This is a genomic window from Pseudoalteromonas sp. S408, from assembly GCF_005886645.1.
In the GTDB taxonomy this organism is placed as follows: domain Bacteria; phylum Pseudomonadota; class Gammaproteobacteria; order Enterobacterales; family Alteromonadaceae; genus Pseudoalteromonas.
In genome coordinates this window covers 1-57,575 of the sequence record NZ_PNDY01000006.1, presented here as the reverse complement: position 1 = coordinate 57,575, position 57,575 = coordinate 1, and the positions used below count along the sequence as shown (strand labels likewise).

55 protein-coding genes are annotated in these 57,575 nt (G+C 40.3%); 24 read left to right on the top strand and 31 right to left on the bottom strand.

Annotated features, from left to right (window positions below; translation table 11 throughout):
• Positions 1 to 494 precede the first annotated feature (494 nt).
• Together CWB62_RS06540 and CWB62_RS18840 are read right to left on the bottom strand one after the other, a co-directional pair.
• The gene (locus CWB62_RS06540) at positions 495 to 2,288 is read right to left on the bottom strand and encodes a choice-of-anchor I family protein (protein ID WP_058405159.1); all 1,794 of its coding nucleotides are present in this window, start codon (positions 2,286 to 2,288) and stop codon (positions 495 to 497) included.
• Between the two features lie 590 nt (positions 2,289 to 2,878).
• A complete protein-coding gene (locus CWB62_RS18840) occupies positions 2,879 to 3,595 on the bottom strand; it encodes a hypothetical protein (RefSeq protein WP_249310795.1) in 717 nt (238 codons plus the stop codon).
• Positions 3,596 to 3,738: 143 nt separating this feature from the next.
• Here CWB62_RS18840 and CWB62_RS06530 point away from each other — a divergent pair, with 143 nt between their 5' ends.
• Positions 3,739 to 4,581, top strand: coding sequence for a LytR/AlgR family response regulator transcription factor (locus CWB62_RS06530; RefSeq protein ID WP_058405160.1), 843 nt, complete (start codon positions 3,739 to 3,741; stop codon positions 4,579 to 4,581).
• Between the two features lie 28 nt (positions 4,582 to 4,609).
• On the opposite strand, the gene glmU is transcribed toward CWB62_RS06530, so the two are convergent.
• From glmU to rpmH, 20 genes are all read right to left on the bottom strand, one after another.
• Complete coding sequence (gene glmU / locus CWB62_RS06525) at positions 4,610 to 5,968, bottom strand: bifunctional UDP-N-acetylglucosamine diphosphorylase/glucosamine-1-phosphate N-acetyltransferase GlmU (protein WP_058405161.1); 1,359 nt, start codon at positions 5,966 to 5,968, stop codon at positions 4,610 to 4,612.
• Positions 5,969 to 6,258: 290 nt separating this feature from the next.
• A complete protein-coding gene (locus tag CWB62_RS06520) occupies positions 6,259 to 6,681 on the bottom strand; it encodes a F0F1 ATP synthase subunit epsilon (RefSeq protein ID WP_006793948.1) in 423 nt (140 codons plus the stop codon).
• A gap of 13 nt (positions 6,682 to 6,694) precedes the next feature.
• Positions 6,695 to 8,080: a F0F1 ATP synthase subunit beta gene (gene atpD / locus CWB62_RS06515; RefSeq protein WP_006793949.1), complete on the bottom strand. Its 1,386-nt coding sequence runs from the start codon at positions 8,078 to 8,080 to the stop codon at positions 6,695 to 6,697.
• Between the two features lie 33 nt (positions 8,081 to 8,113).
• On the bottom strand, positions 8,114 to 8,974 hold the full coding sequence (gene atpG / locus CWB62_RS06510; protein ID WP_058405162.1) for a F0F1 ATP synthase subunit gamma: 861 nt from the start codon (positions 8,972 to 8,974) through the stop codon (positions 8,114 to 8,116).
• A 60-nt stretch (positions 8,975 to 9,034) separates the two neighbouring features.
• Positions 9,035 to 10,576 (bottom strand): F0F1 ATP synthase subunit alpha, encoded by a 1,542-nt coding sequence (gene atpA / locus CWB62_RS06505; RefSeq protein ID WP_058405163.1) that lies wholly within the window; start codon positions 10,574 to 10,576, stop codon positions 9,035 to 9,037.
• A gap of 14 nt (positions 10,577 to 10,590) precedes the next feature.
• Positions 10,591 to 11,124, bottom strand: a complete 534-nt coding sequence (atpH, locus tag CWB62_RS06500; protein ID WP_006793952.1) for a F0F1 ATP synthase subunit delta — start codon at positions 11,122 to 11,124, stop codon at positions 10,591 to 10,593.
• A gap of 17 nt (positions 11,125 to 11,141) precedes the next feature.
• Positions 11,142 to 11,612: a F0F1 ATP synthase subunit B gene (atpF, locus tag CWB62_RS06495; protein WP_006793953.1), complete on the bottom strand. Its 471-nt coding sequence runs from the start codon at positions 11,610 to 11,612 to the stop codon at positions 11,142 to 11,144.
• Between the two features lie 41 nt (positions 11,613 to 11,653).
• A complete protein-coding gene (gene atpE, locus CWB62_RS06490) occupies positions 11,654 to 11,887 on the bottom strand; it encodes a F0F1 ATP synthase subunit C (RefSeq protein ID WP_004335261.1) in 234 nt (77 codons plus the stop codon).
• 53 nt (positions 11,888 to 11,940) lie between these two features.
• On the bottom strand, positions 11,941 to 12,798 hold the full coding sequence (atpB, locus tag CWB62_RS06485) for a F0F1 ATP synthase subunit A (protein WP_058405164.1): 858 nt from the start codon (positions 12,796 to 12,798) through the stop codon (positions 11,941 to 11,943).
• A 15-nt stretch (positions 12,799 to 12,813) separates the two neighbouring features.
• Complete coding sequence (locus tag CWB62_RS06480) at positions 12,814 to 13,194, bottom strand: ATP synthase subunit I (RefSeq protein ID WP_006793956.1); 381 nt, start codon at positions 13,192 to 13,194, stop codon at positions 12,814 to 12,816.
• A gap of 142 nt (positions 13,195 to 13,336) precedes the next feature.
• Positions 13,337 to 14,263 (bottom strand): ParB/RepB/Spo0J family partition protein, encoded by a 927-nt coding sequence (locus CWB62_RS06475; protein WP_058405165.1) that lies wholly within the window; start codon positions 14,261 to 14,263, stop codon positions 13,337 to 13,339.
• Positions 14,264 to 14,283: 20 nt separating this feature from the next.
• Complete coding sequence (locus tag CWB62_RS06470; RefSeq protein ID WP_006793958.1) at positions 14,284 to 15,069, bottom strand: ParA family protein; 786 nt, start codon at positions 15,067 to 15,069, stop codon at positions 14,284 to 14,286.
• 14 nt (positions 15,070 to 15,083) lie between these two features.
• Positions 15,084 to 15,704: a 16S rRNA (guanine(527)-N(7))-methyltransferase RsmG gene (gene rsmG, locus CWB62_RS06465; protein WP_058405166.1), complete on the bottom strand. Its 621-nt coding sequence runs from the start codon at positions 15,702 to 15,704 to the stop codon at positions 15,084 to 15,086.
• Between the two features lie 15 nt (positions 15,705 to 15,719).
• Positions 15,720 to 17,609, bottom strand: a complete 1,890-nt coding sequence (gene mnmG / locus CWB62_RS06460) for a tRNA uridine-5-carboxymethylaminomethyl(34) synthesis enzyme MnmG (protein WP_138530252.1) — start codon at positions 17,607 to 17,609, stop codon at positions 15,720 to 15,722.
• A 426-nt stretch (positions 17,610 to 18,035) separates the two neighbouring features.
• Entirely contained in the window at positions 18,036 to 18,485 is a 450-nt protein-coding gene (gene mioC, locus CWB62_RS06455; protein WP_138530288.1) for an FMN-binding protein MioC, read from the bottom strand.
• A 939-nt stretch (positions 18,486 to 19,424) separates the two neighbouring features.
• Positions 19,425 to 20,789, bottom strand: coding sequence for a tRNA uridine-5-carboxymethylaminomethyl(34) synthesis GTPase MnmE (mnmE, locus tag CWB62_RS06450; protein ID WP_138530254.1), 1,365 nt, complete (start codon positions 20,787 to 20,789; stop codon positions 19,425 to 19,427).
• Between the two features lie 134 nt (positions 20,790 to 20,923).
• Complete coding sequence (gene yidC, locus CWB62_RS06445; RefSeq protein ID WP_138530256.1) at positions 20,924 to 22,558, bottom strand: membrane protein insertase YidC; 1,635 nt, start codon at positions 22,556 to 22,558, stop codon at positions 20,924 to 20,926.
• Between the two features lie 8 nt (positions 22,559 to 22,566).
• Positions 22,567 to 22,842 carry a membrane protein insertion efficiency factor YidD gene (yidD, locus tag CWB62_RS06440; RefSeq protein WP_006793977.1) on the bottom strand — a complete coding sequence of 92 codons (276 nt, stop codon included), beginning with the start codon at positions 22,840 to 22,842 and terminating at the stop codon, positions 22,567 to 22,569.
• A 126-nt stretch (positions 22,843 to 22,968) separates the two neighbouring features.
• Positions 22,969 to 23,394, bottom strand: coding sequence for a ribonuclease P protein component (gene rnpA / locus CWB62_RS06435; protein WP_058405171.1), 426 nt, complete (start codon positions 23,392 to 23,394; stop codon positions 22,969 to 22,971).
• A 7-nt stretch (positions 23,395 to 23,401) separates the two neighbouring features.
• The gene (gene rpmH / locus CWB62_RS06430; protein WP_004335215.1) at positions 23,402 to 23,536 is read right to left on the bottom strand and encodes a 50S ribosomal protein L34; all 135 of its coding nucleotides are present in this window, start codon (positions 23,534 to 23,536) and stop codon (positions 23,402 to 23,404) included.
• Positions 23,537 to 24,054: 518 nt separating this feature from the next.
• Between rpmH and dnaA the strand changes: the two genes are divergently transcribed.
• The 7 genes from dnaA (at position 24,055) to CWB62_RS06395 (ending at position 33,783) form a co-directional block, all read left to right on the top strand.
• On the top strand, positions 24,055 to 25,443 hold the full coding sequence (gene dnaA, locus CWB62_RS06425) for a chromosomal replication initiator protein DnaA (RefSeq protein WP_058405172.1): 1,389 nt from the start codon (positions 24,055 to 24,057) through the stop codon (positions 25,441 to 25,443).
• Between the two features lie 13 nt (positions 25,444 to 25,456).
• Positions 25,457 to 26,560 carry a DNA polymerase III subunit beta gene (gene dnaN / locus CWB62_RS06420; RefSeq protein WP_006793980.1) on the top strand — a complete coding sequence of 368 codons (1,104 nt, stop codon included), beginning with the start codon at positions 25,457 to 25,459 and terminating at the stop codon, positions 26,558 to 26,560.
• A 15-nt stretch (positions 26,561 to 26,575) separates the two neighbouring features.
• A complete protein-coding gene (recF, locus tag CWB62_RS06415) occupies positions 26,576 to 27,670 on the top strand; it encodes a DNA replication/repair protein RecF (RefSeq protein ID WP_138530258.1) in 1,095 nt (364 codons plus the stop codon).
• A 12-nt stretch (positions 27,671 to 27,682) separates the two neighbouring features.
• Positions 27,683 to 30,109 (top strand): DNA topoisomerase (ATP-hydrolyzing) subunit B, encoded by a 2,427-nt coding sequence (gyrB, locus tag CWB62_RS06410; protein ID WP_058405174.1) that lies wholly within the window; start codon positions 27,683 to 27,685, stop codon positions 30,107 to 30,109.
• 141 nt (positions 30,110 to 30,250) lie between these two features.
• Positions 30,251 to 31,153: a glycine--tRNA ligase subunit alpha gene (gene glyQ, locus CWB62_RS06405; RefSeq protein WP_004588055.1), complete on the top strand. Its 903-nt coding sequence runs from the start codon at positions 30,251 to 30,253 to the stop codon at positions 31,151 to 31,153.
• A 2-nt stretch (positions 31,154 to 31,155) separates the two neighbouring features.
• Positions 31,156 to 33,225, top strand: a complete 2,070-nt coding sequence (gene glyS / locus CWB62_RS06400; RefSeq protein WP_058405175.1) for a glycine--tRNA ligase subunit beta — start codon at positions 31,156 to 31,158, stop codon at positions 33,223 to 33,225.
• 108 nt (positions 33,226 to 33,333) lie between these two features.
• Complete coding sequence (locus tag CWB62_RS06395; protein WP_138530260.1) at positions 33,334 to 33,783, top strand: early set domain-containing protein; 450 nt, start codon at positions 33,334 to 33,336, stop codon at positions 33,781 to 33,783.
• Between the two features lie 135 nt (positions 33,784 to 33,918).
• On the opposite strand, the gene tusA is transcribed toward CWB62_RS06395, so the two are convergent.
• The 3 genes from tusA to fadB form a co-directional block, all read right to left on the bottom strand.
• Positions 33,919 to 34,158: a sulfurtransferase TusA gene (tusA, locus tag CWB62_RS06390; RefSeq protein ID WP_058405177.1), complete on the bottom strand. Its 240-nt coding sequence runs from the start codon at positions 34,156 to 34,158 to the stop codon at positions 33,919 to 33,921.
• Positions 34,159 to 34,453: 295 nt separating this feature from the next.
• Positions 34,454 to 35,623, bottom strand: a complete 1,170-nt coding sequence (gene fadA / locus CWB62_RS06385; protein WP_008130791.1) for an acetyl-CoA C-acyltransferase FadA — start codon at positions 35,621 to 35,623, stop codon at positions 34,454 to 34,456.
• Positions 35,624 to 35,627: 4 nt separating this feature from the next.
• Positions 35,628 to 37,787, bottom strand: a complete 2,160-nt coding sequence (fadB, locus tag CWB62_RS06380) for a fatty acid oxidation complex subunit alpha FadB (RefSeq protein ID WP_058405198.1) — start codon at positions 37,785 to 37,787, stop codon at positions 35,628 to 35,630.
• Between the two features lie 192 nt (positions 37,788 to 37,979).
• Between fadB and CWB62_RS06375 the strand changes: the two genes are divergently transcribed.
• The 8 genes from CWB62_RS06375 (at position 37,980) to CWB62_RS06340 (ending at position 45,547) form a co-directional block, all read left to right on the top strand.
• The gene (locus tag CWB62_RS06375; RefSeq protein WP_058405178.1) at positions 37,980 to 39,866 is read left to right on the top strand and encodes a transglycosylase SLT domain-containing protein; all 1,887 of its coding nucleotides are present in this window, start codon (positions 37,980 to 37,982) and stop codon (positions 39,864 to 39,866) included.
• Positions 39,867 to 39,982: 116 nt separating this feature from the next.
• On the top strand, positions 39,983 to 41,305 hold the full coding sequence (gene pepQ / locus CWB62_RS06370) for a Xaa-Pro dipeptidase (RefSeq protein WP_138530262.1): 1,323 nt from the start codon (positions 39,983 to 39,985) through the stop codon (positions 41,303 to 41,305).
• Positions 41,306 to 41,362: 57 nt separating this feature from the next.
• The gene (locus CWB62_RS06365) at positions 41,363 to 41,977 is read left to right on the top strand and encodes a YigZ family protein (protein ID WP_138530264.1); all 615 of its coding nucleotides are present in this window, start codon (positions 41,363 to 41,365) and stop codon (positions 41,975 to 41,977) included.
• A gap of 96 nt (positions 41,978 to 42,073) precedes the next feature.
• Positions 42,074 to 43,525, top strand: a complete 1,452-nt coding sequence (locus tag CWB62_RS06360) for a TrkH family potassium uptake protein (protein ID WP_058405181.1) — start codon at positions 42,074 to 42,076, stop codon at positions 43,523 to 43,525.
• Between the two features lie 36 nt (positions 43,526 to 43,561).
• Positions 43,562 to 44,224: a flagellar brake domain-containing protein gene (locus CWB62_RS06355; protein WP_058405182.1), complete on the top strand. Its 663-nt coding sequence runs from the start codon at positions 43,562 to 43,564 to the stop codon at positions 44,222 to 44,224.
• A gap of 464 nt (positions 44,225 to 44,688) precedes the next feature.
• Entirely contained in the window at positions 44,689 to 44,901 is a 213-nt protein-coding gene (locus CWB62_RS06350) for an EF-hand domain-containing protein (RefSeq protein WP_006793996.1), read from the top strand.
• A 137-nt stretch (positions 44,902 to 45,038) separates the two neighbouring features.
• Positions 45,039 to 45,251 (top strand): EF-hand domain-containing protein, encoded by a 213-nt coding sequence (locus CWB62_RS06345; RefSeq protein ID WP_138530266.1) that lies wholly within the window; start codon positions 45,039 to 45,041, stop codon positions 45,249 to 45,251.
• Between the two features lie 80 nt (positions 45,252 to 45,331).
• Positions 45,332 to 45,547: an EF-hand domain-containing protein gene (locus CWB62_RS06340; protein ID WP_058405185.1), complete on the top strand. Its 216-nt coding sequence runs from the start codon at positions 45,332 to 45,334 to the stop codon at positions 45,545 to 45,547.
• 67 nt (positions 45,548 to 45,614) lie between these two features.
• On the opposite strand, the gene trkA is transcribed toward CWB62_RS06340, so the two are convergent.
• The 4 genes from trkA to def form a co-directional block, all read right to left on the bottom strand.
• The gene (gene trkA, locus CWB62_RS06335) at positions 45,615 to 46,991 is read right to left on the bottom strand and encodes a Trk system potassium transporter TrkA (protein WP_058405186.1); all 1,377 of its coding nucleotides are present in this window, start codon (positions 46,989 to 46,991) and stop codon (positions 45,615 to 45,617) included.
• 81 nt (positions 46,992 to 47,072) lie between these two features.
• A complete protein-coding gene (rsmB, locus tag CWB62_RS06330; RefSeq protein ID WP_058405187.1) occupies positions 47,073 to 48,371 on the bottom strand; it encodes a 16S rRNA (cytosine(967)-C(5))-methyltransferase RsmB in 1,299 nt (432 codons plus the stop codon).
• Complete coding sequence (gene fmt / locus CWB62_RS06325; protein WP_138530268.1) at positions 48,364 to 49,317, bottom strand: methionyl-tRNA formyltransferase; 954 nt, start codon at positions 49,315 to 49,317, stop codon at positions 48,364 to 48,366. Before fmt ends, rsmB begins: the two co-directional genes overlap by 8 nt.
• A 21-nt stretch (positions 49,318 to 49,338) precedes the next feature.
• Positions 49,339 to 49,845, bottom strand: coding sequence for a peptide deformylase (gene def, locus CWB62_RS06320; protein ID WP_138530270.1), 507 nt, complete (start codon positions 49,843 to 49,845; stop codon positions 49,339 to 49,341).
• 119 nt (positions 49,846 to 49,964) lie between these two features.
• Between def and CWB62_RS06315 the strand changes: the two genes are divergently transcribed.
• The 6 genes from CWB62_RS06315 to hemF all read left to right on the top strand — a co-directional run bounded on the left by CWB62_RS06315 (position 49,965) and on the right by hemF (position 54,920).
• The gene (locus tag CWB62_RS06315; RefSeq protein WP_138530272.1) at positions 49,965 to 51,086 is read left to right on the top strand and encodes a LysM peptidoglycan-binding domain-containing protein; all 1,122 of its coding nucleotides are present in this window, start codon (positions 49,965 to 49,967) and stop codon (positions 51,084 to 51,086) included.
• Between the two features lie 31 nt (positions 51,087 to 51,117).
• The gene (dprA, locus tag CWB62_RS06310) at positions 51,118 to 52,209 is read left to right on the top strand and encodes a DNA-processing protein DprA (RefSeq protein ID WP_138530274.1); all 1,092 of its coding nucleotides are present in this window, start codon (positions 51,118 to 51,120) and stop codon (positions 52,207 to 52,209) included.
• A 1-nt stretch (position 52,210) separates the two neighbouring features.
• Positions 52,211 to 52,684 carry a DUF494 family protein gene (locus CWB62_RS06305; RefSeq protein WP_058405191.1) on the top strand — a complete coding sequence of 158 codons (474 nt, stop codon included), beginning with the start codon at positions 52,211 to 52,213 and terminating at the stop codon, positions 52,682 to 52,684.
• 119 nt (positions 52,685 to 52,803) lie between these two features.
• Positions 52,804 to 53,379, top strand: coding sequence for a DNA topoisomerase family protein (locus CWB62_RS06300; RefSeq protein ID WP_138530276.1), 576 nt, complete (start codon positions 52,804 to 52,806; stop codon positions 53,377 to 53,379).
• A gap of 25 nt (positions 53,380 to 53,404) precedes the next feature.
• A complete protein-coding gene (gene tsaC, locus CWB62_RS06295; protein ID WP_138530278.1) occupies positions 53,405 to 53,968 on the top strand; it encodes an L-threonylcarbamoyladenylate synthase type 1 TsaC in 564 nt (187 codons plus the stop codon).
• A 1-nt stretch (position 53,969) separates the two neighbouring features.
• The gene (gene hemF / locus CWB62_RS06290; protein ID WP_058405194.1) at positions 53,970 to 54,920 is read left to right on the top strand and encodes an oxygen-dependent coproporphyrinogen oxidase; all 951 of its coding nucleotides are present in this window, start codon (positions 53,970 to 53,972) and stop codon (positions 54,918 to 54,920) included.
• A gap of 42 nt (positions 54,921 to 54,962) precedes the next feature.
• Here the strand turns inward: hemF and CWB62_RS06285 are convergent, their stop codons facing one another.
• Positions 54,963 to 55,400: a group II truncated hemoglobin gene (locus CWB62_RS06285; RefSeq protein ID WP_138530280.1), complete on the bottom strand. Its 438-nt coding sequence runs from the start codon at positions 55,398 to 55,400 to the stop codon at positions 54,963 to 54,965.
• A gap of 53 nt (positions 55,401 to 55,453) precedes the next feature.
• On the opposite strand from CWB62_RS06285, the gene aroE reads away from it, so the two are divergent.
• Together aroE and CWB62_RS06275 are read left to right on the top strand one after the other, a co-directional pair.
• Positions 55,454 to 56,278, top strand: coding sequence for a shikimate dehydrogenase (gene aroE / locus CWB62_RS06280; RefSeq protein ID WP_138530282.1), 825 nt, complete (start codon positions 55,454 to 55,456; stop codon positions 56,276 to 56,278).
• Positions 56,275 to 56,535 carry a DUF1488 family protein gene (locus CWB62_RS06275; protein WP_138530284.1) on the top strand — a complete coding sequence of 87 codons (261 nt, stop codon included), beginning with the start codon at positions 56,275 to 56,277 and terminating at the stop codon, positions 56,533 to 56,535. Before aroE ends, CWB62_RS06275 begins: the two co-directional genes overlap by 4 nt.
• On the opposite strand, the gene CWB62_RS06270 is transcribed toward CWB62_RS06275, so the two are convergent.
• Positions 56,518 to 57,054, bottom strand: coding sequence for a gamma carbonic anhydrase family protein (locus tag CWB62_RS06270; RefSeq protein ID WP_138530286.1), 537 nt, complete (start codon positions 57,052 to 57,054; stop codon positions 56,518 to 56,520). The two genes, CWB62_RS06275 and CWB62_RS06270, sit on opposite strands and share 18 nt — an antisense overlap.
• Positions 57,055 to 57,575: the final 521 nt, after the last annotated feature.

Here is a 57,575-nt window from a genome sequence, read left to right as displayed (position 1 = left end):
TGGTCACTCAGTTTCAATTGAGACTCTAATTTGTTTGCCTCACTACCGAAGTAGCTTGGCTGTTAGAACTCAATCTGCACGAGTGCCCACACAGACGAATGCCTTAAATTGTTAAAGAACGTTGCGACGTTGTCGCTAGGGATGCGTATAATACATCCTTTATTTTTTGAGTCAACACTTTGTTTTCAAATTTCTTTTTAGAAGCTTTAAAAGTAAAGTTTTACTTAACTCTCTGATTAACTCTTGCCTCGCTATGCGTTGGCGCCTGCCGTCTCAGTGGGGTCGCATTATAGGGATATTCGAGTGGGGGTCAATGTTTAATTCACGCTTTTTTGAATAAAAACACTTTTAGTACGAAAGGTATACAAATAAAGGGGTGGAGAGCGCTTTTAGTTTAAAAAACATGCATTTTTAATCACTTTAAAAATGCTAATGATCTATGAATATAAAAGCGGAAAACAAAACATATTCTTTTCCGCTTTTAAATAGCATGGTTAATTAGCTGAAATTTCCCATACTGCAATAGAACCAGATATTTCATTACCTATTATGAGGAGTGGTTTATTAGTGGCACTTTGTTCAGCCGGCACAAACATCATCCCTTCTGGTGCAAGGTCGCCGGTTATAGCTGCTTCTTCTATTACACCTCGGTTATAAAAGTAGTCTTCAAATTGCACATCATATGGGTTAGTAATATCGTAAACCATAATCCCGCCCATACGCTCGAGCCCTATAAATGCAAAGGTGCGTTCACCAATTGTACCTATTGTGAGCGCTTCGGGTTCTGCGCCTTTATCGTCTGAGCGTGTATCGCCTTTATTTTCATCTTCATTGTTATTGAAGGCTTCGCCATGAACAGATGCAGTTATACGGCCTATGTCGTCGCCTGAGTCAAACACCACCAGCCCATTACTGTCCCAAATAGTAAACGAACGTGCGCCATAGGCATAAAGCGATTCGTATTGGCCATCGTTATTAGTATCACCTTTAACCGTTGTCACTTTTAAACGGCCGATGTCGTTATCGTCGTTATTTAAGTAGTCAAAGTTAGCAGCAAGTGTTAAGTCTTCAACGCGGCTTTCATCTATGTAAGCAAGGCAACCATCGTCTTCATCGAAATCTAAGCCGCCTTTGGCTGTACAATCTGCATCATCGGTTGTATCAAAAAAGTATTCGCGTGCATCGCCTTCATTAGCCGACACTATAAAGTTGGCGCCTTTCCAGCTAAAGCTTGATATTGTGTCTGGCTGGTACATGCCGTATAAGCCGGGGTATGATTTAAAATTAACACCGCCGTCTTTATCTGATGCGTCTATTTGTAAGTTAGACCAGTCTTTAAATCCTAACCCTTTTAACTCAAGAGAGTTATCTTCTAGATTAACGATGGCAAGCGCGTTATTTTCTTGAATTGATACATAAGCGTATTTGTTATCTTTAGAAATGCTGACGTACTCTGGCTCTAAGTCCATAGCGACGGTTGTATTTATTAAATTACCATTTATAGTGCGCCCTGTTGGATTAGCAAATACCAATCCTATAGCTTCAAGCTCAGCTTGCTTATCGTTGTATGCTGTAAAGTCAATATTTGTAGCGGTGTCGGCAACTTCCCCATCAATAACATTAATAATGCTGATAGACCCCTGTGGGTCAATACTATAGTCGCCATTAGGTTCTCCTTCGTTGGCAACAACCACTTTTACTCCATCATGGCTAAAAGTAACCATATCAGGCAAAAAACCAGCGGTTACATTTTTTATAAAGATTGGTGTATCGCCGCTTATATCGTAAAAGGCAACTTGGCCCATTTCACCAACGTTTTTTGCGGCCATGGCTACAGCAAGTAATTGGTTATTTTCGTCTATTGCAATGCTGTTTGCGTCACCGGGGGTGTTGTCGTTTAAGGTAAGTGTAATTGCCGTACTTAAGTTAGTTGTATTTACAATGCCTTCGTTATCTTGCGCTAAAGCAGCTGTATCGAATGTGTCGGCAGGGATAATATTTACAACCGCTGTATCGCCCGAGCTATTAATAGCGTAAATCCATTTTTTTGATGCTTGATAAGCGACTATTTCGGCAGCACCTTCAGGACTTTGCGCATTGAGTACAGCTCTACCTACTAAACTAATGGTTAAAGCTGAGTTAGCGTTGGTGCCGTTAATTCCATTCTCACCTGCAGTTCCTTGTACACCTTGTAAACCCTGTGCGCCACTTTGACCATCATCGCCATCTAATGAGCAACCGGTCAGTATAGATAAAAGTGAAAGCGCTATTATTGATTTTTTTAACATTGTAATTTCTCTTAGTGTGGTATTACGTAAATATCAACACAGAGGTATTACAAAGTTGTGGCACTTTTAATAAAACTTTTTTACCTTAAAAAACCAGCTGATAGGCTAAAGGTAAAATAAGCAACATACCCAAAATATAACCGGCCTTTTTTATCGTTGGCGAATAGTTATTTTTAATTTTAATACCTAGCAAGGGCCTCAGAGCGCATTACCACTAATGTAATAGCTGCGCAAGCCCCCCAAGTACCCACTGTAATTAAAAATAACTCAACCACGGGGCAAAAATTAAAAGGCCGCAGCATAAAACACAAAATAATTAATGCACTTTGATGTAATACGTAAAAGGGAAACACCACGCTATTTAGTGTATTTAGGTAAGGTGCTTTAAAGTTTAAAAAGCGCTGCGCTAAGGTGAGCATGGCGAACACCCCAACAACTCTTTGAGTATTATATATAGTGACCCAAACATAATTTGGTAAATCTAATACACTCTGATACGCCAAAACAATGCACACATATAATAGGATAAAGCTTGTACACAATACCCAACGATATTGATTTAAACTTGCCCAAAAATAAGTATTTTTGGCTTACAGGTATCCTGTAAATAAAAATATAAAGCCGCTTACTTCGCGTATTGCATCACCTTTTAAATAATTATTAGCAAGCAACATGGCTATTACTAATAAGCCTGTGAGCATAGGAAATGATAGATTTAATTTAACCGTGGTTAATAAAGAAGAAAAAATAGAAAGCTTTGCTACTAATGAGTATATAAAAACAATAAGCATGAACTGCCATAAAGAACGTAAATACCATAAATGATTTACATCAACATGCGGCCATACGCCAGATTGGTAATTAGCAAACATGCTATTACTAGTATCTAAAAACGCTAAATAAAACTGCCAGTACGTTATATCTATAACGCCTTGTTGATGCATTTCGGCATAAAGCTGTAAAGGTACAACTAACCATAACCCCACCAGCAGGGGCAGTAATATAAAAATAGAACGCTTTAAAACAAATAGGGCACGTAGTTTGTAGCCACCTACCTTATCAAGCATAAAACGAAGTGCCACCCCTGATATAAACCAAATTAGCAACATTCTCCAAGGGGAAAACACCAACATAAAAGACTCTACGTGTTCAGACGTATAATTACTTTTAAAATGAAACCCCCAATTTGGGCTATACAACATACCTATGTGATAAAAAATGAGAGTCGCAAATGCAATTACTCTTAACCAATCAAGAAAGTAATGGCGAGAGTGTATAGATTGTATTGCGTTTAATTGAGTACTCATACGTTAACCAATGTGTTTGTGATACCGGTAGTTAACTTAAAATAACTCGCAAAAACTATACATAAGTGCTTATATTACAAGCAATAGTGATAAAAGGTGGTATACAGGGATAGCTGTCTCCTACAAATATAAAAGCACACATAATGAACCTTCAACACTTTCAACGTTTTCAAACTTTTTATGCCGCGTTACTTTTGTTTAGCTACGTTGTAATAAACAATACGGTTAATGCGACAACTCAAATAATGGAGGCGCAAAGAGACGGCGCACTGCCTTTTTTAATATGGGAGCCGTTTGTATGGGAATATTCCAGTGCGTTTAGCACGTTAATTATATTCCCGGCTGTGGTGTGGCTATTAAAAAAAGTACCTTTTAATTGGCATAATATTGCGCTTTCGCTGTGTACTTACTTTGTAGCGTCTATTCTTTTCAGCGTATTCCACATTAGTGTAATGGTTGGAGGACGTAAGCTCATTTATTGGTTGAACGAACTTCACTACAACTTTGGGCTCAGCTGGTTTGAATTTTTATATGAATACCAAAAAGATGCGATAAGCTTTTTATTCTTTATCACTCTTATTAAAGTTTATCAGTATATTGTTAAACAGCTACTCGGGGAGGCTTCATCTATTGATGAAAGTGAGCAACACAATACTGATACTATTAATCGCTTATTAGTTAAAAAGCGGGGTAAAGAATTTATTATAAAAATTGACGACGTGGATTGGCTTGAATCTTCAGGCAATTATGTAAACTTACACATTGGCACGTCCATTTACCCTTTAAGAACGACCCTTACAGCACTAAGTGAGCAATTAGAAGATAAAGGCTTTTGTAGAGTCCACCGCAGCCATGGCGTAAACCTTGATAGAATAGAGTCTATTACACCGCTACCTAGTGGTGATAGTGAAATAAAACTAACTACAGGTAAAGTGCTTAACCTTTCTAGGCGTTATAAAGAGCAATTTAAACTTAAGCTGCAATAAAAAAGGCTACCTAGGTAGCCTTTCAGTATTATTTTTTAACCGGGCGTTTCCAGCCGGTTAAATTACGCTGCTTTGAACGTGCTATTGCAAGCTGCTCGTTTTCAACGGTGCTAGTGATCACAGAGCCCGCTCCCACAGTTGCTGTTGCACCAATATTTACAGGGGCAACAAGTGATGAATTTGAGCCAATAAAAGCATTATCGCCAATAATGGTTTTTGCTTTATTCACCCCATCGTAGTTACAGGTAATTGTACCTGCGCCAATATTTACTTTTTCGCCAATTTCAGCATCGCCTAAGTAACTTAAGTGATTAGCTTTAGAGCCTTTACCTAAACGGGTTTTTTTCATCTCAACAAAGTTACCAATGTGAGAGTCTTCTTCCATTACCGCACCTGGGCGAAGGCGTGCATAAGGGCCAAGTGTACATTTAGCCGCTACGCTTGCATCTTCAATTAGAGTATTCGCCTTTATTACAACGTTATCGCCTACGGTACAGTTTTTAAGTACACAGTTAGGGCCTATGTGTACGTTATTGCCAAGGGTTACATTACCTTCAAAAATAACGTTGATATCAATTAATACATCTTCACCTGTTTTTACGTCGCCACGCACGTCAATGCGAGCAGGGTCGGCAAGAGTTGCACCATTTAACATTAACTCTTCTGCTTGCCATGCTTGATATGCTCGTTCAAGGCCTGCTAGTTGTACGCGGTTGTTTGCACCTTCAACTTCCATTGCATGATCTGGCTGAGCCGATGTAATTTCTACACCTTCACTGTGCGCCATAGCCACTATATCTGTTAGGTAGTATTCACCTTGGGCATTATTGTTAGATAAGTTGCCTAACCAGGTTTTTAACAGTTTGCCGTTAACCGCCATAATACCGGTGTTTACTTCGTTAATAAGTAACTGCTCTGCGCTTGCATCTTTTTGCTCAACAATACCAACAAGCTTGTCATTTTCACGCAGCATACGACCGTAGCCATTTGGATTAACCAAGTTAACGGTTAATACCGCTAGCCCATTTTTAGGTGTTGCAGCTAATAAGCGCTCAAGCGTTGATTGCTTTGTAAGTGGTACATCGCCGTACAACACAAGTACAGTGTCATCATCATTAATGTGAGGGTTTGCTTGTGCAACAGCATGGCCTGTACCTAGTTGATCTGCTTGCAGTACCCAGTTTACGTTATTATCGGCAAGTTGTTGTTGTAATAGTTCGCCGCCGTGTCCGTAAACTAAATTAGTTGTGGTTGCACCAAGTGCCTTTGCGTTATCTATAACGTGCTGCACCATAGGTTTACCTGCCACTTTATGCAGAACTTTAGGTAGAGCAGAGCGCATACGAGTACCTTTACCCGCAGCAAGAATTACTGTTGTTAGAGCCATTAAAACAATTTCCTTTTTCCGTTGTTTTAGTTAACAAGTCTGTTTATACAGAAGATTACGTAAGTCACGCCCTGTGCAAATACTCAGTAAACTAATTTGCTATTACTGAATCTTGGCTGAAAAACACACTTAATTTAATGGCGTTATTGTAACGGGGATTGATGAAGGATATAAGTGAAAAGCTCAGTTAATAACTTCTACGACTAAAAAAAGCTTAAATTTAAACACGGACCTTAGCAACAAGCACAAAAAAGCCCACATAGAGTGGGCTTTTTATAAACCAGATAGGCTTACTTTTTACGTAATTGCTGAATAACACGTAGTTGTGCTACCGCTTCAGCTAGCTGCATTGCCGCTTGATTGTAATCAAGCTCTGACGATGCACCTTTTGCCATTTGCGCTTCAGCGTCACGTTTAGCTTGCTCTGCAGCTTGTTCGTCTAGGTCTTCACCACGAACGGCTGTGTCTGCAAGTACGGTCACTATGTTCGGTTGAACTTCTAGTGTACCGCCAGCAATATAAATGAGTTCTTCTTCACCAAATTGCTTAACTAAACGCACCATACCAGGTTTAAGGGCAGTTAGTAGTGGCGCGTGACCGGCATTAACACCAAGCTCACCTTCACTACCAGATACTTGAATCGATTCAACCAAACCAGAAAACAAGTTCTGCTCTGCGCTTACTACGTCAAGATGTACAGTCATAGCTGCCATACTACCCTCCTAATTACATGCTTTTGGCTTTTTCTTGAGCTTCTTCGATAGAGCCAACCATGTAGAACGCTTGCTCTGGAAGGTCATCAAACTCACCGTTTAAAATGCCTTTGAAGCCAGCAATTGTGTCTTTAAGTGAAACGTATTTACCTGACGCACCTGTAAATACCTCTGCCACGAAGAACGGCTGAGATAGGAAGCGTTGGATTTTACGTGCACGAGATACAAGTTGCTTATCTTCGTCAGAAAGCTCGTCCATACCTAGGATTGCGATGATGTCTTTAAGTTCTTTGTAACGCTGAAGAACCGTTTGAACGCCACGTGCTGTATCGTAGTGCTCTTGACCAATTACTAATGGGTCAAGCTGACGTGAAGATGAATCAAGTGGATCTACCGCTGGGTAAATACCAAGTGATGCGATATCACGTGAAAGTACTACTGTTGCATCTAAGTGAGCAAACGTTGTTGCTGGAGATGGATCCGTTAAATCATCCGCAGGTACGTATACCGCTTGGATTGATGTGATTGAACCCGTCTTAGTAGATGCGATACGCTCTTGAAGTACACCCATTTCTTCAGCTAGTGTAGGCTGGTAACCTACTGCTGATGGCATACGACCAAGTAGTGCAGATACTTCTGTACCCGCAAGTGTGTAACGGTAGATATTATCAACGAAGAAAAGTACATCGCGACCTTCGTCACGGAACTTTTCAGCCATAGTAAGACCTGTTAACGCTACGCGTAAACGGTTACCTGGAGGCTCGTTCATCTGACCGTATACAAGCGATACTTTATCAAGTACGTTTGAATCGTTCATTTCATGGTAGAAATCGTTACCCTCACGAGTACGCTCACCAACACCTGCGAATACTGAGTAGCCGCTGTGCTCGATTGCGATGTTACGGATAAGTTCCATCATGTTTACGGTTTTACCAACACCGGCACCACCGAATAAACCAACTTTACCACCTTTAGCAAACGGACATACAAGGTCGATTACCTTGATACCTGTTTCTAAAAGCTCAACTGAACTTGATTGCTCTTCGTATGAAGGCGCTGCACGGTGAATAGACATACGGTCTTCTTCGCCGATTGGGCCAGCTTCATCGATTGGCTCACCAAGTACGTTCATGATACGACCAAGTGTTGCTTTACCAACTGGAACTTGAATCGCTTCACCTGTGTTTGATACTGCTGCACCACGACGTAAACCGTCTGTAGTACCTAGTGCGATAGTACGTACCACACCGCCACCTAGCTGTTGTTGAACTTCTAGAGTCAAACCAGCTAAATCGCCATCTGTTACTTTTAGCGCGTCATATACGGCTGGCACGTTGTCTTGTGAAAATTCAATATCCACAACGGCACCGATAATTTGGACGACCTTACCTAAACTCATGTCTATTCCTCTCGTTAATCTTTGCCTGAAGCATTAAACTGCGGCTGAACCAGAAACAATCTCACTAATTTCTTGTGTGATTGCCGCTTGGCGGGCCTTGTTGTAAACAAGCTGTAACTCATCCATAAGGTCGCCAGCGTTATCAGTTGCAGCTTTCATTGCAACCATACGGGCAGCCTGTTCAGAGGCAGCGTTCTCAACCACACCTTGGTATACCTGAGACTCTACAAAGCGAACTAGCAAAGACTCTAAAATAGCGTCTGGACTTGGTTCGTATAAGTAGTCCCATGTGTGGGCAGATACTTCTTCTTCAGCTTTTGGCAAAGGGAGTAACTGATCTATTGTTGGCTCTTGCTTCATGGTATTAACGAAGTTGTTATATACCAGGAATAAACGGTCAATTTTACCTTCAGAGAATGCATTAAGCATTACTTTTACAGGACCAATAACGTCTTGTACTGAAGGTTTATCTCCTAGGCCTGCTTTTTTAGCAAGCACTTGACCACCAAAGCGTTGAAAGAAACCAGCAGCTTTGCTGCCTAAAGTTGCAAACTCTGCGTCTACACCTTTTTCTTTCCATGCTTTTATGTCTAATGCAACTTTCTTAAACTCGTTTGAGTTTAAGCCGCCACACAGACCACGGTCAGTAGAGATAACAATATAACCAACTCGTTTTACTTCACGTTCTTCTAAGAACGGGTGAGTAAAATCAAGATTTGCTTGAGCAACACGACCAATCACTTTGCGTAATTTGTCAGCGTATGGACGGCTTGAAGCCACTCGTTCTTGCGCCTTTTTCATTTTAGACGCAGCAACCATTTCCATTGCGCTAGTGATCTTTTGAGTATTTTTAATACTCCCGATCTTGCTTTTAATCTCTTTTCCGCTGGCCATGACTCTCTCTCCGAATCAAGGTGTGCTTTAGTAAACTAAAGCGCACCATTAATAACTAAATTACCAAGTTTGCGTAGACTTGAACTTCTCTAGAAGTTCTTTAAGTTGCGCTTCGATCTCGGCGTTGTAGTTACCAGTTTCATTGATTTGAGCCACAAGCTCTGCGTATGTGCTACTTGCATAAGAAAGTAAAGCTGCTTCGAAATCCATGATTTTAGAGATTTCGATATCTTTAAGATAACCTTTCTCAGCTGCAAATAACGACAAAGACATTTCAGCAACAGACATTGGCGCGTACTGTTTCTGCTTCATTAGCTCTGTTACACGCTCACCATGCTCAAGTTGAGCACGTGTAGCATCGTCAAGGTCAGACGCGAACTGCGAGAACGCAGCTAATTCACGGTACTGAGCTAGGGCTAGACGGATACCGCCACCTAGTTTCTTAACGATTTTAGTTTGTGCAGCACCACCAACACGCGATACCGAGATACCAGCATTTACTGCCGGACGGATACCTGAGTTGAATAAGTCAGTTTCTAAGAAGATCTGACCATCGGTGATAGAGATAACGTTAGTCGGTACGAACGCAGAAACGTCGCCGCCTTGAGTTTCAATGATTGGCAATGCCGTCAATGAACCAGTTTGTCCTTTCACTTCACCGTTAGTGAACTTTTCAACGTAATCAGCGTTTACACGCGATGCACGCTCTAAAAGACGCGAGTGAAGATAGAATACGTCACCTGGGTATGCTTCACGACCTGGTGGACGCTTAAGTAGTAATGAGATTTGACGGTAAGCAACTGCTTGCTTAGATAAATCATCATATACGATTAATGCGTTTTCACCACGGTCACGGAAGTATTCACCCATAGTACAGCCCGAGAACGGTGCTAAGTACTGAAGTGCCGCAGACTCAGAAGCAGATGCTACAACTACGATAGTATTTGCAAGTGCACCGTGCTCTTCTAATTTACGTACTACGTTAGCAATAGTAGATGCTTTTTGACCAACCGCTACGTACACACACTTAACGCCTGTGTCTTTTTGGTTGATGATTGCATCGATTGCTAGTGCAGTTTTACCTGTTTGGCGGTCGCCGATTACAAGCTCACGCTGACCACGACCAACTGGGATCATAGCATCAATAGATTTGTAACCAGTTTGAACTGGCTCATCTACAGATTGACGCTCGATTACACCTGGTGCAATTTTTTCTACAGGTTCAAACCCGTCGTTATCTAAAGCGCCTTTACCATCGATAGGAGCACCTAGTGTGTTAACAACACGACCAAGTAAGCCAGCACCAACAGGAACTTCTAAGATACGACCAGTTGTGTATACTTTTACGCCTTCAGTAAGGTCAGCGTACGGACCCATTACTACTGCACCAATTGAGTCGCGCTCAAGGTTTAGTGCGATAGCATAACGGTTGCCAGGAAGCTCAATCATCTCACCTTGCATACAGTCAGCTAGACCGTGGATGCGGATGATACCGTCAGTAACAGATACAATTGTACCTTCGTTACGAGCTTCACTTACAACTTCGAACTTCTCAATACGTTGTTTGATTAGTTCTGAAATTTCAGTGGAATTAAGTTGCATGCTCTTTTTCCCAATTACGATTGTAGTGTTGTGGCCAAGCGGTTTAATTTTCCGCGTACAGAGCCGTCGATTACAGTGTCGCCTGCCTTAATAATAAGGCCGCCAACTACTGACGCGTCTTCACTACAATTCAGCTTAACTTTGCGTGCGAAACGTTTTTCAAGTGTCGCTACCAATGACTCTTGCTGCGCTGCAGTAAGAGGGGTTGCCGAAATCACGTCTACATCGATTTCTTTGTCATACTCTGCTTTAAACGCAGCGAATAACTGTGCAACCTCAGGCAGTGCAATCAAACGTCCATTTTCAGCCATCACCTTCACTAGGTTCTGACCTTGTTCGTTGAGCTGCTCTGCGCATAAATTAATAAATAACTCAGCTTGTGCAGAAGCAGTAGGCAGTCCAGCTAAAATGGCTGATGCTTGCTCATCGCTGGCAACGTGGCCAGCGAAAAACAACATGTCATTCCAGCTTTCAATAGCGCCTTTTTCAACGGCAAGTTCAAAAGCCGCTTTAGCGTATGGGCGAGCGATAGTAGTCAATTCAGACATGCTCATACCCTCCTAATTTACAGCTCAGCGACAAGTTTTTCAACGATGTCACTATGTGCGGCTTGATTGATTTCACGCTCTAAAATTCTCTCTGCGCCAACCACAGCCAGTGTTGCTACTTGCTTACGTAGCTCTTCTGTCACACGGTTACGCTCTGATTCAATTTCAGAGTGCCCTTGAGCAATAATTTTTTCACGCTCTTCTTGTCCACGAACGGTTTCTTCGTCAACAATTAGCACGGCACGCTTTTTAGCTTGATCAATGATATCAGCCGCTTGAGCTTTTGCATCTTTAAGCTGTTCTGCAGCTTTTTGTTGCGCAAGTTCTAAGTCTTTTTCGGCTCTATCAGAGGCAGCTAAACCATCTTCGATTTTCTTCTGGCGAGCTTCAATTGCACCGTTAAGTGGTGGCCATACGAATTTCATACAAAAAAGTACGAACACCGTAAACGCAATTAATTCACCGATAAGAGTGGCGTTTAAGTTCACAACCGCTCCTCCTTAAATAGTAAGCTGTTCAAAAAATAAAATTAAAGTACGAACAACAATACCATCGCGATACCAACACCAATCATTGCTACAGCATCGATTAGACCAGCAAGGATAAACATTTTAACTTGTAGCGATGGTGCAAGTTCAGGTTGACGCGCACATGCTTCAAGGAATTTACCGCCCATGTTACCAAAACCGATTGCTGTACCGATTGCACCGAAGCCGATAAGTAAAGCTACTGCGATGTACTTAAGACCTAATACTAGTTCCATTTTTTTCTCCAAAGTTTCAATTGTAATTAAAAGTAAAAATTAAAAGTTATAAATTAGTGATTATCTGAACTTGCCATACTTAGGTATACGATTGTTAGCATCATAAATACGAATGCTTGCAATACGATTACTAAGATATGGAATACAGCCCAAACAAAGTGCAACGGTAGTTGCATTAAGCCAATCGCACCTATAAGGATGAAGATTAGTTCACCTGCATATAAGTTACCGAACAAACGCAGTGCCAGTGAAAACGGCTTAGAAACCAATGCGATAAGCTCTAGTAATAGATTGAATGGGATTAAAAGAATCTGCATAGCTGTATTGTTAGAACTAAACGGGTGAAGTGTTAGCTCTTTAATAAAACCGCTGATGCCTTTAATTTTAATTGAGTAACCAATCATTAATATAAACACGCCTAGCGCTAGTGCTGCTGTTAAGTTTATATCTGTTGTTGGTACAATTTTCATGTATACGTCGTGTGAGTCCATGCCAAAAGCTTGCTCACCAACTAAACCAGCAAATGCAGGCAAGAAGTCAACTGGGATTAAATCCATTAAGTTCATTAAAAATATCCAAACGAATATCGTTAATGCTAATGGTGCTATCAGCTTGCTTTTACCATGGAAAGTGTCACGTACGTTGTCGCCAACGAACTCAACTATCATTTCAATGAAACACTGAAATTTACCTGGTACGCCCAATGTTGATTTTTTAGCGGCACTACGGAAGATCCATAAAAAGATAAGACCTAGTCCGATTGACCATGCGAGGGTATCTACATGCCATGTCCAAAAACCACTGTCCGTACATGCTTTATTGAAGGCTAGACCGGCGTCGGTCGAGCACATCTTAGCATTGGTTAAGTGGTGCTGGATATGGCTAGATAGAGTAACTTCTTCTGCAGCCATGTTATATCCCAAAAGTTAATGTTTAAAAAAAACGGGTGCAAACAATCCAGTGAATAAAGCTAGTACATAGATACTAAAAAAGGGCAGTAAAACTACCGGAAAATGCTTTAGTACTAGCGCAAACAAAATGATTGTCAGCATAAACTTTAGAGCGTTACCGCGTTTTAACGCGTTATACGCTTGTTCTGCACGACTCGCGCCCATAAATCGAAAGGCGTAAAGTGCAAAAACACAGTGAGGGAGTATCGCGACTGCGCCACCAGCTAACGCTGACAGACTGGCTTCAACTCCCAAACCAATAAAAATAATTACGGCAGCAAATAATGCTACAACACCCTGAAGACAAATTAATTTAAATGCGGCAAGCCTATACGGACTCGCTAACTTATTATTCACTTTTTGTTAACCTTAATGGCATTCAAATCGTTAGGGTGTGAAAACTGGCGAAATTATACTGTATCCTGCCAGTTTTGCAACTTGAGTAGAGAGTTTGTAACACAAATTTGCTACAAATGTCTCTTTTTAGACATGTAATAGATCAATGGTGGGTATTGTCGTGATTAATACGATTCAAAATGCCGTCAAGCTCGTCTAAATTAGTATATGAAATAACCAATTTACCCTTGCCTTTTTTGTTGTAATTTATCTCTACTTTAGCACCTAGGTTTTCTGCTAATTGTTGTTCTAACTGTTTAACATCTGGGTCTTTTTTGTGTTCTTGCTTGGCGGGTGCTGGCTCTAAAATTGCGCGCACTAATTTTTCAGTCTCTCTTACAGTAAGTGCCTTTGCAACAGCCGTTCGTGCAGCGTCAGACTGTGCTTCACCTTCAAGTGCAAGTAAACAGCGCGCATGACCCATTTCTATGTCACCATGTTCTAACAGAATTTTTACATCGTTGTTTAAATTATTTAAACGTAATAAGTTTGTTACGGTCGTTCTTGATTTCCCAACCGCATCAGCCACTTGTTGATGTGTTAATTCAAACTCATTTAATAAACGATTTAGTGCAACCGCCTCTTCCATTGCATTTAAATCTTCACGCTGAATATTTTCAATCAGGGCAATAGCAACGGCGGCTTCATCGGGTACATCTTTAATGATACACGGAACAGTGTCGAGCTTAGCTATTTGCGCTGCGCGCCAACGACGCTCACCGGCAATAATTTCATAGCTGTTATGAGCAATAGGGCGTACTACAATGGGTTGTATAATACCTTGTGATCGAATTGAACTGGCAAGTTCTTCGAGTGCCTCTTCAGACATGTCTTTACGAGGTTGGTACTTGCCTGAATGCAAAAACTCAATAGGCAATGTTTGTAATGGGTTATCTGTAGCACTTACTGTACTTTGAACAACCTCTGTGACGTTTTGTGTGTCTTGTTCCTTGCTGGCGCTGGGTGCAGGCTTAGACGAACTTAAAAGTGCATCGAGTCCTCGGCCTAAACCTCGTTTTTTAGCAGACATGTTATTTTTTTACCTCAAAGTTAGGCGACAACGGACGCTGTTTTTTCTTTTCTGCGCAGCATTTCACCGGCAAGTGCTAAATACGCTTTTGCGCCACTTGATGCTCTGTCGTAATACATAGCAGGAGCGCCAAAACTTGGCGCCTCAGCTAGACGAACATTGCGCGGGATCACAGTGCGATACACTTTATCACCAAAATGTTGTTTTAATTGTTCTGAAACGTCGTTTGCTAGGCGGTTACGCGGATCGTACATAGTGCGCAATATGCCTTCAATTTTTAATTCGGGGTTAACCAATTTAGCCAACTGCGTGATGGTATCCATTAATGCAGTTAAGCCTTCGAGTGCATAATACTCGCATTGCATTGGCACTAAAATGGAATCAGCAGCGGCCATAGCATTAACAGTGAGCATATTTAATGAAGGCGGGCAGTCTATGAATATAAACTCGTATTGGTCCTGAATTTTTTCAAGTGCATTACGAAGGCGTACTTCACGGGCAAATAATTCCATGAGTTTAACTTCAGCAGCGGTTACGTCTCCATTTGCTGCAATCATATGGTATTCGCCAGACGTTTCTTTAATGATCACGTCTTCAATGGGCTTATCTTCAATAAGTAGGTCGTAAATAGTAGGCACATCGCCATACTTATCTACACCACTGCCCATAGTGGCATTACCTTGCGGGTCGAGATCAATTAACAGCACTTTACGCTTCGTTGCGGCCATAGACGCAGCGAGATTAACAGCGGTCGTAGTTTTACCTACACCCCCTTTTTGATTTGCCAATGCGATGACTTTTGCCACAGTGTCTCTGATCCCTAGTCTTTAGAAAGAATAATTAAATGTCGTTGTGCATCTAACTCAGGTACTTCTAATGCAATTTTTTTCTCAAACTTTACGCCAGCCGGTAGTGACTCTAACTCTTCGCTAGGGTAAACGCCTTTAAGCGCAATAAATTGACCCGAATGATCAATTAAGTGCGAGCACCAGTCAACCATATCTTGTAATGAAGCAAATGCACGACTGAGTACGCCATCTAATTTAACACTTGGTTGATATTCTTCAACTCTTGACTGCACCGGGGTAACATTATCAAGCCCGAGCTCATGTTTAACATGCATTAAAAAGCGTACACGTTTACCTAAACTGTCGAGTAAAACAAATTGGGTATTAGGAAGTGCAATGGCTAATACAATGCCAGGAAGGCCTGGACCTGTACCCACATCAATATAATGATGACCGGGTAAATGAGGTGCAACAACAAGGCTGTCCATAATATGTTTTACCATCATTTCTTGAGGCAAACGTACTGAGGTTAAGTTATACGCCTTGTTCCACTTATCCAATAGCTCAACGTAACGAACAAGCTGTTGTTGTTGTTTTTCTGTTAGCGCAATATCAGTTTGCGCTAACAATGTAGTTAATTGTTGTTGTAACACTAGGTGCCCTTACCATTACGCAGATTTGCGTAATAAGCCTTGCTTCTTCAGATACACTAATAATAACGAAATAGCCGCGGGTGTGATACCAGAAATACGCGAGGCTTGACCAATAGTGTCTGGACGAGACTCTTCTAGTTTTGCCACCACCTCATTTGATAAACCAGACACGGTTTTATAATCAAACTCTTTTGGTAAAATTGTTTCTTCATGACGAAGCTGTTTGTTGATCTCATCTTGCTGACGCGCAATGTAACCTGCGTATTTAGTATGGATCTCAACTTGCTCTAAAGCCGCCTTATTTGTAAATTCAGATCCTAAGCCTTCAATAGCCATTAGATCATCATAACGGATCTCAGGACGACGCAATAATTCTTCTAAACTTGCCTCACGCGTTAATGGCGCTTTTAATAATGCGTTTACCTGATCAACAACATTATGATCTTTATGAATCCACGTGTCCTTTATGCGTTGTTTTTCTTTCTCGATCACTTCCATTTTTTCGTTAAATGCTTGCCAGCGCTCGTCATTAACTAAACCTAGCTCACGGCCCTTTTCGGTTAGACGAATATCGGCATTATCTTCACGCAATAATAAACGGTATTCGGCACGGCTAGTAAACATACGGTACGGTTCTTTTGTACCAAGCGTTGCCAAGTCGTCAATTAATACACCAACGTATGCTTCGTCACGACGTGGCGTCCACGAATCTTTACCTTGCACTTTAAGCGCTGCGTTCATACCAGCAATTAAGCCTTGCGCTCCGGCTTCTTCATAGCCTGTAGTTCCGTTTATTTGGCCTGCAAAGAATAAACCTTCAATAAATTTAGTTTCTAATGATTGTTTTAAATCACGTGGATCAAAGTAATCGTATTCAATTGCGTAACCAGGTCGGCAAATATGTGCATTTTCAAAACCAGTAATCGATTGCACTATTTCCAATTGCACATCAAATGGTAGGCTTGTTGAAATGCCATTAGGGTAAAGCTCGTAAGATGTTAAACCTTCTGGCTCTACAAATATTTGATGTTTGTCTTTATCGGCAAAGCGGACAATTTTATCTTCAATAGATGGACAATAACGCGGGCCAATCCCTTCTATAACACCCGAGTACATAGGTGAACGATGCAAATTTTTGCGTATAACATCATGTGTTTTTTCATTTGTATAAGTAATGTAACACGGTATTTGTTGCGGGTGATCACTTTGTTTACCTAAAAATGAAAACACTGGTGTAGGCGTATCACCTGGTTGTTCTTGCATTTTGCTAAAATCAACCGAACGGGCATCAATACGTGGTGGAGTGCCTGTTTTTAGACGATCTACTCTAAATGGTTGTTCACGCAGACGCTGTGCTAAAGCAATTGATGGCGGATCGCCTGCACGTCCACCTTTGTAGTTTTCTAAACCTATGTGTATTTGCCCACCTAAAAAGGTACCTACAGTAAGTACTACACTGGGTGCGCTAAAACGTAACCCCATTTGAGTTACTACGCCAGTAACACGATCGTTTTCAACAATTAGATCGTCACACGATTGTTGAAATATTTTTAAGTTTTCTTGATTTTGTAACGTTGTTTGAATAGCTGCTTTGTACAAAGCGCGATCGGCTTGTGCTCGGGTTGCACGAACAGCCGGTCCTTTTGAAGAATTTAAAGTACGAAATTGGATCCCGCCTTTATCAATAGCTTGTGCCATTGCACCACCAAGGGCATCTATTTCTTTTACCAAGTGACCTTTGCCTATCCCACCAATTGCTGGGTTACAAGACATTTGACCAAGGGTATCCATATTGTGAGTCAGTAGCAGGGTATTCATCCCCATACGGGCAGCTGCCAATGCGGCTTCAGTGCCTGCATGTCCACCACCTACTACGATAACGTCAAAATTTTCATGAAAAATCATTAATGGGATCCTACTTAAATCAAACCGGTAAACTTCAAAAGGGAGCGTATTCTACCTAGAAATGAGCAGAAGATAAATGATTAAACTGTGCTCAGATCTAAGTAAGTGATCTCTAATAATATAAAGGATCTTTTAAAGAGATCTTTTAATACTATTACTACTACTGATCGGGTTTTCTGTTGATAAGCTTTAGATCTTGTTTAAAAACATTAAATTAGATCAGATCTAAAGGTGTTAATATGATCGGATCATCCCACAAATAAGCACTGATCAAAAAGCCACTTTATACACAGGGGGTGATTAGTTAGATCTTATCCCATGGATAAGCATGCTCTAAAATGCAGTTTATTCAATCTTTATCCACATTATTAATTAAATTATTAGTAAATTGTGGGTAACTTTTATATGGGATTTAACTTGATCTCTTTATTTTAATCCTGTTTGAGACATCCAAGCATCTAACCAAGCTAGTGCTGTGTCTTCAGGGAGTGATTCGTCTAATATATTTAACTCTAAGCGTTCTGCTACTTTTATAGCGCCTTTTTCGAGCAGTAGTGCTTCTATATTGCGCCCTGCTAAGTTATATGTGTCGTAGCTGGTATCGCCTAGTGCTATAACCGAAAATTTTAAATGTTTTAAATCAGTTGTTTGAGCTACTTGTTCTACAAAACTTAAAAGGTTATCTGGATAATCACCTGCACCATAAGTAGATGTACATATTAGCCATACCGTATTGTGTTGATCTATTTCATTAAACTCAGGATGATCATGTAGTTGAGTTTCAATACCTTGGTTATTAAGCTCATCGCTTAATTGCTCTGCAACGTACTCGGCCGATCCCATTTGGCTGCCAACAATAATATTTACTGAACTCATGATTAGTTGTGATCGCATTAGTTTTAATTGCTGCCTATGATAGCCGAGTAAAAACAGCAGTAAAGAGAAGAGTGTTAGTTTGGATAACTATTTTTAGGTTGATTTTTAGATCATTGTTTAAAATTATTTTAAGTTATTGATTTATATGGCTGTAACATAAAATATTTAAATGTAATCTTCTGATCAAGCTGTTAATAAGATTGGGGGAAGTTCTGTTTAACTCTATATCCTATTAGCCTGAAATTTTGTAAGTTATTGATTTTAATTATTTGTAAGTGCAAAAGTGATGAATATTTAATATAAAAATGAAGTTGATCATAATGTGGATATAAAGGGTGTTTATAACTGATTATTAAGATCTAAAACAATTTTAAAAAGTGATCAATTAAATATGATCTTACTAAATAAATACCAAATTAAATTTCATTATGGCTGTTTTTTACTAAAAATAGAGTTAATAACGTGTTTTTCAGTTAAAAATTTTTAGGGTTTTGTTCAAAAAGTAGGAATTGTGGATAACTGATCTGACTAAATTTAAAATTTTTGTAATATTGGTACATGTTTTTATATGTTTTAGCTGGTGGATAGCGCGATCAATACACACTTGTGATCGCTTTATTTTTTGATATATAGCCAAATATGGCTGCAATTTAGCTAACAAAATACTAAAAACAGTGATTTTAGTTTGTTTTAAGGTTAATTATATTGGCTTAACTTATTCGTATGTGGGGGATATATCACCCTAATTAGGCGGTTATATCTTGTAAAGTAGGCCATTAATAAGCATTTAAAGATACTAATTTAGAGTAATTGAGAGCCTAAAATAGCACTTAGCTTATCTAAAAAATACTCATACATTGATATAGGAAGGCTTAATTTAGGCAGTAAAAAAGGGCGTTTTTACGCCCTTAATTTTTAATTATTTAGTTGTTAGGTCTTTTATTTACCAATACAGAACGAGCTAAATATTTTTCCTAGTAGATCGTCTGAAGTAAACTCACCCGTTATTTCGTTTAAAAATTGCTGCGTTAAGCGTAGCTCTTCGGCCAAAATTTCACCCGCAATATGCATTTCAAGCTGCGTTTTACCCGTATCTAAATGATAAGCTGCGCGCTCTAGAGCATCTAAATGGCGGCGACGAGCCATAAATCCACCTTCTGTTGCGCCGTCAAAACCAATACAGGCTTTTAAATGCTCTCGTACAAGCTCAATACCATCTGCATTTTTAGCACTTAAGCTTATGACTGGGTATTGTTGGTATTCATCTAGGCCTACAATATCACCCGACAAATCGGCTTTATTTCTGATCACTGTAACCCCCATGCCTTTTGGTAATTTTGCCATAAATTCTGGCCAAATTTTATGTGGGTCGGTATCGACGGTATCGGTGCCATCAAGCATAAATAAAACGCGGTCGGCTTGGTTTATTTCTTCCCATGCGCGCTCAATACCTATCTGTTCTACGCGGTCTGGGCTTTCACGAAGACCTGCGGTATCGATAATATGCAGTGGCATGCCATCAATGTGAATGTGTTCGCGTAGCACGTCGCGGGTGGTACCTGCTATTTCGGTTACGATTGCTGCTTCTCGACCTGCTAGGGCATTAAGCAAGCTTGATTTACCTGCATTAGGACGACCTGCAATAACTACACGCATACCTTCGCGCATTATACTGCCTTGTTTGGCTTGGTTAGTTACGGTGTTTAGCTGATTTATAATTGCGTCTAAATCACCGCTTACTTTACCGTCAGACAAAAAGTCTATTTCTTCATCTGGAAAGTCGATTGCAGCTTCTACGTACATACGAAGGTGGATTACTTTTTCAACCAGGGTTTCTATATGTTTGGAAAACTCACCTTGAAGCGATTGTAAGGCGCTTTTAGCGGCTTGTTCACTGGTGGCATTAATAAGGTCACTAATTGCTTCTGCTTGGGTTAAATCAAGTTTGTCGTTCATAAATGCGCGCTCAGAGAATTCTCCTGGCTTTGCTAAACGTACACCCTCTATTTTACTAATTTCTTTAAGTAGCATATCAAGCACAACTGGGCCGCCATGGCCTTGCAACTCAAGTACATCTTCGCCAGTAAATGAGTTCGGTCCGGCAAAATAAATAGCAATACCTTGGTCAAGCTGATCACCGTTTAAGTTTTTAAATGGTACGTAATCGGCGTATCTCACCTTTGGTATTTTACCAATAACTTGCTCGGCAACGCTTTTAGCAAGGCTGCCAGAAACCCGAATAATACCAACACCACCACGGCCGGGGGCGGTTGCTTGTGCTGCAATTGTGTCTTGATTGATCATGCTATTTAATTTACCAACAATGTGTACGTTATGGCGCTATTGTAACCTATGAAATTACCACTCGCGAATGCTCTGATAAAAAATGGGCAATAAAAAAGGCGACCTAAGTCGCCTTCTTGATAAGTAGGGCTAAGTTAGCCTCTTACTTTTATTCCTTTCTTTTCCATACCGCGATAAATATAAAGCATTTGCGCGATTGAAATAAGGTTAGATACTAACCAATAAAGTACTAAGCCTGATGGGAACCATAAGAAGAATACAGAGAAGATAACCGGCATAAAGGTCATCATTTTTTGCTGCATTGGATCGGTAACCGTCATTGGTTGAAGCTTCTGAGTTATAAACATACTTGCACCAAATAAAATTGGTAATACGTAGTATGGGTCTTGAGCTGATAAATCAGTTAACCAAAGCATAAACTCAGCATGGCGAAGTTCTGTTGACTCTAAAAATACATAAAACAACGCTAAGAATATTGGCATTTGTAACAAAATAGGGAAACAGCCACCCATTGGGTTTACTTTCTCTTTTTTGTACATTTCCATTGTGGCCTGGCCGAATTTTTGACGGTCATCACCATATTTTTCTTTTAATGCAGCCATTTTTGGTTGAAGGGCACGCATTTTAGCCATTGACGTGTATTGCGCTTTAGTTAGCGGGTACATCAATGATTTAACAATAATAGTGATAGCAATAATTGCTAAACCCCAGTTTCCAAGGATACTGTAAAGCCATTTTAGTAATACAAATAGTGGCTGTGAAATAAACCATAACCAGCCGTAGTCTACAGTTAGGTCTAAGTCAGGGTGAAGCGCTTCTAATACATCAGACTCTTTAGGGCCCATGTAGTAAATAGAAGTAATAGTTTGCTCAGTACCGGCTTGTACATTAACTGGTTGTGCTTTTGTACCAATGATTGCGGCATTGCTGCTCGTAATTAAGCTATACAGGGTGTTGGTTTGGTCTTGTTTTGGTACCCACGCACTTACAAAGTAATGTTGAATAAATGCAATGTAGCCACCTTGTGTGCTTTCATTTAGGTTTTTGTCAGCCATGTCAGAAAAGCTGTACTTTTCGTACGGTTCTTCGTCAGTACCGTAAGCTGCACCTAAATAGTTTTGATCAACTAAGCTGCCTTTTTCTTGTACTGTGCGCTTAACTTGCGTGTAAAGCTGTACTTGAATAGGCGCACTGGTTGTATTGTTTACTGTGTATTCTAAGCCAACGTCATATTGCCCTTTTTTAAATACATACGTTTTAGTAAAGCTAACACCGTTGCTGTCAGTAAACTGCAGCGGTACACGTAACTCATCACCGGTTAAGGTATAAGATGTTTGTTCGCTGTGGTAAGTAGGGCGACCGTTTGCAGATGCGTCAGGACCATTTAAACCAATTAAACCACTTTGTGAAAAGTATTGATTACCATCAAATTCACCCAGCAGCATGAAAGGTGTTTTTTCGCCTTTCACTTCTTCATACTGAAGTAAGTCTGATTCAACAATATCACCACCTTTGGTGTCGATTTTAACTTTAAACACGTCTGTTTTAATTTCTATAACAGAACGTTTAGCTAATGTTGTTGAAGCCGGTAAGCCAGATTCTGATGATGAGGGTATAAAATCATCTGATTCAGTTGAATTTGCTTTTTGTGTTTGTGTTGTGGCACTTGGATCGACTTTTGGCTGGTTATAATCATTATTCCATTCTTGGAACAATAAAAACGACACTAGCATTAGGCCAATGAATAAAAACGTGCGTTGCGATTCCATAACAGCTCTTATTTCTCGTGTTGGTGGTTAATATGGGTTATTTTTTCAGGTACTGGGTCATCACCACCTGAATGTAAAGGATGGCATTTTAATATGCGTTTTAATGCTAACCAACTTCCTTTTATCAATCCATGCAATTTTATTGCTTGAATTGCGTAATGTGAGCAGCTTGGATTAAAACGACAATGCGGACCTAATAGCGGGCTAATCCACTTTTGATAACCGCGGATCAATAACACTAAACATAATGTCGGTAAAGCAACAAGTGGTTTAAGTAACCTCATGATGTTTATGCCCCTAGTTAAATTTAGTGAGATAGATATCATGTATTTAAAGGCTCTATTGGAAATTTTAAATGCATGATTAAAAGGTGAGCTAAAGATACATTAATTAACCCTGTAATTCTATTGCTATTGGGTTTGTTTATTAGATTTAGCTGATTTGTTTGGGCGTTTCTTAAAGGGTGGAGGCTTAGGCGCACCTGGTTTACAGCGTTCATTAATTTTTCGCCATAACTTAGTCAGTTGCTTGGTTAATTCTTCATTAGACTGTTCGTCAATACCATTTTTAACCATAAGCACAATATCAATGTTATCAATGTTGTGTTGATTTAAACGAAAACTTTCGCGAGCAAGACGTTTAATACGGTTTCGTTGGCATGCCTTTTTTACACGTTTTTTAGCAACAGTAAGTCCTAACCTAGGTTTCCCTTGGTCATTGGGTTTAGCTAATAGAGTGAAGTAAGGAGTTGCAGCCCGAGCGGGTTCGTTAAATATACGAGAGTAATGCGAGGGAGTTAACAGACGTAACTCCCTGCCAAAGCTAAAGTCTTCCACTTATAAATTAAGCAGAAAGAACTTTGCGGCCTTTAGCGCGGCGACGTGCTAATACTTTACGGCCATTTACAGTTGCCATGCGAGCACGGAAGCCGTGTGCACGTTTGCGTTTTAAAACGCTAGGTTGAAAAGTTCTTTTCATAACAATCTCATCCGATCGGTTAAAGTTAAAACATCCTATGCAGGTCGCGATCCTGGCACAGGTGCCATTGCGAGCGCGAGATATTATAGATGAAACGACTTAAAGTCAATCATAATTACGCGTTAAGCACTGTGTTTATTAAGCAAGCAGCTGGGGATCATAAAGCGTGATCTAGTAGGATCATCATAAATAAGAAGTTTTCCACAGCCCTTGTATAAAAAGTGAATAAAAGCCGGGGAAAAGTAAATTGGATCGTAGAATTGGTTCGCGATCTTGGTGTTATTTTGTTATGATCTATTATCAAGTTAATAATTAAAAATACAACTAAATCAGTATGTTATTGGTTTTTTGTAACGTTATACATCATTTTATAAAAATCAGCCTTTTACTTGTGGATAAACTGCCTTCATAATACTTGGTCTTGGGCCGCTTATTTGGCTATTTAAACGCAATAAATGCATGGTATTTAACCATTTTTGATGTGCGGGAATAAAAATTATATCTCTGGGAGTTTAACTGTGTATCTGTCGGTTTGGCAAAGTTGTTTATATGTATTGCAAGATGAATTGCCTTCGCAGCAGTTCAGTATGTGGGTAAGACCACTTCAAGCAGAAAGTACCGAAGATACTCTGACTATTTATGCACCTAATCGCTTTGTGCTTGATTGGGTAAGAGAAAAATACCTTAATCGAATTAACGAATTACTTGTAGAGATTTGTGGTGATGAAGCACCTGAACTACGTTTTGATGTAGGTAGTAAGCCGCTGTTAAACACACAAGTTGCACCTGTTATAGAAACGCAATCTGCACCTAATACGCAAGCATCAGCAAAGCAACAACCGCGAGAGCAAAAACCGGTTGTTGAGCCAGCACCTAAATCGGGTTATAAATCTAATATTAAAGAAAACTATACCTTTGATAGTTTTGTTGAGGGTAAATCTAACCAGCTAGCAAAAGCGGCTGCAACTCAAGTGGCCGATAATCCTGGCTCTGCATTTAACCCTGTATTTATATACGGTGGAACAGGTTTAGGTAAAACGCACTTACTCCATGCAGTAGGCAATGGCATTATGGCTAATAAGCCTGATGCAAAAATTGTTTATATGCATTCTGAACGTTTTGTACAAGACATGGTTAAAGCGCTACAAAATAACGCAATAGAAGAATTTAAACGTTATTACCGCAGTGTTGATGCATTAATGATTGATGACATTCAATTCTTTGCAAACAAAGAGCGTTCTCAAGAAGAATTTTTTCATACCTTTAATGCGTTACTTGAAGGCAACCAACAAATTATTTTAACTTCCGATCGTTACCCTAAGGAAATTGAAGGGGTTGAAGACAGACTTAAGTCTCGTTTTGGTTGGGGTTTAACAATCGCTATAGAGCCGCCAGAACTTGAAACGCGCGTAGCGATTTTGATGAAGAAAGCGCAGCAAAGTAAAATTAATTTACCACACGAAGTGGCTTTCTTCATTGCAAAAAAATTACGTTCAAATGTTCGTGAGCTTGAAGGGGCACTTAATCGCGTAATTGCAAATGCAAACTTTACAGGGCGTCCTATCTCTATCGACTTTGTAAAAGAAGCACTGCGTGATTTATTGGCACTGCAAGATAAGCTTGTCACAATTGATAATATACAGCGTACAGTGGCTGAGTATTATCGAATTCGTGTGTCAGATTTACTTTCTAAACGCCGAAGCCGCTCTATAGCAAGACCTCGTCAGGTTGCTATGGCGTTGTCTAAGGAACTTACTAATCACAGCTTACCTGAGATTGGGGATGCTTTTGGCGGTCGAGACCATACAACTGTTTTACATGCGTGTCGTAAAATAAAATCACTACGTGATGAAAGCCACGAAATCAAAGAAGATTATCAAAATTTAATAAGAACATTGTCATCTTAGGGCTGACTTTATTATGCAAATAACAATATCAAGACAACAATTTTTAAAGCCATTGGTACAAGTATCTGGCGCAATTGAGCGAAAGCATACGTTACCAATTTTATCTAACGTTTTGTTAGTAGTAGAAAACGGACAGCTTTCGATGACAGGGACCGACCTTGAAATTGAATTAGTGTCTGGTGTTTTTGTAGGTGATGATATTGCCGATACAAAATTGACTTTACCCGCTAAAAAATTACTCGATATTTGTAAAAGCTTACCTGAAGGTTCAGACATTACTTTAAGCTTACAAGATCACCAGCTGTTATTAACCAGTGGTAAAAGTCGTTTTTCATTAACGACATTATCCGCTGCTGATTTTCCCAATTTAGAAGAATGGGACGGTGAGGTTGAATTTCAACTAACACGTTTAGAGCTTCGTAAATTACTTGAAAGCACACACTTTTCAATGGCAAACCAAGATGTACGTTATTATTTAAATGGTATGTCGTTTGAAGTTGATAACAGTGATATTAAAACGGTGGCTACCGACGGGCACCGTTTGGCTATTGCACAGAAAAAACTTACTCAATCATTAAATACCCAGCGCCAATTAATTATACCGCGCAAAGGTGTACAAGAAATTATGCGCCTTATGGTTGCCGACGATGAGCTAGTAACTATTCAATTTGGTGCTAACCACATTCGTATTATTGATATTGAGTTTACATTTACAAGTAAACTTGTTGATGGGCGTTTTCCTGATTACCGACGTGTACTTCCACGTGGCGGTGATAAAACAATTATTGCGAACCGTGAATGGTTGCGAAATGCGTTTCAGCGTGTATCTATCTTGTCGAACGAAAAGTTTCGTGGTGTACGCTTAAATTTATCAAATGGTTTATTAAAAATTACTGCTAACAATCCAGAGCAAGAGCAAGCAGAAGAGGTTGTTGAAGTAAATTACCAAGGTGATGAATTAGAAATTGGTTTTAATGTTTCGTATGTTTTAGATGTATTAAACACATTAAAAACCGAAGATGTACAGTTTACGTTAGCAGATTCAAACAGCAGTGCCTTAATAGAAGGCGCTGGTGATGATGAAGCTATGTATGTTGTTATGCCTATGCGTTTATAAGATCATAAACATATAATGAGCTTAAGTCATTTGAGCCTCAAATATTTTCGTAATATTGAGGCGCTGACGCTAGAACCTGTTAATGGCGTTAATATTATATATGGTGAAAATGGCAGCGGGAAAACCAGTCTTTTAGAAGCTATTTATTACCTTTCTCACGGCAAGTCTTTTCGAACACCAAAACATAAAAGCATAATTGCACACCAACAGGACCAGTTTGTAATTCATGGCCGAAAAACGGTTCATGATTTATCAATTCCTATTGGTATTAGTAAAACGCGGTTAGGTGAAACAAATTTAAAGATTCAAGGTAAAGCGAGCCGAAAAATATCTGAACTCGCACAACTTATGCCTGTTCAAATAATTACACCTGAAAGCTACTCTTTGTTTTTTGGTGGTCCAAAAGAGCGCAGAAAGTTTTTAGATTTAGGATTGTTCCACGTGGAACACGAGTTTTTTTACCTTTGGCAATCGTTTAATAAAGTATTAAAACAACGCAATGCACTGTTAAAGTCTAAGCCTAAGAATTATTTTGACCAAATTAAGTTTTGGGACAAAGAATTTGTTAGACTGGCTGAAGAAATAAATAAATTGAGAATGGCGTATATAAGTAGGTTTAAGCAGCAGTTTTTTGGTAAAATGTGTGCAGAATTAACGCTTATACGCGATTTAGAAATGACGTTTAATGCAGGCTGGAAAGAGAATGAATCTCTTAACGATGCATTAGAACAAAACTTTGAGCGAGATTCTCGCCAAGGATTTACAAGTAAAGGCCCTCATAAGGCTGACTTTAGTTTTAGTGTCGCTGGCAACAGTATAGAGAATACGTTCTCACGCGGGCAGTTAAAGTTATTATTGTATGCGTTAAAAGTAACGCAAAATAGCTTAATTGAGTCAGAGACCGATAAGCAATCTATATTGCTAATAGATGATTTACCCTCAGAGTTAGGCGAAGATACAAAAGAGAAAGTTGGGCAATTATTGTCTCACTGTCGTTCTCAAATATTTATCTCTTCAATTTTATCTGAGAGTATTTCTGCTGTGGTGGAACCCATGCAACGAGAACTACAAATGTTCCACGTGAAACATGGCAACCTAATAACAAGATAAGTGGGATTAACCATGTCTGAGAATTATGACTCGTCGAGTATTAAAGTACTTAAAGGATTAGACGCAGTAAGAAAGCGTCCTGGAATGTATATAGGGGACACCGATGATGGCACAGGCTTACACCACATGGTGTTTGAGGTCGTTGATAACTCAATAGACGAAGCCTTAGCCGGTCATTGTGATGATATTTTTGTAACGATTCACTTAGATGGCTCTGTTTCGGTTAGAGATAACGGCCGTGGTATCCCAGTGTCTATCCATGAAGAAGAAGGCGTTTCGGCTGCCGAAGTAATCATGACGGTACTTCACGCTGGTGGTAAGTTTGATGATAACTCTTATAAAGTATCAGGTGGCTTGCATGGTGTAGGTGTTTCGGTTGTAAACGCACTTTCAGAAAAATTAAAACTAACCGTGCGTCGCGAAGGCAAACTTCATGAGCAGTTTTACACTATGGGTGTGCCAGATGCACCACTCGCTGTTATTGGTGACTCTGAAACTACGGGGACAGAACTACGCTTTTGGCCTAGTGCAGAAACATTCACTAATTTAGATTTTCATTACGATATTTTAGCAAAACGCCTACGTGAACTGTCGTTCCTGAATTCCGGTGTTAGCATCATTTTAAATGATGAGCGTGAAGAAAATAAAAGCGATCACTTCAAATACGAAGGTGGTATTCAGGCATTTGTTGAATACATTAACCGCAATAAAACACCTATTCATAAAGGTGTATTCCACTTTACACATGAGCGTGTTGAAGACGGAATTAGCGTTGAAGTATCAATGCAATGGAATGACGCATACCAAGAAAACATTTACTGTTTCACAAATAACATTCCACAACGTGATGGTGGTACTCACTTAGCTGGTTTTAGATCTGCGCTAACACGTACACTTAATAACTTTATGGAAAAAGAAGGCTTTAACAAGAAAGCAAAAACAACGAGTAACGCAACCGGTGACGATGCGCGTGAAGGTTTGACTGCTGTAATTAGTGTTAAAGTTCCAGATCCTAAGTTTTCATCGCAAACAAAAGACAAGCTAGTATCTAGCGAAGTTAAGTCTGCGGTAGAACAAGCAATGGCTGAAAAATTCACTGAGTTTTTATTAGAAAATCCAGTAGATGCAAAAATTGTTGTTGGGAAAATTATTGATGCTTCACGTGCACGTGAAGCAGCACGTAAAGCACGTGAAATGACACGTCGTAAAGGCGCTATGGACCTTGCCGGTTTGCCGGGTAAATTAGCCGATTGTCAGGAAAAAGATCCTGCGCAATCAGAACTTTACATAGTGGAAGGGGACTCTGCTGGCGGATCAGCCAAGCAGGGTCGTAACCGTAAGAATCAAGCGATTCTTCCGCTTAAAGGTAAAATTCTAAACGTTGAAAAAGCACGTTTTGATAAAATGCTGTCTTCACAAGAAGTGGCAACGCTAATCACTGCGTTAGGCTGTGGTATTGGCCGTGATGAATATAACCCTGAAAAACTACGTTACCACCGTATCATTATAATGACCGATGCGGACGTGGATGGTTCTCACATTCGTACCTTGTTGCTTACGTTCTTTTATCGTCAAATGCCAGAAATTGTAGAGCGCGGTTATATTTATATTGCTCAACCACCACTTTATAAAGTGAAAAAAGGTAAGCAAGAACGCTACATAAAAGACGATCCTGCACTTGTTGACTACTTAACATCGCTTGCACTAAATAACGCAGCGCTATACACAAGTGCCGATGCATCAGCACTTGAAGGTGAAGCGTTAGAGGAAATAGTTCACGATTATCAAAACACAGTTAAAGTAATCGAGCGTTTAAAACGTAAATACCCTAACACAGTAATGGAACGTTTGATCTACCAAAGCGAATTAACAAAAGAAGACCTTGAAGACGAAGCTAAAGTAATTACGTGGACAAAAGAGCTTGTTGATGACCTAGTAGACCGTGACGAAGATGCAACTATTTTCAACGCTGCAACTGAGTATGATGCAGAGCGTAACTTGTACTACCCAGTTGTGAATATTCGTCAACACGGTGTAGATAAGTCTCATGTACTAAGCTACGACTTCATTACATCGCGTGATTACCAACGTATTGCTGTGACTGGTGTTAACATTGCAAACATCATTACAGAAGGTGCCTATATTCAACGTGGTGAGAAAACAAAACCTGTTGATAACTTTGTGGATGCTTTGGAATGGTTGATCACTGAATCTAAGCGTGGGATCTATATTCAACGCTACAAAGGATTGGGTGAGATGAACCCAGATCAACTGTGGGAAACAACCATGGATCCAGGTGCACGCCGTATGTTACAAGTAACTATCGAAGACGCTGTTGGCGCGGATCAGTTATTTGCAACACTTATGGGTGATCAGGTAGAGCCACGTCGTGACTTTATTGAAACTAACGCGCTTCGCGTAGTTAACTTAGACGTGTAAAAACATATTTAGATAATAAAAAGGAGCCTAAGGGCTCCTTTTTTATTTTCTACAAATACACAAACTGCTTAAAACCTGAGTGTACACACGGTATACTAAGGATAATTTTCACGCTACTTCTTAGATAGTAAAAAGCCAAATATGCAAAAATACGACGTAAAAACCTTCCAAGGTTTGATCCTGGCTTTACAGGATTATTGGGCACAGCAAGGCTGTGTCATTATTCAACCACTTGATATGGAAGTGGGCGCTGGGACATTTCACCCGCAAACATTTTTGAAATCAATTGGCCCTGAGCCAATGTCTAGCGCATACGTACAACCGTGTCGCCGTCCTACGGATGGCCGCTATGGCGAAAACCCAAACCGCTTACAACATTACTACCAATTTCAGGTAGTGTTAAAGCCATCGCCAGATAACATCCAAGAGCTTTACTTAGGCTCACTAGAAGCAATGGGGATTGATACCCTAACTCACGAAGTACGCTTTGTAGAAGATAACTGGGAATCACCTACATTAGGTGCGTGGGGCCTAGGTTGGGAAATTTGGTTAAATGGTATGGAGGTAACGCAGTTTACCTACTTCCAACAAGTAGGCGGCTTAGAGTGCTCACCAGTAACTGGCGAGATTACTTATGGCCTTGAACGTTTAGCTATGTACATTCAAGGCGTAGATAGTATTTACGACCTAGTATGGGCAGATGGTCCACTAGGGCGTGTAACTTACGGCGATGTGTTCCACCAAAATGAAGTAGAGCAATCTACTTACAACTTTGAACACGCAAACGTAGATGACTTATTTGCGCAGTTTGATAAGTGTGAAGCTGAGAGCCAAAAGTTAATTGAAGCAAATTTACCACTTCCTGCCTACGAGCAAGTTATGAAAGCATCGCATGCATTTAACCTATTAGACGCGCGTCATGCTATATCGGTAACAGAACGTCAGCGTTATATTTTACGTGTCCGCGCGTTATCAAAAGCATGTGCACAAAGTTATTACGATGCACGTGAAGCGCTTGGTTTCCCGCTGTGTAAGGATAAGTAAGCATGTCAGCACAAAATTTATTAGTAGAAATTGGCACTGAAGAATTGCCACCAAAGTCGTTGCGTAAACTTGCCGAAGCATTTGCTGCAAACTTAACTCAAGAGTTAGAAACACTAGAGTTAGCGCACCAAGGCGTCAGCTGGTATGCATCACCTCGTCGTTTGGGTTTACAAGTAAAAGCGCTTGAAGCTAAACAACAAGACAAAGAAGTTGAAAAACGCGGCCCTGCAACAAAAGCAGCGTTTGACAGCGAAGGTAACCCTACAAAAGCAGCAATGGGTTGGGCACGCGGTTGCGGTATTGACGTAAGTGAAGCACAAACACTCGAAACCGATAAAGGCGCTTGGTTACTACATATTGCTAAAGTTGCAGGGCAAGAAACTAAAACGCTAATGGCAGATGCTATCGCAAAAGCGTTAAGTAAATTACCAATACCAAAGCCAATGCGCTGGGGTGCAAATAAAACACAGTTTATTCGCCCAGTTCATACCGTCACTATTTTATTTGGTAGCGAGTTACTCGAAGGTGAAATACTGGGAAAGCAAGTAAGTAACCAACTGCAAGGTCACCGTTTTCATCACCCAGAAAAAATTAGCATCAGCCATGCTGATGAGATTTTTGATGTACTTAAATCTGCTTACGTTATTGCTGATTACGAACAACGTAAAGCGCAAATTCGTGCACAAATAGAAGACGCTGCAAACGCAGTTAACGCTGTTGTTGCAATGGATGAAGACTTATTAGAAGAAGTAACATCACTGGTAGAGTGGCCAGTAACATTAACGGCAACATTTGAAGAAGCATTTTTAGATGTACCAGCCGAAGCGCTAATTTACACCATGAAGGACGATCAAAAATACTTCCCGTTATTAGATCAAAACGGCAAACTTTTAAATAAGTTTTTGTTTGTATCTAACATCGAAAGTAAAGATCCAAGCGTGGTAATTTCAGGTAACGAAAAAGTAGTGCGCCCACGTTTAGCTGATGCGCAGTTCTTTTTTGAAACCGACAAAAAGAAAACATTAGAAAGCCGTTTTGAGTCGCTAGATACCGTTTTATTCCAAAAGCAGTTAGGTACGCTTAAAGATAAGTCTGTACGTATTAGCGAACTTGCCGGCTACATTGCAGAGCAATTAGGCGCAGATAAAGACCTTGCAAAACGTGCAGGCCTATTAAGTAAAACAGACTTAATGACCGAAATGGTAATGGAATTTACCGATGTACAAGGTGTAATGGGAATGCATTACGCTCGCTTTGACGGTGAAGCAGAAGACGTAGCTGTTGCTCAAAACGAGCAATACATGCCACGCTTTGCAGGTGATAACTTACCTACAAACCTAATTAGTTGTGCAGTAGCCATTGCTGATAAGTTTGATACGCTGGTGGGTATTTTTGGTATAGGCCAAGCACCAAAAGGTGATAAAGACCCATTTGCACTTCGTCGTGCTGCTATTGGTGCATTGCGTATCATGGTCGAAAAAGAGTTACCGCTTGATATTTTAGACCTAGTAGCAAAAGCACAAACATTGTTTGGCGATAAGCTAACTAATCTAAATGTATCAACAGATGTATTTGATTTTATGCTAGGGCGCTTCCGCGCATGGTATCAAGATGAAGGCATTGAAGTTGATGTAATTCAAGCTGTGCTTGCGCGTCGTCCAACTAAACCTGTTGATTTTGACCGCCGTGTTAAAGCGGTAAGCCACTTCCGCACTTTAGACGCCGCAGAAGCGCTTGCAGCAGCTAATAAGCGTGTAGGCAACATTCTTGCTAAAAACGATATCACAAGCCAAGGTAACGTTGATGAGAGCTTATTAAGCGACGATGCTGAAAAAGTATTGGCATCACAAGTGGCAAAATTTGCGACTGAGCTGGCACCACTTTATGCTGATGGAAACTACCAAGAGGCGCTTAGCCAATTGGCTGGCATTCGTGAAAGTGTTGATAACTTTTTTGACAACGTAATGGTTATGGCCGACGATGAAGCTGTTAAGCAAAATCGCCTTGCGCTATTAAGTCAGTTAAGTGGTTTATTTTTGGATATTGCAGATATATCTGTTTTACAAAAATAACAGCCATTAGCAATTTAAAAAGCCAGCATAACGCTGGCTTTTTAGTTTTAATACCTATTAGCAAAATAGGCATTTTTTTAATAGGTATAATGAATAGGATGAAAATTGATGATTACAATAAAAAATATAATACCACTCGCTATTGTTGGGTTACTCAGCGCATGTTCAAGCCAAATATCAATTAACGATGTATTGCCGCAAAAAGAACTCGACCGCACCATGTACCTGCGAGGCGATTTTACCTTATGGGATGCAGAGCCTCAATATCAGCTTAATTTAGTGGGCCCAGCACTTTATCAAGCACAGGTAAAATTTAGCACACCAGGTAAAGTGTATGAATTTAAAATAGCCGATGCCGATTTTAGTGAAGGCTTTAACTGTGGTTATAGCGACTCATATCCACAAGGTCAAAGTTTAACGCTAGGCCAAGCTGCAAGCGCAGACTGCAATACTATTTATAATTACTTTAGTTATACACCTGCAATAAAAGGCACGTATATAGTAAGCATTGATTTTAGTGACTACGACGAACCAAAAGTGACTATAACGAAGAAATAGCAGAATGTTTATAGTTGCAGTTTTTAGCGTAAAGAGAAGTAAAAAACCGTACTTGATTTAACGAGCACGGTTTCTATTTTGAAACTGAGAACTGAGAACTGAGAACTGAGAACTGAGAACTGAGAACTGAGAGCTTTACAACCCTTTTTTCACCACATACCTATACGGTGCTTCATTCGCGTCTTTAGCCACCAGCGTGTGATCCATAAATACACAAAAGCTTGGAATATCACGGGTGGTTGATGGGTCATCGGCGGTTATTAACAGTGTTTCACCCTCGTTCATTTTTCGAATAGCAGCACGTACCATCATTACAGGTTCTGGACAGCGAAGACCTATTGCATCTAATTGGTGATCGGGGTTATCAAAATTCATAGTACGTATGCCTGTTAATAGTGATTCAAATATGTGATTTTAATGAGTAGTCAGACTTTTTTGTTGCGCCAAAGTTTAGCGTAATTTTAAGTATACTTTAACTAAATTACTTAGATCTGGATCAGTTTTCATTTAAGTTTATATACATAAACATTAAATTATAAACCCGATCACAACAACATCACTAATCTAAATCGCTTTAGTAAAGTACCTTAAATTTGGCAAATAAAAAAGGCGAACTAACTTTCGTCAGTGCGCCTTTTTACTCACCAAGATGGTTTACATGTTAAGAGTATTAGTCTTGAACACGCTCAAATACAGTTGCGATGCCTTGGCCTAAACCAATACACATAGTCGCTAAACCATATTTAGCATTTTTATCTTCCATTAAGTGAATTAGCGAGGTGCTGATACGCGAACCAGAACAACCTAGAGGGTGGCCCAGAGCGATAGCGCCGCCATTCAAGTTAACTTTTTCGTCAACCACATCAGCTAAACCTAAGTCTTTAAGTACTGGCAGTGATTGCGCTGCGAAGGCTTCGTTAAGCTCAGCTACATCAATGTCATCAATTGTGATACCCGCTTGTGCAAGTGCTTTTTTACTTGCTGGTACTGGGCCGTAACCCATGATTGATGGATCGCAACCGGCAACTGCCATTGCTTTAATGCGCGCACGAATTGGTAAGCCTAACTCTTTAGCTTTTTCTTCGCTCATTACTAACATCGCTGATGCGCCATCAGAAAGTGCAGAAGATGTACCCGCTGTAACAGAACCCGATGCTGGGTTAAATACTGGGCGAAGCTGAGATAAACCTTCAACCGTTGTTTCAGGACGAATTACTTCATCGTCTTCAACTAAAATTAAAGAGCCATCTGCTGCATGACCTTCCATTGCTAAAATTTCGCGGCGGAAACGTCCTTCAACTGTTGCAGCATGTGCACGTTGATGCGAACGGTATGCAAATTCATCTTGCTGCTGACGGCTAATGCCGTGAATAGTTGCAAGGTATTCTGCTGTTAAACCCATAGAGCCTGAAGCTTGCGCAATTGACGTTGCTAGGCCTGGGTGAAAGTCGTTACCGTGGGTCATAGGAACGTGACCCATGTGCTCAACACCACCAATTAGGTAAGTATCGCCAGCGCCAGTCATAATAGCGCGCGCAGCGTCGTGCAATGCTTGCATTGACGAGCCACATAAACGGTTAACGGTCGTTGCTGGTACTGAGTGTGGAATACCCGCAAGTAGCGATGCGTTACGTGCAACGTTAAAGCCTTGCTCTAATGTTTGCTGTACACAACCCCAATAAATGTCGTCGATTGATGCAGGATCAACCGCTGGGTTGCGTTCTAGTAAGCCCTTCATTAAGTGAGCGCTTAAGTCTTCCGCACGCTTGTTTTTAAATACGCCGCCTTTTGAGCGACCCATTGGTGTGCGGATACAATCTACAATTACTGGATTATTCATGATATTAACCTTCCACCTTATAGAAAACACGGCCTTCTTCAGCCCATTTGCGAGTTTGCTCTGATACTTGGTAAATCGCACCTAGGTGAGCGTATTTGTCTGCTGCTGCAACAAAGTTAGCTAAACCAGTTTGATCTAAGTAACGGAACGCACCGCCTCTAAATGGAGGGAAACCAACACCGTACACAAGGGCCATATCAGCTTCTTGTGGAGAAGCAACAATGCCTTCTTGTAAACAAAGAAGAACTTCGTTGATCATTGGAATCATACAACGGTCAATGATTTCTTGTTTATCAAATTCTTTCGGTGCATCAGTAATTGGCGCTAGTAGCTCAACTGCTGTTGCATCGCTTGATTTTTTAAGACGACCACGACGGTCTGTTTCGTACTTGTAGAAGCCTGCTTTGTTCTTTTGACCAAAACGTTTTTCATTTGCGAAAACAGTCACTGGGTCTTTTTCTGCACGCGCCATGCGCTCAGGGAAACCGTCAGCCATTACGCCAGTACAATGATAAGCCGTATCAATACCTACAACATCTAGTAGGTAAGCCGGACCCATAGGCCAACCAAATACGTTTTCCATTACTTTATCTACTTTTGCAAAGTTAGCGCCTTCAACAACTAGCTTGCTAAAGCCTGCAAAGTAAGGGAATAAAACACGGTTTACAAAAAAGCCTGGGCAATCGTTAACAACGATAGGAGACTTGCCAAGTTTAAGGGCATAATCAACAACTGCGTTAATGGTTTTGTCTGACGTTTTTGCACCACGAATAATTTCTACTAATGGCATTTTTGGCACTGGGTTAAAGAAGTGCATACCACAGAAGTTTTCTGGCTTATCAAGTGCTTCAGCAAGTAAATCAATACAAATAGTTGACGTGTTTGATGTAAGTACAGTGCCTTCTGGCATGTTCTTTTCAAGGTCTGCTAATACTGCTTGCTTAACTTTAGGGTTTTCTACAACGGCTTCAACAATAATGTTGGCGTCTTGAAGGTCTGAGTCGTTAAGTGTAGGTTTAATTTTACTGAGTGTTGCCAACATTTTTTCCATTGGCATGTGGCCACGCTTAACTTTTGCACCTAGTAATTTAGACGCTTCACCCATACCTAAATCAAGCGCATCCTGTTGGATGTCTTTCATTATGATAGGTGTGCCTTTATAAGCTGACTGATATGCAATACCGCCGCCCATAATACCCGCGCCCAATACTGCAGCTTGTTTAATTTCTACATCGCTGTGCTTAGCAAGTTTACGTGCTTTACCTTTGATGAATTGGTCATTTAAGAAAATGCCCGTTTGTGCTGCAGCTTCGTTAGTACGCGCAAGTTTTGCAAAGTTAGCATTTTCGATTGCCATTGCTTCATCGCGAGTACAGTTTGCCGCTGCTTTAATAGTACGTACTGCCATAACCGGAGCAGGATAGTGGCCTTTGGTTTTACCCATTACCATACCTTCTGCCATAGCAAAGCTCATGCCTTGCTCAACACGGTTTAATTTAAGTGGCTGTAGTTTTGCGTTGCGTTTTGCTTGCCAATCTAACTTGCCTGCAATCGCTAATTCAAGTGTTGCTAAACTTGACTCTAAAAGTTTGTCAGCACTAACTACTGCGTCAAACGCACCTACTTTAAGGGCGTCAGCTGCGCGGTTTTCAGCGCCTGAAGTGATCCACATCATTGCGTTATCTGCGCCAATGATACGTGGTAAGCGCACTGTGCCACCAAAACCAGGCATTATGCCAAGTTTAACTTCTGGTAGGCCCATTTTAGCGCTTTCGCTTGCAACACGATAATCGGTAGCAAGTGCCCACTCACATCCGCCGCCAAGTGCTAAGCCGTTTACAACGCTTAGAGTTGGGAATGGAAGATCTTCAATTGCATCAAAAACGTCAGTTGCGTTTTTGATCCACACTACTAAGTCTTCTTCAGGTTTAGTAAATGTAGGTAAAAATTCGAAGATGTCGGCGCCGATAATAAAGTGGTCTTTATCACTGGTAAAAACCATGCCTTTGATATCAGAATTAGCAGCTAATTCTTTTAATGCTGCTGCACAATCTGAAAGAGTTTTTTGAGATAATGTGTTTACAGAACCTGCAACACAAAACTTAAACTCGGCGATGTTTTCCTTTAGGAAGCTAACTTCAAAGGAATCGCTTTTATATAACATTTTATTCTCCCTAGTTGACGAACTAAGACTGGTACGATGAGTTTGCATTTCAATCAGTGTGCTTGCTTTGAATAGAAAATGCAACGAAAAATTTAACTCGGTTACAAACGACTGGTTAAAATATAGCTGGTTTGGTGCTAAGGTGGTGAAAAAGCTTTTATTCACTACTTTAATTTTTTATTAAAGGACATTATGAAAAAACAATTATTTAGTTTTGCGGCAGCTGCTTTTATTTTTCCTCTTTATTCTGCCGAGGCTAGCATCGATAACGACGCATTTTTAGATGCTGAGAAAAAAGTACGCAACGCAAGTTACCGTGAGTTCAAAAATGTAGTTAATAACCTAAATCACCCGCTAAAACCGTATGTAGAAAAAACATACTGGCAACGAAACCCGAGCATAAAATATCAGGCCGAGATAGAAAGCTATCTAAATATATATCAGCATACGCCACTTGAATGGCCTGTTCGTAAAGTGTGGCTGGAGTATCTTGAAAAAAATAATAGAAAAGCGGCGTATATTCGTAATTACCGCGACACGAGTAATGTTGAATACACTTGCACTTATTTAGGGTATCAGCTGGACTTAGGTGCCCCAGAAAAGGCCATTTTAAATCAGGTGACCGATTTATGGACGGTGGGTAAGTCACAACCTAAAGAGTGTGATTCGTTATTTTCGTATTGGCGTAAAAAAGGCTATATGAATGCCGATACCGTATGGCAGCGAATTACGCTTGCCGCGCAAGGCGGTACACAAAGTTTACTTCCTTATTTAAAAACACTTTTACCAAAAAATGAGCGTTACCTTGCTGACTTATATTTAAAAGTACGACGCGACCCAAGTGCTGCGGCGGGGTTATACCGCTATAAAAATAAATCGCTTAAAGAAGGTGAAATTGCACTTTATGGTGTTAAGCGATTGATATGGCGAGATAAAGAACTTGCGCTTCGCGCATGGGAAAAAATAGAGCGTATGTTTAACTACAGCGATGAAGAAAAGGCAGATTTATACTACACCTTTGCTTTATCACTCGCTTCTAGCGGGCATAAACAAGCCAGCTTTTGGTTAAACAAAGTGCCAAAAGAGCGACAAGATAAAAAGTTAATGCAATGGCAGCTTGGTAATATGCTAAAAACCCAAGATTGGGCAGGCATTGCTGCGTTTTTTACTGGTAAAGAAAACCTTAGCTTGGGTCAACAGTATTGGCTTGCATATAGTTACGCAGAACGCGGCGATGAGCAAAAAGCTAAAGAAATGTGGCAAAGTATTGCAACTAACCGAGATTACTACGGCTTTTTAGCTGCTGCACGTTTAGGGCTATCGGTTGATTTAAATAATCAACCTAAAGTGGTTAGTGAGCAACTAATCAATAAAGTAAGTAATGCTCCCGGTTTTAAACGTTCAAAAGCATTATACGAACTAGAGCGTGTTACTTCCGCGAGACGTGAGTGGAATTACTTAACAAATACTTCAAATGAAGAAGAAAAACTTGCAGCCACCGTTTTATCTACCGATTTGGGGTGGCACGACAGCACTATATTCACACTGGCTAAAATAAAAGCGTGGGATAACGTTGAGCAGCGTTTTCCGTTTGCTTTTCAAGACATATTTGAACGCTACAGTAAGCGCAATAAAATAGATGTGGCGTGGAGTATAGCTATAGCAAGGCGAGAAAGTTCATTTGCACCTGACGCGCGATCAAGTGCTAATGCTCGAGGTTTAATGCAATTGCTGCCAAGTACTGCTAAATATGTAAATAAAGGTAGCGTGTCTAATAGTCGGTTATATCAACCTAAAACAAATATTAGGCTAGGTACCAGTTATTTACGTTACTTGAAAAAGAAAAATCACGGTAACGAAATATTGGCTACGGCATCTTATAATGCAGGCTACCATCGTATAAAACGCTGGGTGCCTGATGATGCAATGCCTGCAGAGTTATGGATAGAGCTTATTCCATACCGTGAAACACGCGACTACGTAAAAAATGTATTTGCGTATAGGCAGGTATACCATACTCGCATGGGCCGAGAGGGTAATATATTAGCTCCTATACTGGAAATGAAAATAGGCGGGTAGTAAACATAAGTTTAAATTAGGGGGATAGTGCTTACTGTGAGCCATCCCCCTTTTTTGAGCGTAATAGCTATAAGTGGTAGACTCAGCACACGTTAAATTTAACAGATGGATTAACAATGGATAAATTAGCCGTTTTATACGCAGAACATATTGCAACACTGCAGCAGCGTACTCGTACAATTTGCGAAAGCGAAGGGTTAGAAGGATTAGTTATTCACTCAGGCCAAGCAAAGCGCCAATTTTTAGACGACATGTATTACCCGTTTAAAGTTAATCCTCACTTTAAAGCCTGGTTACCTGTTATTGATAACCCGCATTGCTGGATTGTTGTTAATGGTAGCGATAAACCTAAGCTTATTTTTTATCGTCCTGTTGATTTTTGGCATAAAGTACCCGACGAGCCACGTGATTTTTGGGCTGAGTATTTTGATATAGAACTATTGTTACAACCCGATCAGGTTGAAAAGCTGCTCCCTTATGATAAAGCAAAATATGCGTATATGGGCGAATACATAGAAGTAGCTCAAGCACTTGGCTTTAGCATAATGAACCCAGAGCCCGTGCTTAACTATTTACACTTTAACCGTGCTTACAAAACACAATATGAACTCGAATGTTTACGTAATGCTAACCGCATAGCCGTTGACGGCCACAAAGCTGCGCGCGACACTTTTTTTAATGGTGGCAGTGAGTTTGATATTCAGCACGCTTACCTAATGGCAACACGCCAAAGCGAAAACGAAATGCCGTATGGCAATATAGTGGCGCTTAACGAAAACTGCGCTATTTTGCATTACACCCATTTTGAGTCAAATGCACCGCAAACACATAACTCATTTTTAATTGATGCTGGCGCAAACTTTAACGGTTATGCTGCAGATATAACGCGCACTTATGACTTTAAAAAGCAGGGTGAATTTGCTGAGTTAGTTACAGCAATGACCGCAATACAGGTTGAGTTAGGTAAAGGTTTAAAACCTGGCATGTTATACGGTGATTTACACGTTGAGTGCCATAACCGCATAGCGCAAATTCTTAGCGACTTTAATATAGTTAACTTACCGGCTGCAGATATAGTTGAGCGTAAAATCACGTCTACTTTCTTCCCACATGGTTTAGGGCATCACCTTGGTTTACAAGTGCATGATGTAGGCGGTTTTATGAGTGACGACAAAGGTACTCATCAAGCATCACCAGACGGGCACCCATTTTTACGTTGTACCCGTATGATAGAGAAAAACCAGGTATTTACTATCGAACCAGGTTTATATTTTATTGATTCGTTGTTAGGTGATTTAGCACAAACGGATAACAAGCAATACATTAATTGGAATAAGGTTGAAGAATTTAAACCTTATGGTGGTATTCGTATTGAAGATAACATTATTGTGCACGAAGATAGTTTAGAAAATATGACGCGTGACTTACACTTAGATTAAGTGAGCAGTTTGCGATAGAAGGGGCCTGATGGCCCCATTTTTTTGGTTAAGTAAAATATGTCAGAATATAAATACCCAGCCGAGGGTGTGTTTCATCAAGAAGAAATAAAAAAAAGCACGTTTATTGTGCATATTGCACACACCCCAGATTTAGTCGCAGCTAAAGCGTTTATTAAAAGTATTGAAGATAAGTACAGCGATGCTCGGCATAATTGTTGGGCCCATGTGGCAGGTAACCCCGGTGGCAGCCATGTGTATGGTTTTTCAGACGATGGTGAGCCAAATGGTACGGCCGGTAAACCAATGTTAAATGCGCTTGTGGGATCTGGGCTAGGTGAAGTTACAGCCGTGGTAACTCGTTATTTTGGAGGGATTAAACTTGGAACTGGCGGTTTAGTGCGAGCATATGGCGGATCGTTAAATAATGCATTAGCAAAATTAAATACCGTACTTAAAGTGCCAAGCGTTGAGCTACTGGGCAGCAGCGAATACAGTATGCAGGGTGCAATTGAGCAGCTACTTAAAACACACTACCAAGTGCTCAACATTGAAAAGCAATTTACTGCTAACATTAACTGGGTGATCACCATTGATAGCCGCCAAGCACAGCAAGCAATTAAAGATATTTTTGATTTAAGTCACGGCGCAGTTGAGTTAACTATTAAAGAGTAATAACCTACACAAGTTGCATATAATGCATATTCATTCTATTTAACCAGGTTAATGCAGTTGAGCCTGAATTTACTAATAATAAAAGCGATTAGCTAAATGCAATTTCGTACCATCATAAAAATTCTTGGCCAACTTGTTGCGCTGTTTAGCATTACCATGGTGCCACCTGCTGTGGTGTCTTTAATTTATAAAGATGGTGGCGGTGTCCCTTTTGTTTTAGCGTTTATTTTCAGTATTATTATTGGCTTAATAGCGTATTACCCAAACCGACATGAAAACGGGGATTTAAAAGCACGCGAAGGCTTTTTAATTGTGGTATTGTTTTGGTTGGTACTGGGGGCATTCGCATCCTTGCCTCTTATCTTTTTACAAGAACCTAATTTATCCCTTGCTGATGCTGTGTTTGAAGCCTTTTCGGGTTTAACAACCACGGGGGCTACAGTTTTGACTGGAATTGAGTATTTACCTAAGTCGGTACTGTTTTACCGCCAGCAATTACAGTGGTTTGGCGGTATGGGGATCATTGTATTAGCTGTTGCAATACTGCCCATGCTAGGTGTTGGTGGAATGCAGTTGTACCGTGCTGAAATCCCCGGCCCAGTAAAAGATTCAAAAATGACCCCTCGCATAGCCGATACCGCAAAGCACCTTTGGTATATTTATGTGTCGTTAACCATTACCTGTATGTTGGCGTATTGGGCGGCAGGTATGGACTGGTTTGATGCAATTTGTCATGCGTTTTCTACCGTCGCGATTGGCGGGTTTTCGACTTATGATGCTTCTATGGGTCATTTTGATAGCCCGGTTATTAACTTTATCTGTGTCTTCTTTTTAATCATCGCAGCTATTAACTTCTCTTTACACTACGCTGCTGTGGCAAGCCGGAACGTGCAGGTCTACATTCGTGACCCTGAGTTTAAAGTGTTTTTATGTATTCAATTAGCGCTGGTGGTTATTTGTTTTGCGGTTTTGTCCTCAAATGAGATTTACGCTAATGGTGATGAAACGCTCGACCAAGCATTATTTCAAGCGGTATCAATGAGTACAACGGCCGGTTTTGCTACTGATAACTTTTCGACGTGGCCATTGTTTTTACCTATTTTATTAATATTTTCGAGCTTTATAGGCGGCTGTGCGGGCTCTACCGGGGGCGGTATGAAAGTGGTGCGCGTGTTTTTACTCTACCTGCAAGGCGTGCGTGAACTCAACCGTTTGGTACATCCTCGTGCTATTTATTCAATTAAGCTTGGCCGTAAAGCATTGCCTGATAAGGTTGTAGAAGCAGTGTGGGGGTTTTTCTCTGCTTATGCTCTGGTGTTTATTATTATTATGCTGGCGCTGATGGGAACGGGAATGGATAATATTACAGCGTTTTCGGCTACGGCGGCGTGTTTAAATAACTTAGGTCCAGGCTTAGGTGATGTTGCCTCGCATTATGGTGCAATTACCGATGGCGCTAAATGGTTGCTGACGATTGCAATGGTATTTGGCCGACTAGAAATTTTTACTTTGCTTGTGTTATTTACGCCTACGTTTTGGCGCGGATAAAACACAACGTTTTACTACTATGTTTATGGAATGGATATGCCAGCAACACATGCAGATAAATTAAATAATATACCGGTTGGCAGTTTAGTTGACTTAGAAATATTAACACCTACCAGCAGTAAGCGCGTGAAAACAGAAATGGTCGGCTTGCTTGAGGAAAAGTTTATTATTTTAAATTTTCCAACAGCTAAACGTTTACCGGGCGCAAATGACTACTTACGAGATGGTGTTACTGTGGTTGTAAGAGCATTAATAGAAGGTGACGATGGACAAATAATTGCTTTTAGACAGCAAATTAAATCTATTGCATCACATCCCGTTAGGCTTATTTTTATTAACTACCCTAAGCAAGTTCAGCTATTTAGTTTACGTTCGCAAACACGTATTCCAACCTTATTACCTGCAAAACTTAAACTCAGTGATGACAAGGTACTTGATGGTGTTATTAAAGATATTTCACTAACCGGTGCTATGTTCGATATAAAAACTGACGCTGATCTAGAAAGCATTAAAGACTCTCAATGCACAGTTGTATTAGGGAGTAATGGTAAAGACTTTGAAGGCGAAGTGTGCAGTGTAAAAGATCATAATGCAGGCGTGCGTTGTGGGATTAAGTTATTAGCCAGTAAAGAAGAAATGAAAGCTTTTATGAAAGAGCACTTTATTGACCCCGCAATGATAGAACTCGATGCCGATTAGCTTTAATGTCGCTATTTTGCAACAAAATAACGACTTTTTACTTTATGAACGAAAATAAATTACCAGCCTTTAAAATTATTCTTTTTACTCAATAAAAACAATTGGATAACTTTAAATTTTTTTATGATTTATTTTCTTTTTATACCTCGTTCAGTTTAAAACTTACCTGCTCAATACCTAACCCCCTCTTAGTTATTCAAGTTATCTGGCTTTGTGGTTTTTTGTATGAAACCTAACTAACTGATTTTTAATAACTTACAAATTTTAACTAAACCTGCGTTGCTAAATAGCTACAAAAATAATGCTTAAATTTGCATGGCTTTCAGTATTTAATGCTTAAGTTATTGAAAAATAACACTTATTAAATGTTGGCATTTAAGTTGTAATAGTCTGGTTGTACTAATCGAAAAACGTGATTAACAGTAAGTACCAATCACTCACATACAATTTGAAGGATACATACTATGAAACGCATAAATAAAACATTAGCACTTATCGCACTTGCTTCTTCGTCAGCCGCTTTTGCAGGCTCTGACTTTAATACACTCGATGTAGACGGCAATGGCGCAATTAGCCAAGCTGAGGCATCGGTTGATGCAAAATTAATGAGCATGTTTTCAGAGCTCGATACTGACCAAAACGGTGAGTTATCAAAAGAAGAGTTTTCAAAAGCTTAATTAGATAACAAGCATCCTGAGTTGCCAAAGACAACCTAAGTAGGCAAGGGAGCCTTCGAAAAAGGATAACAAGGAAGTGAAGCTATTTTACGAGTTAATTAGGTTATTTTTTAAATAACATTTTGAAGGATTAAGTCATGAAACATTTAAACAAAGCATTAGCACTTATTGCATTAGCGTCTTCTTCAGCAGCATTTGCAGCATCAGATTTTGACAGTTTAGATACCGACGGCAGTGGTGCAATTAGCCCAAGCGAAGCGGCAATAGACACTGATTTAATGTCTGAGTTTACAGAGCTAGATACAGATGGCAATGGTGAACTTTCTAAAGACGAGTTTGCAAAATTTTAAAGTTAACCGGTATTGGTTTAACTATTTTTCACAGACAGGGATCTTAGAAAAGGACTTCCCATTTTACTAGGAACATTATTATGAAAACATTAAATACAACACTTGCAGTTTTAGTTTTAGCATCTTCTTCAGCAGCTTATGCGGCCGTAGACTTTGCATCGTTTGATAGCAATAGCGATGGTGTAATTAGCATGGAAGAGGCAAAAGTAAATTCACAGCTAGTAAAAATTTTTAAAGATTTAGACACAGATGGAAATGGTGAGCTTTCAAAAGACGAGTTTGCCAAAGTACAGTAATATCAATATACCCCAATCATACTCCACTAAAGCCGCCATATTCAGCGGCTTTTTTGTGTCTGACGCGTTATAAAAATATAGCGCTTACTTGGAAGAGTTTTTCTACCACGTTGATATGCTTTTTATCAATTAAAAACATGATTACGTGATCGCCCGACATAATAATGGTGTCGTCGTGGGCAATGAGTACATCGTCGTTACGCACAATGGCACCAATGGTTGTTCCGGCAGGTAATTTTATATCGGCAATTGCGCGGCCAACTACTTTAGAGGTGCTTTCATCACCATGGGCAACTGCTTCTATAGCCTCTGCAGCTCCTTTACGCAGCGAGTACACGTTAACAATATCACCGCGACGTACGTGGGTTAACAATGCAGAAATTGTTGCCTGTTGCGGTGATATAGCAATGTCTATTTCGCCACCTTGTACTAAGTCTACATAAGCACCACGTTGAATAAGCACCATGGTTTTTTGCGCGCCCATGCGTTTTGCAAGCATGGCTGACATAATGTTTGCTTCATCGTCGTTGGTAACGGCAATAAATACATCCACTTGTTCAATATGTTCTTCAGAGAGGAGTTCTTGATCGGAAGCGTCGCCACAAAATACTACCGTATTATCGAGCATTTCTGAAAGCTGTTCCGCACGCTCTTTACTGCGCTCTATCAGTTTAACGGTGTGATTTTTTTCAAGAGAGCGAGCAAGGCCGGCTCCGATGTTGCCCCCACCGGCTATCATGATTTTTTTGTATGAACGCTCAAGCTTTTGTAGTTCGTTCATTACGGCGCGTATATGTTTTGTTGCTGCGATAAAAAATACTTCATCGTCGGCTTCAATAACGGTTGTACCCAGCGGCTTAATAGCTTTACCTTGACGATAAATAGCCGCAACACGAGTTTCTACATTAGGTATATGCTCTTTTAATGCAGATAAAGCATAGCCTACTAATAAACCACCGTAATAGGCTTTTACTGCAACTAGTGAGAGCATACCATCGGCAAATTGCAAGACTTGTAATGCACCAGGGTAGTCAATTAAGCGGCGAATATACTTAGTGACTAACGCTTCTGGAGCTATGTAATGATCGATTGGTAAATCATCGTTTTGGAAAAGCTTTTCACGGTATTTTAAATACTGCTCAGAGCGAATTCGAGCAATTTTAGTGGGTGTATTAAAAATACTATACGCCACTTGGCATGCCACCATGTTTACTTCATCTGAGCTGGTTACCGCAATAATCATATCGGCATCGTCTGCGCCGGCGCGGCGCAATACATCAGGGTGAGCACTGTGGCCCATTACACCTTGAAGGTCGTACTTATCTTGCAGCTCGCGTATACGGTTACCGTCAATATCTACTACGGTAATTTCGTTTTGTTCGCCTACTAAGTTTTCAGCTAGCGTGGCGCCAACCTGTCCAGCACCGAGTATGATTATTTTCATTATTTACCAGTGTATTAAGTAGTAATAAAAAGCCATTTTTAAATTTAAAAATGGCTTGTTGTACGCGTTATTAAGCCTTAATTAACTTGGCTTTTTAACCATTTTAGCGTAATAAAAACCATCACTTTCGCCCGGAAGTAGTTGTAACCCCGGTGTAGTGAGGGTGTCTTTATCATGAAGTGGAATATGTTCTACATCATCGTTATTAGCTAAAAATTTAGCAACTTGTTGTTGGTTTTCTTTTGGAAGAACCGAACATGTGGCATATACCAATGTACCACCGGGCTTCAGTAGAGGCCAAATGCTATTGAGTATATCGCCTTGTAGTGCAGCTAAGTCTTCTATGTCAGATGCACGACGCAACCATTTTATGTCTGGGTGGCGACGAATAACGCCTGTTGCTGAACAAGGCACATCTAATAAAATACGATCAAATTGTTCATCGTCCCACCATGTATGCGGTTGCGATGCATCGCCACATTGTAGGTCAGCACCTAAACCAATACGGGTTAAGTTTTGCTTTACGCGTTCAAGGCGAGTGGCATCGCTATCAAGTGCAAGTACGTCGGCGTCGGCAAGCTCTAAAATATGGCATGTTTTGCCACCTGGGGCTGCACAGGCGTCTAATATAACGTCGTCATTTTTTGGCTCTAGGAAGCGAGCGGCTAATTGCGCTGCTGCATCTTGCACTGAACAAGCACCGGTATCAAACTCAGGAAGTGAAAAAACATCACGCGGCTTGGCAAGTTTAATCCCATCTACAAAATCTGGGTTTAATGTATGCTCTATATCATTTGCCGTTAGCATATCGCTGTATTCTTGCGTGCTAAATTGTGATTGGTTTACACGTAACCACATTGGCGCTTGTTGCTGGTTTTCTTCAAGTATGGCTTCCCAGTTTTCAGGGTAGGCTTCTTTTACTTGTTTAATAAACCAATTAGGGTGGTTGTATAAACACACTGGAATCAGCTTTGCTTTTTCTTCAAGCTCCGCTTGTTGGCGTTGAAAGCTACGTAAAATAGCATTTATTAACCCTTTTAAGCCAAGTGCGCGCATTTGGCCTAATGCATTTACGGTCTCGCTAATCGCTGCATGCGGTGGAACGCGCATGTGTTGTAGCTGATAAATACCCACATAGAGTAAAAATTGAAAAATTCTGCGTTTACCTTTTAGTGGACTTTCTACTAAATGTTGGCAGTAGTTTTCAAGGCTAGGTAAGTAGCGTAATACGCCATAACAAATTTGCTGTAACAGTGCTTTGTCTTTTGGGGGTAAACCTTGGCTTGCAAACGGTAATTCTTGATTAAGCGAAGCGCCTTTATCAACCACGTTATATAAAGTCTCAGCGGCCAGCGCTCGTACGTTTTGCACTTTATTCATTATTTTCGCCTAATAGTGTGCCAGGGCTAACCCAGTCACTGCGACCATTTAAAAAGTCGCTAATTGCCATTGGTTTTTTACCTTGCGGTTGCAACTGAGTAATACTTAAAGCATGCTCACCACAGGCAACAACAACACCGTTTTTATCACTTGTTAAAACTTCGCCCGGCTTGCCTGCTTGATCAACTACCTTCGCTTGGTATATTTTTACGGTTTGTTCACCCATTTGGGTAAAACACACTGGCCAAGGATTAAAAGAGCGAATATTACGTTCTATTTGCACGGCGCTCATAGACCAATCAATATTTGCTTCTTCTTTAGAGAGCTTTTTGGCGTAGTTAGCTAGTTCATCATTTTGAGGTTCAGGGGTAATATCGCCATTAGCTAGCTTATTAACGGTGTCAATTAATGCACTTGGACCTAACGCTGCTAGTTTGTTATATAAACTGGCACTGGTTTCTGTATCACTAATAGGGCAGCGGCTAATATGCAGCATGTCGCCAGTATCTAAGCCTTCGTCCATTTGCATTATGGTTACGCCTGTTTCCTCGTCACCCGCCCAAATTGCGCGTTGAATAGGTGCAGCACCACGCCAGCGAGGTAATATAGAGCCATGCACATTTAAGCAGCCTAAGCGTGGCGTATCTAAAATAGCTTTAGGTAAAATTAAGCCGTAAGCCACAACAATCATTATGTCGGCGTTTAATGCGGTGAGCTCTGCAAGTGCTTCATCATTTTTTAATGACTGAGGCTGAAAAACCGGTAAGTCATTTTCAATCGCCAGGGCTTTAACTTCGCTCGCTTTTAATTTTTTACCGCGACCTGCAGGGCGATCTGGTTGGCTATATACGCCCACAATTTCATGTTCGCTATTTATTAGCGCTTGTAAATGGCGTGCGGCAAAATCCGGCGTACCGGCAAATATTATGCGTAATGGTTGGATCACTGAGTTTTCCTAAGGTACTGATTACTGTGCTGCAAACTTGGCTTCTTTTTCAAGCTTTTTACGGATACGTTGGCGCTTTAATGGAGATAAGTAATCAATAAATAGCTTGCCTTGTAGGTGGTCTAGTTCGTGTTGAATACAAATAGCTAATAGCTCATCTGCGTCTAACACTAATTCTTCACCGTTTTCGTTTAGTGCAGCCACTGTGACTGTTTCAGCTCGGTCTACTTTTGCGTACGAGTTAGGTACTGATAAACAGCCTTCTTCGCTAATCGTTGACCCATCTTTTTTAATAATTTGCGGGTTAATTAATACCAGCGGTTCGTCACGCTCTTCAGATACATCAATAACCACAATACGCTGGTGGATATTTACTTGCGTTGCGGCTAAACCAATGCCATTTTCGTCGTACATGGTTTCGAGCATGTCTTTTACAATTTGGCGAACTTGGTCGTCAACGTCTGCAACATCTTTTGCTATTGTACGTAAACGCTCATCTGGAAATCTTAAAACTTCTAACCTAGCCATTAGTTACCTTTTTCACTTGTGCTTAATTTAGGGTATTGTATGCTCTTATTTTAGCCATTCACGTTCACCTTTAACAGGTTTTGAGCAATAATAATGAAAAAACAATACAAGGAAGCTCAATGAAATTTCCGTTAGTTGCAATCATACTGGCACTAAGCACCTCTTTTGGGGCGATTGCTGACGTGCTAAAAATAAAAAAAGATGCACCAAAACAGTATGTTGTAAAAAAAGGTGATACGTTGTGGGATATATCTGGCATTTATTTAGATGAGCCATGGTTGTGGCCAGAACTATGGCAAATGAACCCGCAAATTGATAACCCTCACTTAATTTATCCGGGTGATGCATTGGCACTTATATACGATGCAGACGGAAATCCACGTTTAGTCATTAATAAAGCGTATCGAAAGCTGTCTCCTCAAGGACGTATTACGCCAAAAGGGTTAAATGCAATTACCACTTTACCTTTGCAAATGATTAAACCTTACTTAAGTTACGAGCAAGCGATTAACAGCGACGATATAAAAAATATGCCGTATGTGTTAGGTGCTAACGAAAACACAAAAACACAAACTTTGGGCCATATTTTATATGTTAAAGGTGATCTTAAAGTACATGGCGCCTATGCGATTTACAACGAGGGTGAACCCTATGTTGATTTAAACACGGGCGAAGTATTAGCAACGCGTGCATCTTACGTTGGCATGGCGCGAGCGTTTAGAAGTGGCGATGAAAGTAACGGTGTGCCGTCGTCATTACGAGTCGAATCAGTAAAACGAGAAATTAAACAAGGTGATTTTTTAATGCCAGCAATGGAAGGACAGCTATTGCCTGCGTATTTTGATATTCACCGCCCAAAAGAGCCTGTTGAAGGGCAAGTCATAGCATCACCTCGTCAAGTAAGAGAGTTCAGCACAATGGATGTTGTAGTGCTAAACTTAGGGCGCGAGCAAAATATTGAACCAGGCCATGTTTTAGATTTAGAGCGTGAATCACCTACGGTTATTGATGGCCCTCGTGGTCCTCGTTATCCAGAAGATTCAAGTAAATTTGAAAAACTGTTATCTGATGCAAGTCAGTTATTTAGTGATAAAGCTGACGAAGATAATACAACATGGAAAATGCCCAAAGAAAAAGTAGGCGAGTTAATTGTATTCAGAGTGTATGACAAAGTAAGTTATGCATTAATAACAAAAAACCAGCACCCAATTCGCGTTGGAGATATTGCAGTTATTCATTAAGAAGTAGCGAGTCGGTGCTCCAGGAGAGAGCATGGATCAGTCATCAGGCAAGTTAGCTCACTGGCTTGCCTTTTATATGTGTAAGGGATTAGGCACAAAAACCTTATTGGCCCTATCTAAACACCACCCACTTGAGTCATTGTTTGACTTACCCCACGCTAAATTACTCGAGTTAGGCTTAACCGCTAACCAGGCCAGTAATTTACTCAGTACAGACTGGCTGCAAGTACAGCATTATGAAGATCGTATTACACAGCATTGTATAGAGGTAATTTGTTTTTTTGATGCACGTTACCCTGATTCATTAAAGCAGATAGCTAGCGCACCCTTATTGCTTTTTTGTAAGGGCGATGTGTCTTTACTTTCTAGCTCGCAAATAGCCATTGTTGGGAGCCGTAACGCCACCCCAACAGGGCTTGAAATAGCCTCAGAGTTTGCATACGAATTAACGAATGCAGGTATTACCATTACATCGGGCATGGCCAGAGGAATAGATGGTGCTGCGCACAAAGGTGCACTAGCTGGATCTGGTAAAACCATTGCAGTATTAGGCACGGGCGTTGATATTTATTATCCTAAACGTCATAAACTGTTAACCGAACAAGTGCTCAATAGTGGTTTATTAATCAGTGAATTTTTACCCGGTACCGCCGCTAACGCACATAACTTTCCTCGTCGAAATAGAATTATTTCGGGCTTATCTTTAGGTGTTTTAATTGTTGAAGCTGAAATTAAAAGTGGCTCATTAATTACGGTGCGTTATGCGCTTGAACAAAATAAAGAGGTGTTTGCAGTGCCGGGCTCTATTAAAAACCCGCTTGCACAAGCCAGCCATTTTTTAATTAAGCAAGGGGCTAAACTTGTTGAAAATGTGACTGATATTTTAGATGAAGTGAGCTTTTCTTATCAAAGCGGTCTATATAGTAAAGAAGAGACGCTGCAGCAAAGTAGTGATTGCGAAGTATTAAATAGCATTGGGTTTGAGGTAACAACCGTTGACGATATTGTACGCCGAGTTCAGTGGCCAATAGATAAGGTATTGGCAAGATTGCTTGATTTAGAGTTAGACGATCAGATTGAACGTATTTTAGATGGTTATATTAGGCTAAGCGCAGGAAGGTAGCATGTTCGATATACTTATGTATTTATTTGAAAATTATATTCATAGCGAAGCTGATATTTTTGCTGAACAAAATGAGCTAACTGATGAGTTAATGCGAGCCGGATTTAATAAACCAGAAATTTTTAAAGCGCTCAATTGGCTAGAGCAATTAGCCGATTTACAACATAGCGATGAATCCCCATATTTAATTGCCAACCCAGGGCATGCTATTCGTATTTTTACTCAAAGCGAATGCGCCATGCTTAACGTTGAGTGTCGTGGCTTTTTAATGTTTGTTGAGCAGATTGGCGTTATAAACAGTATTACTCGTGAAATGGTCATGGATAAACTCGCCGCGCTTGATAAACCAAGCATTAACCTAGACGATTTAAAGTGGTTAGTGCTTATGGTGCTGTTTAATGTACCTGGCTCCGAAGAGGCCTATGGGCAAATGGAAGACTTAATTTTTGATGAGCCCACTGAATTGTTGCATTAATGCCTTATTAATTTATTACTCATTACGTAAATTACTTAAAGCTAAGCGTTCACCATAGCTTGTATCTTTAAGTGGTTTGGGTATATTAGGCGAAAATTCACTTATCTCTTAGGAACACCATGAGTAAAATCGATCATTCGCTTTTCTCGGCGAATAAACACGCCTTAGAAAAAGAATACGAAGTATGCCCACAGTGTGGCTCAGAGTTAGTGATGCGCAATAGCAAGTCAGGCCCTTTTTTGGGATGTGCAAGCTACCCTCAATGTGATTTTATTAGGCCATTAGTGCACCACGAAAGTAACGAAATAAAAATACTTGAAGATTCAGCGTGCCCTCAGTGCAGCAAACCGCTGGTGGTTAAAAACGGACGTTACGGTATGTTTATTGGGTGTACGGGGTACCCTGACTGCCACTACATTGCAAACGACAACGAGCAAAAGGAACAAGAGGTTACACTACCTTCATGTCCTAAATGTAAAAAAGGTCACTTAGTTGCGCGGAGTAACAAGTTCGGTAAAGTGTTTTACTCATGCGACAGCTACCCAAGTTGTAAATACACACTCAATAATAAACCTGTAGAGCAACCTTGCCCTAAATGTAACTGGCCCATCGTCATAGAAAGACAAATGGCAAATGGTACACTACTACAATGCCCACAAAAAAGTTGCATGCATAAGCTTGCTAAACCTCAATAACATTTAATTATTTTTGGAGACTACTTTGTCAGAACTTTCAAATATGCCTTCGGCACTCTCTTGCTTAAATCAAGGCGATGTCATTGTTTATCCAACAGAGGCTGTGTTTGGTTTGGGTTGTGATCCAGATAATCTGCACGCTGTTGAGAAATTACTGGCAATTAAACAGCGTCCCGTTGAAAAAGGCCTTATTTTAATTGCAGACAACTATGGGCAATTACTAAAGTATGTTGACGACGCCAAAATACCCATGGACAAACGTGCAGATATATTCTCTAGTTGGCCGGCTGCTATAACTTGGGTTATGCCAGCAGCAAAAGGTACACCAAAATGGCTAACAGGGCAGTTTGATACAATTGCAGTAAGAGTAACAAGTCACCCAACAGTTAAACGCTTATGCCAAGAATTTGGAAAGCCACTGGTATCAACGAGTGCAAATTTAACAGGCCAAGAAACAGTAATAAGTATTGAGCAGGCAAAAGAGCAATTTGCTGATCAAGTTGGTTTTTATGTTGACGAGCCATTAGGTGGCAACACACAACCCAGCACAATAAAAGATGCCATGACCGGTAAAGTATTTAGAGGGTAATATGCAAAGCGAATTATTAGAACAAGTAAAAACCTACTTTATGGCTTTACAGGATACGATTTGCCAGGGGCTAGAAGCTGCTGATGGAAGCGCTAAATTTGTTGAAGATAGCTGGCAAAGAGCTGAAGGCGGTGGCGGGCGTACTCGCGTTACCACCAATGGCACTATCATAGAGCAAGGTGGGGTTAATTACTCTCATGTATTTGGAGCCTCAATGCCAGGCTCTGCAACCGCCCATAGGCCAGAGCTTGCAGGACGAAGCTTTCATGCATGTGGGGTATCACTTGTTATTCACCCAAAAAATCCGCATGTACCAACAAGTCATGCCAACGTACGATTTTTTATAGCCGAAAAAGAGGGCGAAGAGCCTATTTGGTGGTTTGGCGGCGGATTTGATTTAACCCCTTTTTACCCGGTATTTGAAGATGTCCAGCATTGGCACCAAGTGGCACACGATATCTGTGCGCCGTTTGGTAGTGACGTTTATCCAAAATATAAAACATGGTGCGACGAGTATTTTTATTTAAAACACCGAGATGAAACACGAGGAGTAGGTGGTTTATTTTTTGATGATTTAAATGAATTAGGTTTTGAGCAAAGTTTTTCGTTTATGCAATCAGTCGGGAATGGCTTTTTAGACGCCTATATCCCAATTATTGAACGCCGTAAAAATGATAAATTTACCGAGCAACAGCGTGATTTTCAACTCTACCGTCGCGGCCGTTACGTTGAGTTTAATCTGGTTTGGGACAGAGGCACCTTGTTTGGCCTACAAAGTGGTGGGCGAACAGAGTCTATTTTAATGTCTATGCCACCACTGGCTCGCTGGGAGTATAACTTCACACCTGCTGAAAACAGCCTTGAAGCAAACCTATATCAGTATTACTTACGACCACAAGCTTGGCTTTCGAGTAAACCAGAAGAGTTGATAGCCCGAGAGTGGCAGATATAAACAATAAAAAAGACGCGAAAGCGTCTTTTTTATTGTTTATGATTAATGTTGGTTAATCATGTGGCTTGCTAGTTGAGCGAATGAGTTTTTAAGCCCTTCTCGAAGTAGCGGGTTATCTATTTCTATATCAAGGGTTTTGTTCATACAATACATCCATTGATCCCGTAAGTTTTGATCAATTAAAAATGGCATATGGCGTTTACGTAGCATGGGCTGTCCATGCTTTTGCTCAAAGAGGGCGGGGCCACCTAACCAACCTGATAAAAACTCGAAAAAGACTTGGCGAATCCTATCTAATGGTTGAGGATGCATATCATATAACGGTTTAGCGTATTCATCTGAGGCCATAATGTCGTAGAATCGTTCAGAAATAGCGCGTGCCCCTTTTTCTCCGCCAATTATTTCGTAAGGTGTTTTTTCAGGCGTAGGTGTTTGATCTACTTTTTCAGGCTTAGATTTAGAAAAAAGTCGTTTAATCATATTATTTATCATCGTTTATAGGCAGCACTTAGCTGCAAAGAGGTTGAGTTAAAATGGACAAATATGCGGTTTTTGGAAATCCAATTAAACATTCAAAATCCCCCGCGATACATAAACAATTTGCTATCTCACTGGGTGAGCAAATCGACTATCGCGCAATATTAGCACCTATCGACAGCTTTGAAAAAACAGTATCGACTTTTTTTGAGCAAGGGGGGAAAGGTGCAAACGTTACCATGCCATTTAAAGAACAAGCGTTTGCCATGGCCGATGAGTTAACGCCGCTTGCAAAAATAGTAGGAGCGGTTAATACACTCAAAAAAAGAGACGATGGTACATTATTAGGAGAGAACACCGACGGTGTTGGTTTTGTAAATGACCTGCTTGCTAATAAAGTTGTGATTACAAATAAGCGTATTTTAATAATTGGTGCTGGTGGTGCGGCAAGGGGAGTAATATTACCATTGCTTGAACAAAACCCCGCAGAAATTATTGTTGTTAATCGTACCGCTCAAAAGGCAAAAGACTTAGCTCAGCTATTTGCTGAATACGGAAAAGTTTCAGGCTATGGGTTCGATGATTTACCAGTAAGCGATTACTCACTAATTGTAAACTCAACATCTAGCAGCATGAATAACGAATTGCCAGCTCTAGATAAAAAGCATTTAACATGCTGTGATGTTGCATACGATATGTTTTATTCACTGACAAACACAATTTTTATGAACTGGGTAGCAGGGCATAATAACAGCACTAAGCTTTTAGATGGCAGTGGTATGTTAGTAGGCCAAGCTGCACAAGCTTATTATGTTTGGCATAACAAAATGCCAGAAATCCTCCCTGTAGTTAAAGCGCTTAAACAAGGCTCACTAAAATGAACCAAGCTATACAATTTATGGATAGACTCGAATTTAGGGAGCCTGATCACCAGTTGGTATTTTTTGCTCAGGTGAATGGCATGCTAGTGGAATGTATTATTGCCGTAAGTACGCTTAAACTAACTGATGAAAGTCACGCTACAGAGTATTTTGAAAAATATCGTTTTGAATACGAAGAACGTGCCGAGCAACTAATAGAAGAAGAAAGTTATAACTCGGCAGGTCAAATAGAAGTGGACTTAGTTAGCTTCAGCTAAATATTCATCTTTTAATTGGACATAGTTATCTGCCGATATTTTTAAAAAAGCGAGCTCCTGCTCAGTCAATGGACGGGCTTGCTTTGCTGGACTTCCTACATACAAATAGCCTGATTCCAAGCGCTTATTGGGTGGTACCAACGAGCCCCCACCAATAATAACATCGTCTTCTACAACTACGTTATCCATGACAATCGCACCCATACCCACGAGTATACGGTTACCAAGTACGCACCCATGTAGCATTACTTTGTGACCAACCGTAACATCATCGCCTATTATAAGAGGGTAACCATCTGGGTTGCTTTTAGTTGCACGCGATAAATGTAATACACTGCCATCTTGAATATTAGTACGCTGACCAATACGAATATGGTTAACATCACCGCGGGCAGCAACTAAAGGCCATACACTGCTATTATCACCTACAGTAATATCTCCGACTAATACTGACGACTCGTCTATATAAACAGATTTATTAAATGAAGGAGTAATTCCTTTATAAGAACGTATTGCCATATATGCACCTTTAAATTAAAAATTATGAGTATTTAGTGTAACAGTAGCGCTTAATTCAGTGCCAGCAAAGCCTATATTGATTATAAAACTACCAGTTTTAAGTGCTTTCGCTCACATACTAACCGAACAGTGTGTATTTTTAGTTTTTCTTTAAAAAAGTACTTGCGTAAAAATCTGTTCTCCCTATAATGCGACCCCACTGAGACGGCAGGCGCCAACGCATAGCGAGGCAAGAGTTAATCAGAGAGTTAAGTAAAACTTTACTTTTAAAGCTTCTAAAAAGAAATTTGAAAACAAAGTATTGACTCGAAAAATAAAGGATGTATTATACGCATCCCTAGCGACAACGTCGCAACGTTCTTTAACAATATAAAGCAATCATCTGTGTGGGCACTCGTGCAGATTGAGTTCTAACAGCCAAACTTAGTTCGCTAAGTGAGGCAAACAAATTAGAGTCTCAATTGAAACTGAGTGACCAACAGCAATAACTACTTCGGTAGGAATTGCAGCACAGTCAATTC

What these genes read in the sequence shown, in the direction of transcription:
- rpmH (WP_004335215.1), bottom strand. Translation starts at nt 23,536, where the DNA reads ATGAAAAGAACTTTTCAACCTAGCGTTTTAAAACGCAAACGTGCACAC.
- CWB62_RS06360 (WP_058405181.1), top strand. Translation starts at nt 42,074, where the DNA reads ATGCAATTTCGTACCATCATAAAAATTCTTGGCCAACTTGTTGCGCTG.
- CWB62_RS06520 (WP_006793948.1), bottom strand. Translation starts at nt 6,681, where the DNA reads ATGGCAGCTATGACTGTACATCTTGACGTAGTAAGCGCAGAGCAGAAC.
- CWB62_RS06350 (WP_006793996.1), top strand. Translation starts at nt 44,689, where the DNA reads ATGAAACGCATAAATAAAACATTAGCACTTATCGCACTTGCTTCTTCG.
- CWB62_RS06540 (WP_058405159.1), bottom strand. Translation starts at nt 2,288, where the DNA reads ATGTTAAAAAAATCAATAATAGCGCTTTCACTTTTATCTATACTGACC.
- atpA (WP_058405163.1), bottom strand. Translation starts at nt 10,576, where the DNA reads ATGCAACTTAATTCCACTGAAATTTCAGAACTAATCAAACAACGTATT.
- gyrB (WP_058405174.1), top strand. Translation starts at nt 27,683, where the DNA reads ATGTCTGAGAATTATGACTCGTCGAGTATTAAAGTACTTAAAGGATTA.
- yidD (WP_006793977.1), bottom strand. Translation starts at nt 22,842, where the DNA reads ATGAGGTTACTTAAACCACTTGTTGCTTTACCGACATTATGTTTAGTG.
- CWB62_RS06530 (WP_058405160.1), top strand. Translation starts at nt 3,739, where the DNA reads ATGAACCTTCAACACTTTCAACGTTTTCAAACTTTTTATGCCGCGTTA.
- fadB (WP_058405198.1), bottom strand. Translation starts at nt 37,787, where the DNA reads ATGTTATATAAAAGCGATTCCTTTGAAGTTAGCTTCCTAAAGGAAAAC.
- glyQ (WP_004588055.1), top strand. Translation starts at nt 30,251, where the DNA reads ATGCAAAAATACGACGTAAAAACCTTCCAAGGTTTGATCCTGGCTTTA.
- tusA (WP_058405177.1), bottom strand. Translation starts at nt 34,158, where the DNA reads ATGAATTTTGATAACCCCGATCACCAATTAGATGCAATAGGTCTTCGC.
- CWB62_RS06365 (WP_138530264.1), top strand. Translation starts at nt 41,363, where the DNA reads ATGTCAGAATATAAATACCCAGCCGAGGGTGTGTTTCATCAAGAAGAA.
- fadA (WP_008130791.1), bottom strand. Translation starts at nt 35,623, where the DNA reads ATGAATAATCCAGTAATTGTAGATTGTATCCGCACACCAATGGGTCGC.
- dnaN (WP_006793980.1), top strand. Translation starts at nt 25,457, where the DNA reads ATGCAAATAACAATATCAAGACAACAATTTTTAAAGCCATTGGTACAA.
- glyS (WP_058405175.1), top strand. Translation starts at nt 31,156, where the DNA reads ATGTCAGCACAAAATTTATTAGTAGAAATTGGCACTGAAGAATTGCCA.
- CWB62_RS06395 (WP_138530260.1), top strand. Translation starts at nt 33,334, where the DNA reads ATGATTACAATAAAAAATATAATACCACTCGCTATTGTTGGGTTACTC.
- CWB62_RS06475 (WP_058405165.1), bottom strand. Translation starts at nt 14,263, where the DNA reads ATGTCTGCTAAAAAACGAGGTTTAGGCCGAGGACTCGATGCACTTTTA.
- CWB62_RS06275 (WP_138530284.1), top strand. Translation starts at nt 56,275, where the DNA reads ATGAACCAAGCTATACAATTTATGGATAGACTCGAATTTAGGGAGCCT.
- aroE (WP_138530282.1), top strand. Translation starts at nt 55,454, where the DNA reads ATGGACAAATATGCGGTTTTTGGAAATCCAATTAAACATTCAAAATCC.
- CWB62_RS06375 (WP_058405178.1), top strand. Translation starts at nt 37,980, where the DNA reads ATGAAAAAACAATTATTTAGTTTTGCGGCAGCTGCTTTTATTTTTCCT.
- atpH (WP_006793952.1), bottom strand. Translation starts at nt 11,124, where the DNA reads ATGTCTGAATTGACTACTATCGCTCGCCCATACGCTAAAGCGGCTTTT.
- CWB62_RS06305 (WP_058405191.1), top strand. Translation starts at nt 52,211, where the DNA reads ATGTTCGATATACTTATGTATTTATTTGAAAATTATATTCATAGCGAA.
- hemF (WP_058405194.1), top strand. Translation starts at nt 53,970, where the DNA reads ATGCAAAGCGAATTATTAGAACAAGTAAAAACCTACTTTATGGCTTTA.
- CWB62_RS18840 (WP_249310795.1), bottom strand. Translation starts at nt 3,595, where the DNA reads ATGAGTACTCAATTAAACGCAATACAATCTATACACTCTCGCCATTAC.
- CWB62_RS06355 (WP_058405182.1), top strand. Translation starts at nt 43,562, where the DNA reads ATGCCAGCAACACATGCAGATAAATTAAATAATATACCGGTTGGCAGT.
- CWB62_RS06340 (WP_058405185.1), top strand. Translation starts at nt 45,332, where the DNA reads ATGAAAACATTAAATACAACACTTGCAGTTTTAGTTTTAGCATCTTCT.
- atpG (WP_058405162.1), bottom strand. Translation starts at nt 8,974, where the DNA reads ATGGCCAGCGGAAAAGAGATTAAAAGCAAGATCGGGAGTATTAAAAAT.
- CWB62_RS06285 (WP_138530280.1), bottom strand. Translation starts at nt 55,400, where the DNA reads ATGATTAAACGACTTTTTTCTAAATCTAAGCCTGAAAAAGTAGATCAA.
- atpE (WP_004335261.1), bottom strand. Translation starts at nt 11,887, where the DNA reads ATGGAACTAGTATTAGGTCTTAAGTACATCGCAGTAGCTTTACTTATC.
- mnmE (WP_138530254.1), bottom strand. Translation starts at nt 20,789, where the DNA reads ATGATCAATCAAGACACAATTGCAGCACAAGCAACCGCCCCCGGCCGT.
- def (WP_138530270.1), bottom strand. Translation starts at nt 49,845, where the DNA reads ATGGCTAGGTTAGAAGTTTTAAGATTTCCAGATGAGCGTTTACGTACA.
- CWB62_RS06345 (WP_138530266.1), top strand. Translation starts at nt 45,039, where the DNA reads ATGAAACATTTAAACAAAGCATTAGCACTTATTGCATTAGCGTCTTCT.
- glmU (WP_058405161.1), bottom strand. Translation starts at nt 5,968, where the DNA reads ATGGCTCTAACAACAGTAATTCTTGCTGCGGGTAAAGGTACTCGTATG.
- mioC (WP_138530288.1), bottom strand. Translation starts at nt 18,485, where the DNA reads ATGAGTTCAGTAAATATTATTGTTGGCAGCCAAATGGGATCGGCCGAG.
- rsmB (WP_058405187.1), bottom strand. Translation starts at nt 48,371, where the DNA reads ATGAATAAAGTGCAAAACGTACGAGCGCTGGCCGCTGAGACTTTATAT.
- recF (WP_138530258.1), top strand. Translation starts at nt 26,576, where the DNA reads ATGAGCTTAAGTCATTTGAGCCTCAAATATTTTCGTAATATTGAGGCG.
- pepQ (WP_138530262.1), top strand. Translation starts at nt 39,983, where the DNA reads ATGGATAAATTAGCCGTTTTATACGCAGAACATATTGCAACACTGCAG.
- mnmG (WP_138530252.1), bottom strand. Translation starts at nt 17,609, where the DNA reads ATGATTTTTCATGAAAATTTTGACGTTATCGTAGTAGGTGGTGGACAT.
- yidC (WP_138530256.1), bottom strand. Translation starts at nt 22,558, where the DNA reads ATGGAATCGCAACGCACGTTTTTATTCATTGGCCTAATGCTAGTGTCG.
- atpB (WP_058405164.1), bottom strand. Translation starts at nt 12,798, where the DNA reads ATGGCTGCAGAAGAAGTTACTCTATCTAGCCATATCCAGCACCACTTA.
- dprA (WP_138530274.1), top strand. Translation starts at nt 51,118, where the DNA reads ATGGATCAGTCATCAGGCAAGTTAGCTCACTGGCTTGCCTTTTATATG.
- atpD (WP_006793949.1), bottom strand. Translation starts at nt 8,080, where the DNA reads ATGAGTTTAGGTAAGGTCGTCCAAATTATCGGTGCCGTTGTGGATATT.
- trkA (WP_058405186.1), bottom strand. Translation starts at nt 46,991, where the DNA reads ATGAAAATAATCATACTCGGTGCTGGACAGGTTGGCGCCACGCTAGCT.
- CWB62_RS06300 (WP_138530276.1), top strand. Translation starts at nt 52,804, where the DNA reads ATGAGTAAAATCGATCATTCGCTTTTCTCGGCGAATAAACACGCCTTA.
- CWB62_RS06270 (WP_138530286.1), bottom strand. Translation starts at nt 57,054, where the DNA reads ATGGCAATACGTTCTTATAAAGGAATTACTCCTTCATTTAATAAATCT.
- CWB62_RS06315 (WP_138530272.1), top strand. Translation starts at nt 49,965, where the DNA reads ATGAAATTTCCGTTAGTTGCAATCATACTGGCACTAAGCACCTCTTTT.